49 protein-coding genes (1 of these 49 running past the window's edge) are annotated in these 57,671 nt (G+C 60.1%); 34 read left to right on the forward strand and 15 right to left on the reverse strand.

Going from position 1 to position 57,671, the window contains the following annotated elements; genetic code table 11:
- Nucleotides 1-277: 277 nt before the first annotated feature.
- Together hutC and ACQZ60_RS12180 are read right to left on the reverse strand one after the other, a co-directional pair.
- Nucleotides 278-1,003 carry a histidine utilization repressor gene (gene hutC / locus ACQZ60_RS12175; protein WP_020809634.1) on the reverse strand — a complete coding sequence of 242 codons (726 nt, stop codon included), beginning with the start codon at nucleotides 1,001-1,003 and terminating at the stop codon, nucleotides 278-280.
- Between the two features lie 51 nt (nucleotides 1,004-1,054).
- Entirely contained in the window at nucleotides 1,055-2,401 is a 1,347-nt protein-coding gene (locus ACQZ60_RS12180; protein WP_020809633.1) for a formimidoylglutamate deiminase, read from the reverse strand.
- A 114-nt stretch (nucleotides 2,402-2,515) separates the two neighbouring features.
- Here ACQZ60_RS12180 and hutI point away from each other — a divergent pair, with 114 nt between their 5' ends.
- From hutI to ACQZ60_RS12205, 5 genes are all read left to right on the forward strand, one after another.
- Nucleotides 2,516-3,775: an imidazolonepropionase gene (hutI, locus tag ACQZ60_RS12185; RefSeq protein WP_448735337.1), complete on the forward strand. Its 1,260-nt coding sequence runs from the start codon at nucleotides 2,516-2,518 to the stop codon at nucleotides 3,773-3,775.
- Nucleotides 3,772-5,316, forward strand: a complete 1,545-nt coding sequence (gene hutH, locus ACQZ60_RS12190) for a histidine ammonia-lyase (RefSeq protein ID WP_020809631.1) — start codon at nucleotides 3,772-3,774, stop codon at nucleotides 5,314-5,316. Before hutI ends, hutH begins: the two co-directional genes overlap by 4 nt.
- Before the next feature lie 210 nt (nucleotides 5,317-5,526).
- The gene (gene hutG, locus ACQZ60_RS12195; protein ID WP_020809630.1) at nucleotides 5,527-6,330 is read left to right on the forward strand and encodes an N-formylglutamate deformylase; all 804 of its coding nucleotides are present in this window, start codon (nucleotides 5,527-5,529) and stop codon (nucleotides 6,328-6,330) included.
- An 11-nt stretch (nucleotides 6,331-6,341) separates the two neighbouring features.
- Complete coding sequence (gene hutU / locus ACQZ60_RS12200; protein WP_020809629.1) at nucleotides 6,342-8,015, forward strand: urocanate hydratase; 1,674 nt, start codon at nucleotides 6,342-6,344, stop codon at nucleotides 8,013-8,015.
- Nucleotides 8,016-8,078: 63 nt separating this feature from the next.
- Complete coding sequence (locus tag ACQZ60_RS12205) at nucleotides 8,079-8,648, forward strand: HutD/Ves family protein (protein ID WP_020809628.1); 570 nt, start codon at nucleotides 8,079-8,081, stop codon at nucleotides 8,646-8,648.
- 57 nt (nucleotides 8,649-8,705) lie between these two features.
- Here ACQZ60_RS12205 and ACQZ60_RS12210 read toward each other — a convergent pair whose 3' ends face one another.
- The 4 genes from ACQZ60_RS12210 to ACQZ60_RS12225 form a co-directional block, all read right to left on the reverse strand.
- On the reverse strand, nucleotides 8,706-10,184 hold the full coding sequence (locus ACQZ60_RS12210) for a M81 family metallopeptidase (RefSeq protein WP_020809627.1): 1,479 nt from the start codon (nucleotides 10,182-10,184) through the stop codon (nucleotides 8,706-8,708).
- A gap of 71 nt (nucleotides 10,185-10,255) precedes the next feature.
- Nucleotides 10,256-11,344: a D-TA family PLP-dependent enzyme gene (locus tag ACQZ60_RS12215; protein ID WP_031233684.1), complete on the reverse strand. Its 1,089-nt coding sequence runs from the start codon at nucleotides 11,342-11,344 to the stop codon at nucleotides 10,256-10,258.
- Nucleotides 11,345-11,375: 31 nt separating this feature from the next.
- On the reverse strand, nucleotides 11,376-11,771 hold the full coding sequence (locus ACQZ60_RS12220) for a RidA family protein (protein WP_448735338.1): 396 nt from the start codon (nucleotides 11,769-11,771) through the stop codon (nucleotides 11,376-11,378).
- 362 nt (nucleotides 11,772-12,133) lie between these two features.
- Nucleotides 12,134-13,519, reverse strand: a complete 1,386-nt coding sequence (locus ACQZ60_RS12225) for an FAD/NAD(P)-binding protein (protein WP_020809624.1) — start codon at nucleotides 13,517-13,519, stop codon at nucleotides 12,134-12,136.
- A 434-nt stretch (nucleotides 13,520-13,953) separates the two neighbouring features.
- Here ACQZ60_RS12225 and repA point away from each other — a divergent pair, with 434 nt between their 5' ends.
- From repA to ACQZ60_RS12255, 6 genes are all read left to right on the forward strand, one after another.
- Nucleotides 13,954-15,168, forward strand: coding sequence for a plasmid partitioning protein RepA (gene repA, locus ACQZ60_RS12230; protein ID WP_026363408.1), 1,215 nt, complete (start codon nucleotides 13,954-13,956; stop codon nucleotides 15,166-15,168).
- Nucleotides 15,165-16,178 (forward strand): plasmid partitioning protein RepB, encoded by a 1,014-nt coding sequence (gene repB, locus ACQZ60_RS12235; RefSeq protein ID WP_035260553.1) that lies wholly within the window; start codon nucleotides 15,165-15,167, stop codon nucleotides 16,176-16,178. The genes repA and repB overlap by 4 nt, the downstream gene beginning before the upstream one ends.
- 185 nt (nucleotides 16,179-16,363) lie before the next feature.
- Nucleotides 16,364-17,641, forward strand: coding sequence for a plasmid replication protein RepC (repC, locus tag ACQZ60_RS12240; protein WP_080707229.1), 1,278 nt, complete (start codon nucleotides 16,364-16,366; stop codon nucleotides 17,639-17,641).
- A 456-nt stretch (nucleotides 17,642-18,097) separates the two neighbouring features.
- The gene (locus ACQZ60_RS12245; RefSeq protein WP_035260560.1) at nucleotides 18,098-18,310 is read left to right on the forward strand and encodes a hypothetical protein; all 213 of its coding nucleotides are present in this window, start codon (nucleotides 18,098-18,100) and stop codon (nucleotides 18,308-18,310) included.
- A 67-nt stretch (nucleotides 18,311-18,377) separates the two neighbouring features.
- Nucleotides 18,378-18,662, forward strand: coding sequence for a hypothetical protein (locus ACQZ60_RS12250; RefSeq protein WP_035260558.1), 285 nt, complete (start codon nucleotides 18,378-18,380; stop codon nucleotides 18,660-18,662).
- Nucleotides 18,663-18,708: 46 nt separating this feature from the next.
- Complete coding sequence (locus ACQZ60_RS12255) at nucleotides 18,709-19,908, forward strand: low temperature requirement protein A (protein ID WP_035260549.1); 1,200 nt, start codon at nucleotides 18,709-18,711, stop codon at nucleotides 19,906-19,908.
- Between the two features lie 7 nt (nucleotides 19,909-19,915).
- On the opposite strand, the gene ACQZ60_RS12260 is transcribed toward ACQZ60_RS12255, so the two are convergent.
- Entirely contained in the window at nucleotides 19,916-21,385 is a 1,470-nt protein-coding gene (locus ACQZ60_RS12260; RefSeq protein WP_269830096.1) for a glycosyl transferase family protein, read from the reverse strand.
- Nucleotides 21,386-21,532: 147 nt separating this feature from the next.
- Between ACQZ60_RS12260 and ACQZ60_RS12265 the strand changes: the two genes are divergently transcribed.
- Nucleotides 21,533-23,641 carry a TonB-dependent receptor domain-containing protein gene (locus tag ACQZ60_RS12265; protein ID WP_448735339.1) on the forward strand — a complete coding sequence of 703 codons (2,109 nt, stop codon included), beginning with the start codon at nucleotides 21,533-21,535 and terminating at the stop codon, nucleotides 23,639-23,641.
- A 160-nt stretch (nucleotides 23,642-23,801) separates the two neighbouring features.
- Entirely contained in the window at nucleotides 23,802-24,257 is a 456-nt protein-coding gene (gene soxR / locus ACQZ60_RS12270) for a redox-sensitive transcriptional activator SoxR (protein ID WP_003519761.1), read from the forward strand.
- Between the two features lie 30 nt (nucleotides 24,258-24,287).
- Here soxR and amyA read toward each other — a convergent pair whose 3' ends face one another.
- From amyA to ACQZ60_RS12300, 6 genes are all read right to left on the reverse strand, one after another.
- A complete protein-coding gene (gene amyA / locus ACQZ60_RS12275) occupies nucleotides 24,288-25,775 on the reverse strand; it encodes an alpha-amylase (RefSeq protein WP_448735340.1) in 1,488 nt (495 codons plus the stop codon).
- A 112-nt stretch (nucleotides 25,776-25,887) separates the two neighbouring features.
- Nucleotides 25,888-27,621, reverse strand: a complete 1,734-nt coding sequence (locus ACQZ60_RS12280; protein WP_448735341.1) for an acetyl/propionyl/methylcrotonyl-CoA carboxylase subunit alpha — start codon at nucleotides 27,619-27,621, stop codon at nucleotides 25,888-25,890.
- Nucleotides 27,622-27,638: 17 nt separating this feature from the next.
- On the reverse strand, nucleotides 27,639-29,234 hold the full coding sequence (locus ACQZ60_RS12285; protein WP_035260446.1) for a 5-oxoprolinase subunit B/C family protein: 1,596 nt from the start codon (nucleotides 29,232-29,234) through the stop codon (nucleotides 27,639-27,641).
- A 7-nt stretch (nucleotides 29,235-29,241) separates the two neighbouring features.
- Nucleotides 29,242-30,051 (reverse strand): putative hydro-lyase, encoded by an 810-nt coding sequence (locus ACQZ60_RS12290; RefSeq protein ID WP_448735342.1) that lies wholly within the window; start codon nucleotides 30,049-30,051, stop codon nucleotides 29,242-29,244.
- A gap of 11 nt (nucleotides 30,052-30,062) precedes the next feature.
- Nucleotides 30,063-30,830, reverse strand: a complete 768-nt coding sequence (locus ACQZ60_RS12295; RefSeq protein ID WP_448735343.1) for a LamB/YcsF family protein — start codon at nucleotides 30,828-30,830, stop codon at nucleotides 30,063-30,065.
- Nucleotides 30,831-30,909: 79 nt separating this feature from the next.
- Nucleotides 30,910-32,151, reverse strand: a complete 1,242-nt coding sequence (locus ACQZ60_RS12300) for an NRAMP family divalent metal transporter (protein WP_035260452.1) — start codon at nucleotides 32,149-32,151, stop codon at nucleotides 30,910-30,912.
- 266 nt (nucleotides 32,152-32,417) lie between these two features.
- On the opposite strand from ACQZ60_RS12300, the gene ACQZ60_RS12305 reads away from it, so the two are divergent.
- From ACQZ60_RS12305 to ACQZ60_RS12360, 12 genes are all read left to right on the forward strand, one after another.
- Complete coding sequence (locus tag ACQZ60_RS12305) at nucleotides 32,418-33,083, forward strand: GntR family transcriptional regulator (RefSeq protein ID WP_035260455.1); 666 nt, start codon at nucleotides 32,418-32,420, stop codon at nucleotides 33,081-33,083.
- Nucleotides 33,084-33,184: 101 nt separating this feature from the next.
- Nucleotides 33,185-33,772 (forward strand): ANTAR domain-containing response regulator, encoded by a 588-nt coding sequence (locus ACQZ60_RS12310; RefSeq protein ID WP_035260459.1) that lies wholly within the window; start codon nucleotides 33,185-33,187, stop codon nucleotides 33,770-33,772.
- Between the two features lie 34 nt (nucleotides 33,773-33,806).
- Entirely contained in the window at nucleotides 33,807-35,093 is a 1,287-nt protein-coding gene (locus ACQZ60_RS12315; protein ID WP_059758325.1) for a CmpA/NrtA family ABC transporter substrate-binding protein, read from the forward strand.
- A gap of 380 nt (nucleotides 35,094-35,473) precedes the next feature.
- Complete coding sequence (locus ACQZ60_RS12320) at nucleotides 35,474-36,766, forward strand: CmpA/NrtA family ABC transporter substrate-binding protein (RefSeq protein ID WP_035263483.1); 1,293 nt, start codon at nucleotides 35,474-35,476, stop codon at nucleotides 36,764-36,766.
- Between the two features lie 115 nt (nucleotides 36,767-36,881).
- Nucleotides 36,882-37,775 (forward strand): nitrate ABC transporter permease, encoded by an 894-nt coding sequence (gene ntrB, locus ACQZ60_RS12325; RefSeq protein ID WP_035263481.1) that lies wholly within the window; start codon nucleotides 36,882-36,884, stop codon nucleotides 37,773-37,775.
- A 14-nt stretch (nucleotides 37,776-37,789) separates the two neighbouring features.
- On the forward strand, nucleotides 37,790-38,587 hold the full coding sequence (locus ACQZ60_RS12330; RefSeq protein ID WP_035263479.1) for an ABC transporter ATP-binding protein: 798 nt from the start codon (nucleotides 37,790-37,792) through the stop codon (nucleotides 38,585-38,587).
- 5 nt (nucleotides 38,588-38,592) lie between these two features.
- Nucleotides 38,593-41,040: a nitrite reductase large subunit NirB gene (nirB, locus tag ACQZ60_RS12335; protein ID WP_035263477.1), complete on the forward strand. Its 2,448-nt coding sequence runs from the start codon at nucleotides 38,593-38,595 to the stop codon at nucleotides 41,038-41,040.
- 5 nt (nucleotides 41,041-41,045) lie between these two features.
- Entirely contained in the window at nucleotides 41,046-41,381 is a 336-nt protein-coding gene (gene nirD / locus ACQZ60_RS12340) for a nitrite reductase small subunit NirD (protein WP_035263475.1), read from the forward strand.
- A 214-nt stretch (nucleotides 41,382-41,595) separates the two neighbouring features.
- Nucleotides 41,596-44,244, forward strand: coding sequence for a nitrate reductase (locus tag ACQZ60_RS12345; protein WP_448735344.1), 2,649 nt, complete (start codon nucleotides 41,596-41,598; stop codon nucleotides 44,242-44,244).
- Entirely contained in the window at nucleotides 44,216-45,673 is a 1,458-nt protein-coding gene (gene cysG / locus ACQZ60_RS12350) for a siroheme synthase CysG (protein WP_035263469.1), read from the forward strand. Before ACQZ60_RS12345 ends, cysG begins: the two co-directional genes overlap by 29 nt.
- Before the next feature lie 295 nt (nucleotides 45,674-45,968).
- Nucleotides 45,969-47,063 carry a cupin domain-containing protein gene (locus ACQZ60_RS12355; RefSeq protein ID WP_035263467.1) on the forward strand — a complete coding sequence of 365 codons (1,095 nt, stop codon included), beginning with the start codon at nucleotides 45,969-45,971 and terminating at the stop codon, nucleotides 47,061-47,063.
- A gap of 22 nt (nucleotides 47,064-47,085) precedes the next feature.
- Nucleotides 47,086-47,871 carry a maleylpyruvate isomerase family mycothiol-dependent enzyme gene (locus tag ACQZ60_RS12360; RefSeq protein ID WP_051671899.1) on the forward strand — a complete coding sequence of 262 codons (786 nt, stop codon included), beginning with the start codon at nucleotides 47,086-47,088 and terminating at the stop codon, nucleotides 47,869-47,871.
- A gap of 76 nt (nucleotides 47,872-47,947) precedes the next feature.
- Here ACQZ60_RS12360 and ACQZ60_RS12365 read toward each other — a convergent pair whose 3' ends face one another.
- Entirely contained in the window at nucleotides 47,948-48,778 is an 831-nt protein-coding gene (locus ACQZ60_RS12365) for an IclR family transcriptional regulator (protein WP_174058274.1), read from the reverse strand.
- A complete protein-coding gene (locus ACQZ60_RS12370; protein WP_448735345.1) occupies nucleotides 48,775-49,176 on the reverse strand; it encodes an acyl-CoA thioesterase in 402 nt (133 codons plus the stop codon). The genes ACQZ60_RS12365 and ACQZ60_RS12370 overlap by 4 nt, the downstream gene beginning before the upstream one ends.
- Before the next feature lie 82 nt (nucleotides 49,177-49,258).
- Here ACQZ60_RS12370 and ACQZ60_RS12375 point away from each other — a divergent pair, with 82 nt between their 5' ends.
- From ACQZ60_RS12375 to ACQZ60_RS12415, 9 genes are all read left to right on the forward strand, one after another.
- Nucleotides 49,259-50,401, forward strand: coding sequence for an FAD-dependent monooxygenase (locus ACQZ60_RS12375; protein WP_448735346.1), 1,143 nt, complete (start codon nucleotides 49,259-49,261; stop codon nucleotides 50,399-50,401).
- An 11-nt stretch (nucleotides 50,402-50,412) separates the two neighbouring features.
- Nucleotides 50,413-52,080 (forward strand): benzoate-CoA ligase family protein, encoded by a 1,668-nt coding sequence (locus ACQZ60_RS12380; RefSeq protein ID WP_448735347.1) that lies wholly within the window; start codon nucleotides 50,413-50,415, stop codon nucleotides 52,078-52,080.
- A gap of 88 nt (nucleotides 52,081-52,168) precedes the next feature.
- Nucleotides 52,169-52,897, forward strand: coding sequence for a fumarylacetoacetate hydrolase family protein (locus ACQZ60_RS12385; protein ID WP_448735348.1), 729 nt, complete (start codon nucleotides 52,169-52,171; stop codon nucleotides 52,895-52,897).
- Nucleotides 52,894-53,544 carry a maleylacetoacetate isomerase gene (gene maiA, locus ACQZ60_RS12390; protein WP_080854072.1) on the forward strand — a complete coding sequence of 217 codons (651 nt, stop codon included), beginning with the start codon at nucleotides 52,894-52,896 and terminating at the stop codon, nucleotides 53,542-53,544. The genes ACQZ60_RS12385 and maiA overlap by 4 nt, the downstream gene beginning before the upstream one ends.
- Nucleotides 53,545-53,575: 31 nt before the next feature.
- Entirely contained in the window at nucleotides 53,576-54,760 is a 1,185-nt protein-coding gene (locus ACQZ60_RS12395) for an ABC transporter substrate-binding protein (RefSeq protein WP_448735349.1), read from the forward strand.
- 42 nt (nucleotides 54,761-54,802) lie between these two features.
- Entirely contained in the window at nucleotides 54,803-55,717 is a 915-nt protein-coding gene (locus ACQZ60_RS12400) for an ABC transporter permease subunit (RefSeq protein ID WP_196380392.1), read from the forward strand.
- Nucleotides 55,718-55,721: 4 nt separating this feature from the next.
- Entirely contained in the window at nucleotides 55,722-56,732 is a 1,011-nt protein-coding gene (locus ACQZ60_RS12405) for a branched-chain amino acid ABC transporter permease (protein ID WP_448735350.1), read from the forward strand.
- Nucleotides 56,729-57,478, forward strand: a complete 750-nt coding sequence (locus tag ACQZ60_RS12410; RefSeq protein ID WP_448735351.1) for an ABC transporter ATP-binding protein — start codon at nucleotides 56,729-56,731, stop codon at nucleotides 57,476-57,478. Before ACQZ60_RS12405 ends, ACQZ60_RS12410 begins: the two co-directional genes overlap by 4 nt.
- On the forward strand, nucleotides 57,478-57,671 hold the 5' portion of the coding sequence (locus ACQZ60_RS12415) for an ABC transporter ATP-binding protein (protein ID WP_448735352.1). It continues 508 nt past the right edge of the window; 194 of the gene's 702 nt are visible here — the first part of the coding sequence; it begins with the start codon at nucleotides 57,478-57,480; its stop codon lies off the right edge, out of view. The genes ACQZ60_RS12410 and ACQZ60_RS12415 overlap by 1 nt, the downstream gene beginning before the upstream one ends.

Below are 57,671 nucleotides of genomic sequence, written 5' to 3' on the forward strand. Positions count from 1 at the left end.
CTTGATTTCTTAAGAACGAAAGTCGCCGTCGCCAGCAGCGCCGCCGCCCTCGTTCAGTGAGCGGACTTATAAATCCACCCAACCAAACAAGTCAACACAGCAATATCAAAAAAAATCAGAAATGTGATAGGTAACTGATTGTAAAAGGGAATTTGAAAATTATCGTATAGATTAACGACTTTTAACGGTTTTCCCGTCCGTGACTGCCAAGCTTGATGGGCCTTCCCCTATATAGGGCCTTAGTATCGCAATAACAGGGGCGAAGGCCTTGCGGATATCAGTCGGAAGACGGGCTGAAGCGGGCGACCAGCGCATGCGCATTGCCGGGATAGGTGAAGCGTACATAGGTGACAGCGCCCGAATTGCTCCAGGTGCGGCGCTCCACCACAAGACACGCCTGCCTGTCGGAAATGCCGAGCAGGCGCACGATCTCTTTCGACGGTGTTTCGGCGCTGATCCGGTGTTCGGCAGTGCTCCAGGGAACATGGCCGAGCAGCCAGGGGCCTGGCGCAATTTCGGTAAAGTCGGTTTCAGCCGCTTCCGGCACGGCCGTCAGATTGATGAGGCGCTGTTCGACACAGAACTCGCGCGCACTGGCAAAATGGATGCAGAGAATGTCGAGCAAGGGTGTCCCGACGGAAACGTCGAGCCGCTCACGATCCGCGCTTTTCGCGCTGCGCCTTTCGCGCTCCAGGATTTTGAAGCCATAGTCGAGGCCAAGGGATTCGACTTCGGCCCCGATATCGTGAATTTGAAGAACGGCGGACTGGATCTGCGGCTGGCGAACGAAACTGCCGGATTTCTTGCGGCGTTCGATCAAACCAGCCTTGGCGAGCTGGCCCATGACCTTGTTCACGGTCATGCGCGAACAATGATATTGATCGGCGAGGTCGACCTCGAAAGGCAACCGATGACCCGGCGGCCATTCTCCCGAAACGATCCGCCCCTCGATCTCACTGAGGATACGCTGGTGCAGGGTCTGCCCGGCTGCTGCTTTCGTCACGTCCGCAATGCCTTTCCCCGCTGGCTTTTTCCTGTTTCCGCCGAGCCCATATCAGCTATCGAGAAGTTCAGCCATGACCTTGTTGAAACGATCGGATATTTCGCGGCGATGGATATGCCGGCCGGCCTGCACGCGCTTTTTGCCGCGCACCCAAACGGAATCGACAGAAACGCCGCCCGCGAATATCCACTGATCGAGAATCTGGGATATCGGAAGATAAGAAACGGCCGAAACACCAAGAGCGACGAAATCGGCGCTTTTTCCACTTTCCAGACCGTTTCGCGACGCCAGAGCCCTGCCGCCGCCTTCGAGCGCCTGCCGGAAGAGTTTTTCTCCCGTGGAATGGCCGGCATCGGCGATGACATTGCGTGCCCGATGCGAGAGACGTTGCGAATATTCGAGCGTTCGCAATTCTTCCGGCACGGAAATCAGAATGTTGGAATCGGATCCGACGCCATAGTGGCCGTTTTCAGCGAGAAAAGCCGGAGCCGGGAAGATGCCGTCGCCGAGATTGGCTTCCGTGATCGGGCAGAGACCGGCAACAGCGCCGCTTTTTGCCATGCCGCGCGTTTCGGTTTCCGTCATGTGTGTCGCATGGATAAGGCACCAGCGGCCATCGACCGGCGCGTTTTCAAGCAGCCATTCCACCGGCCTCGCACCGGAAAAGGCGAGCGAATCTTCCACTTCTTTCGTCTGTTCCGCCACATGAATATGGATCGGCCCGCCTTTTGCCAGCGGCTCGATGGCTGCCAGCTCGTCGCCGGTCACCGCGCGCAGGCTGTGCGGCGCTATGCCGAGGGTGGCGCCCGGCAGCCTGTCCACCACGGCCTGCGCGCCCTGCATCAGCTTTCCGTAACTGTCGAGCGAATGGATGAAGCGCTTCTGCCCGTCGATTGGCGCCTGGCCGCCGAAACCGGAATGGGCGTAAAAGACCGGCAGCAATGTGAGGCCGATGCCCGTCTGCGAGGCGGCCGCGCCGATACGTTCGGCCATTTCGGCGATATTGCCGTAATGCGAGCCATCCCTGTCATTATGCAGATAGTGAAATTCTCCAACCCGCCCGAAACCAGCCTCGAGCATTTCCATATAAAGCTGGGCAGCAACGGCCTCGACATGGTCAGGCGTCATGGAGAGTGCGAATTTATACATGACGGTGCGCCAGCTCCAGAAACTGTCATCGCCGGGACCACGGATTTCGGCAAGCCCGGCCATGGCGCGCTGAAAGGCGTGGCTGTGAAGATTGGGCATGGCCGGGACGATGACGGCGTGTCGCTCATCCTGCGGTTGCGGGGAAACGCCGGTTTCCACGGATAAGATGACGCCGCCATCGCAGACGATGCGAACATCCTTCGCCCATCCATCCGCCAGAAGCGCTGCGCCCGCGTGAATTGCCGTCATGCCACCCTCTCCTTTGGTTCTGTCCGGCAAGGCCATTTCAAACACGAAATTGCAGCTTGCCAAGCCGATTATTATGTATATACATTTAACTCACAAAGGAAAGGCGAAAAGCAAATGCCAGGGAACAAATCTGCAAACGGAACGGCGACGGGGAACGCCACGGCTTTGTGGCGCAACGCCCGGCTGGCAACCTTCAATCCCGCCATGGAAGGCATCGGCACCGTCGAAAACGCCGTCATTGCCGTGCGTAACGGCCGCATCGCCTTTACCGGCCCTGAAAGCGATCTGCCCGCCGATCTGGCAGCGGCCGATGAGACCAACGATTGCGGCGGCCGCTGGATCACCCCTGCCCTGATCGACTGCCACACCCATCTTGTCTTCGGCGGCAACCGCGCCATGGAATTCGAGATGCGGCTGAATGGGGCGACCTATGAAGAGATCGCCAAAGCGGGCGGCGGCATTGTTTCTTCGGTGCGCGACACGCGCGCGCTTTCGGAAGATGCTCTGGTGGCGCAGGCTTTGCCGCGTCTCGACACGCTTCTTTCCGAAGGCGTTTCCACGGTTGAAATCAAATCCGGTTACGGTCTCGATATTGAAACCGAGCTGAAAATGCTGCGCGTCGCCCGCAGGCTCGAGACATTGCGGCCGGTGCGCATCATCACCAGCTATCTCGCCGCGCATGCGACACCTGCAGATTATAAGGGGCGCAACGCTGATTATATTGGCGATGTCGTTCTGCCGGGGCTGGCAAAAGCCCATGCGGAAGGGCTGGCGGATGCGGTTGACGGTTTTTGCGAAGGCATCGCCTTTTCCGTCGAGGAGATCGACCGCGTTTTCAAGGCTGCAAAACAGTATGGCCTTCCGGTCAAACTGCATGCCGAGCAGCTTTCCAACCTTGGCGGTTCCGAGCTTGCGGCATCCTATAACGCCCTTTCGGCCGATCATCTGGAATATCTTGATGAGGCCGGTGCGACGGCGCTGGCGAAAGCAGGAACCGTGGCCGTGCTTCTTCCCGGCGCCTTCTACGCGCTCAGGGAAAAACAACTGCCGCCGGTGCAGGCCCTGCGCGATGCCGGAGCCGACATTGCGCTGGCAACGGACTGCAACCCCGGCACTTCGCCGCTCACCTCCCTGCTGCTGACCATGAATATGGGCGCAACGCTTTTCCGCATGACCGTGGAAGAGTGCCTGACGGCGACGACACGCAACGCGGCAAAGGCGCTCGGCCTGCTTAGCGAAACCGGCACGCTGGAGGCTGGAAAATCCGCTGATTTCGCCATCTGGGACATCGAGCGTCCGGCAGAACTCGTCTACCGCATCGGTTTCAATCCGCTCCACGCCCGCATTTTTAAGGGACAGAAGGTTTGCCAATGACCATGAAGACCATCACGCTTCACCCCGGCAATGTGACCTTAGCCGATCTCGCCGAGATATACTGGGAGAACGGCAGCGCCAAACTCGACCGCAGCTTCGATAAAGGCATTGAAAAGGCGGCGGCCCGCATCGCCGAGATCGCTGCCGGCAATGCGCCGGTCTATGGCATCAATACCGGTTTCGGCAAGCTCGCTTCCATCAAGATCGACGCGGCGGATGTGGCGACGCTGCAGCGCAATCTCATCCTGTCGCATTGCTGCGGGGTCGGCGCACCGCTTCCTGAAAATGTCGTGCGGCTGATCATGGCGCTGAAGCTGGTTTCGCTCGGTCGCGGCGCATCCGGCGTGCGGCTGCAGCTTGTGCGGCTGATCGAAGCCATGCTGGAGAAGGGCGTCATCCCCGTCATTCCCGAAAAGGGTTCGGTTGGGGCTTCCGGCGATCTCGCGCCGCTTGCCCATATGGCGGCGGTGATGATGGGCGAAGGCGAGGCCTTTTATGCGGGCGCGCTTCTGCCGGCCGGCGAAGCGCTTGCGAAAGCCGGACTGACCCCGGTGGTGCTTGCCGCCAAGGAGGGGCTGGCGCTGATCAACGGCACGCAGACTTCGACGGCGCTGGCGCTCGCCGGTCTTTTCCGCGCCCATCGCGCGGCGCAGGCGGCGCTGATTACCGGTGCGCTTTCCACAGATGCCGCCATGGGGTCTTCCGCACCTTTCCATCCCGATATTCACAGCCTGCGCGGCCATAAGGGCCAGATCGACGCGGGAGCGGCGCTTCGTAATCTGCTGGAAGGTTCGGAAATCCGCGTCAGCCATATCGAGGGCGATGAGCGGGTGCAGGATCCCTATTGCATTCGTTGCCAGCCGCAGGTGGATGGCGCCTGCCTCGATCTTCTGCGGCAGGTGGCCCGCACGCTGGAAATCGAAGCCAATGCCGTGACCGACAATCCGCTGGTGCTTTCAGACAATTCCGTCGTCTCCGGCGGCAATTTCCACGCCGAACCGGTGGCCTTTGCCGCCGACCAGACGGCGCTCGCCATTTGCGAGATCGGCGCAATCGCCCAGCGCCGCGTGGCGCTGCTGGTCGATCCGGCCCTCTCCTATGGTCTGCCGGCCTTTCTTTCCAAAAAGCCCGGGCTGAATTCCGGCCTGATGATCGCCGAAGTCACCTCCGCCGCGCTGATGAGCGAGAACAAGCAGATGGCGCATCCAGCCTCGGTGGATTCCACACCGACCTCCGCCAATCAGGAAGACCATGTCTCCATGGCCTGCCATGGCGCGCGCCGCCTGCTGCCGATGACGGACAATCTTTTCGCCATTCTCGGCATCGAGGCGCTTTCGGCCGTACAGGGCGTGGAACTGCGTGGGCCGTTGAAAACCAGCCCCGAACTGCAAAAGGTAATCGCGGCATTGCGCGCGGCGGTCCCTTCGCTGGAGGAAGACCGCTATATGGCGCCGGACCTGAAGGCTGCGTCGGAATTGATTGCCTCCGGCGCGCTGGTCGCGGCAATTTCAGACGGCATTCTGCCGAAGCTGGAGGTTTGAGATGATGAGTACTTTATCCTCCACTGCCATGGGGTTACCCCCCTCTGCCCTGCCGGGCATCTCCCCCTCAAGGGGGGAGATCAGATGCCGCACCCGCTCGTTCCCAGATATTGTGGCGCAAGGTATTCGCCGCTTGCCGATCTCCCCCCTTGAGGGGGAGATGCCCGGCAGGGCAGAGGGGGGTAACCCCACGGCAGAAGAGGCCGATCGATGAACAGACCCTTCACGCTTCACCAGGGCGCCTCGCCCATCATCCTCGGACTACCTCACACCGGCACGGATGTTCCGGCTGAGATTTGGGATCGTCTCAACGATAACGGCAAGATTCTCGCCGATACGGACTGGCATATCCATGAGCTCTATGCCGGCCTTCTTGAGAATGCGACAACCGTAAGGGCGACCTTCCACCGTTATGTGATCGACGCCAACCGCGACCCGGCCGGGGTCAGCCTTTATCCGGGCCAGAACACAACCGGGCTTGTTCCGGAGACCGATTTCGACGGCGAGCCGATCTGGAATGAAGGACAGGAACCCGCAGCGGACGATATTGCGTACCGTCTGGAAAACTTCCACGCGCCCTATCACGCGGCCCTTGCGGCGGAAATCGAGCGGGTCAAATCCATCCACGGCATCGCCATTCTCTATGATTGCCATTCTATCCGTTCGCATATTCCCTTCCTGTTCGAAGGCAAGCTGCCGGATTTCAACATCGGCACGGATATGGGCAAGACCTGCGATCCGGCCATCGAAAAAATCGCCGTCGAGGTGACCGCCGCAGCGGAGGGTTACGACAGCATTCTGAACAGTCGTTTCAAGGGCGGCTGGACGACGCGCCATTACGGAAAACCGCAGAGCGACGTGCACGCCATTCAGATGGAGCTGGCGCAATCCACCCATCTTCAAAGCGAGACGCCGCCTTTTGCCTATGACACGGGCAAGGCCGAACGGCTTCGCTCCCATCTCAAAACCATTCTCACGCGCATGGAAAAATTTGCGCTCGACACGAAACGATAAGGGGAAAACACATGAACAATCCACGCCACAATATTCGCGATGTCCGCTCGCCGCAGGGCACTGACCTCAATGCCAAAAGCTGGATGACGGAAGCGCCGCTGCGCATGCTGATGAACAATCTCGACCCTGACGTGGCCGAGCGCCCGCATGAGCTGGTGGTTTATGGCGGTATCGGCCGCGCCGCCCGCACCTGGGACGATTTCGACCGTATCGTCGCGACGCTGAAGGATCTGAACGAGGATGAAACCCTCATCGTGCAGTCTGGCAAGCCGGTCGGCGTGTTCCGCACCCACAAGGACGCGCCGCGCGTGCTGATCGCCAATTCCAACCTCGTGCCGCACTGGGCGAACTGGGATCATTTCAACGAGCTGGATAAGAAGGGCCTTGCCATGTACGGCCAGATGACGGCCGGTTCGTGGATCTATATCGGCACGCAGGGTATCGTACAGGGCACCTATGAAACCTTTGTCGAGGCCGGCCGCCAGCATTATGACGGCAACCTGAAGGGCAAGTGGATTCTCACCGGCGGTCTCGGCGGCATGGGCGGCGCACAGCCGCTCGCCGCCGTCATGGCCGGCGCCTGCTGCCTCGCCGTCGAATGCGATGAAACCCGCGTCGATTTCCGCCTGCGCACCCGTTATGTCGATGCGAAGGCGCATACGCTCGATGAGGCGCTGGCGCTGATCGACCAATGGACCAAGGCGGGCGAGGCGAAATCCGTCGGCCTGATCGGCAATGCGGCGGAAATCTTCCCGGAACTCGTCCGTCGCGGCGTTCGTCCCGATATCGTTACTGACCAGACCTCGGCGCACGATCCCGTCCATGGTTACCTTCCGGCCGGATGGACCGTTGCCGAATGGCGCGCCAAGCAGGAAAGCGACCCGAAGGCCGTTGCGGCTGCCGCTCGCGCCTCCATGAAGGTGCATGTGCAGGCCATGGTCGATTTCTGGAACGCCGGCGTTCCGACGCTCGATTACGGCAATAATATCCGCCAGGTCGCCAAGGATGAGGGCCTGGAAAACGCCTTCGCCTTTCCGGGCTTCGTACCGGCCTATATCCGCCCGCTATTTTGCCGCGGCATCGGTCCGTTCCGCTGGGCGGCCCTTTCCGGCGATCCGGAAGACATCTACAAGACCGACGCCAAGGTGAAGGAACTGCTGCCTGACAACAAGCACCTGCATAACTGGCTGGACATGGCGCGCGAGCGCATCGCGTTCCAGGGCCTGCCGGCGCGTATTTGCTGGGTCGGCCTTGGCGACCGCCACCGTCTCGGCCTCGCCTTCAACGAAATGGTCAGGAACGGTGAGCTGAAGGCGCCGATCGTCATCGGACGCGACCATCTGGATTCCGGCTCCGTCGCCTCGCCCAACCGCGAGACCGAGGCCATGAAGGATGGCTCGGACGCCGTTTCCGACTGGCCGCTTCTCAATGCGCTGCTCAACACCGCATCCGGCGCGACCTGGGTGTCGTTGCACCACGGCGGCGGCGTCGGCATGGGCTTCTCGCAGCATTCCGGCATGGTCATCTGCGCCGATGGCACCGACGATGCCGCTCGCCGGCTGGAACGCGTGCTATGGAATGACCCGGCAACCGGCGTCATGCGCCATGCCGATGCCGGTTACGACATCGCCGTGGAATGCGCAAAGGAACAGGGCCTGCGCCTGCCCGGCATTCTCGGCAATTGATCCTCTTTCGGCCGGAAAGAGAAACACCTCTTTCCGGCCGATCCCTCTCAAAAGTGGAAAACCATGACCCTGCTGCGCGCAAGCGACTACAAGCGAATGCCCTGGAAAAACGGCGGCGGCGAGACGGTGGAAATCGCCATCTTTCCACCCGCGTCTTCCGTCGAGAATTTCGACTGGCGCATCAGCATGGCGACGGTGGCGAGCGACGGGCCGTTTTCGATCTTCCCCGGCATAGACCGCACCCTCTCTATTCTTGAGGGAAACGGCATGGCGCTGGCAATTGCGGCGGGCGATCCGCTGTTGCTGACAATGGAAAGCCCACCCCTGCCCTTTCCGGCCGATGTTCCCGTGAATGCGACCCTGCCCGATGGCGCGATCACCGATTTGAACGTCATGACCCGCCGCTCGCGCTTTCGTCATGTCGTTAAAAGGCATTCCGGCCCGTTTTCGGGAAAAGCCGCCGGAAACACGACGCTTGTGCTGGCACTCGACCCGCTGACGATTTTAACCGGTGAAGGCAAGGACCGATTGGGGAAGCTGGACGGTCTGCTGATCGAAGGCGGTTTACCGTTCACCGTCGAAGGAGATCGAAGCGAAAGCACGTTTTTCCTGATCACCCTCGAGCGTCTCTGAAGCCTCCGGAAAAGGCTTCACAAGTTCCGTCCAGATAATGCTCAAACCGCTTCCGCCTCAGTCCAGGCCCAGCGGATCGGCCACCCGTGGCCAAAGCTCAAGGCTCGCCTTGCGATAGGGCGTTTTCGCCGGATCGGTCGGATAAGACGTCGGGGCCGCGATATAAACGATCTCGGAGGCGACCGGCGCAAACCCCGCATGGAAATGGTTGGTGGACTTGACCAGCAGCACGTCTTTTTTTGCGAAATCGACGCCGAGATTGGAAAAGATATCCGGCTCATAAGTTTGCGTACGGCTGGTGATGAGGATGATATCGATCTGCGTACCCAGCGGCCGAACGACAGCGGCGCGGCCGAGCGTTACGCGGCTGTTGCGGAAACTCTGCCAGCCGGCCTCGGCCGTGCGCATCACCTTTATGCGGAAATCGAGCGGCTCGCCGCCTTCCGGGCTGGATTTGCCGCCGATGCGCAGATCGATCTCGGCCCCCTCGCCCGCCGCGTGACAGAAAGACACCGCAATCGGGTCCCAGATCGTCGCGACGGCGATGTTGTCCATGCCGCGCTCCACCATGCGCCGCAGAATATGGGTGGCGTCACCGGCGACACCGCCGCCCGGATTGTCCCAGATATCCGATACGACGACCGGCCTGTCTGGATTGTTGCTGCGAATGGCAAGAACCTGGTCGAGACCGGATTCCGTATCGAGCATCGGCATGGCGGTCAGCTTGCGCATGGCGTAAAGCTCATGGCCGAGCTTTTCGGCCAACGCATCGCCCTTTGCCCTGTCATTATCGGTCACGACAACGATGCGCGTTCCCATATCCGGCACATCGCCCGCCATGAAACCGTGAATGACGGAAATCGACAGGATGCCATCCTTACCTTCCATCGCCTTCAGCCGGTCGACGTAAGAGCGCATCGGCTCGCGGCTGGTGGGATAAATGGTGATCATGCGGCAATCGAAAGTGGAGATGACTGGCTTGATCTCCCCCCGAAGCGTGCGCAGCGCCATTTCCACCACATGCTCGCCGCGCTCTTCGAAGTCCGTATGCGGAAACTCCAGAAACGTCGCCATAATATCGAGATTTTTGACCCGAAGCGCAGTCAGATGGCTGTGCGGATCGAATTCCGCCGCGACCAGTACATCCGGTCCAACCAATGCGCGGACGCGTGACAGGAAATCCCCCTCCGGATCGTCATAACCCTGCGCCACCATCGCGCCGTGCAGACCGAGCACCACGGCATCGACCGGCAGGGCGGCACTGAGTTCGGCAAGAATGGTGTCCCGCAGCGTTTCATAGGTCTGGCGCTGGATGAGGCCCGCCGGTTCCGCCCAACAGGAAGTTCCCTCTATTACCGTGAACCCTTCCGCCTTACCGCGACGGCGCAAGATCGGCACTGGCGACGAGCAGAGCGTCGGCGTTTCGGGATGCTCCCCCGGCCCGGCATAAAAAGCCGCGCGAAAGGCGTCCATATCCGTCGGGACGGGTGAAAACGTGTTGGTTTCGGTGGCGAGTGACGCCGTGAAGATGCGCATGTCTCTAGATTCTCGTTACCGCAGTCTGCCCTTCGGCAGCTTTATTTCAGAATTTAATTAGCCGGGTAATTTTACCAGACCGTACCGCGCGCCGCGACCTGCTCAACCCGCGTTACAACGCCGTTTCGATGGAAAACCATCCTGTCGAAAAGATTGCTGACGACGCAGGTGTGGTTCGGAACGACCTTGACCACATCGCCGATTTCAGGCCGGCCCGAGGCGCAGCCGGATAGATCGACAACGGCGTGTTCTTCCGAAAGCGAGATGATTTTCGCACCTTCGTAGCCTTCGAGCAGCCCGTAATCGCTGAAACCCAGAAGATCCGAGGTTAGGGCCTTGGAACCGCAATCCAGCACAGCCCGATCGGCTGTCGGTCGCGATACGACGGTGGCAAGAACATGCATGGCGAGATCGCCCGCCGTGCAATGTCCGGCGCGCAGCATCGCGCGATCATTATAGACATAGGTGCCGGCCCGATGTTCGGTGGCGGAAGGAACGAGATGCGCGGCGTAAAAATCCGGAGAACCGCCGCTGGATCGCACCGGGCAATCCATGCCCTTTGCCGCCAGCAATGCCATGGTCTCGCGAAGGAAGTTTTCCACCGTCGCGGCTCCGCCCGGTGCCGGATAGGTCAAAATGCCCTTGAATGTGAGGCCCGGTGCCGCCGCGATCTTTTCCGCAAGCGCCAGCGCCGCTTCCGGCGTCTGCACACCGCAGCGCTTGCCGCCCGTGTCGCATTCGACCAGTACGGCAAGCGGCCTCGCCGCATCGAATGTATCGGCAAGACCGGCAATCGTGACCGCGCTATCGGCAACCACGCTCAACCGACCGATGCGCGCATTCAGCGCTTTCAGCCGCGACAGCTTTGCTGCACCGAGAATATTATAGGTGATCAGAATGTCGTCGAAACCGGCATCCGCAAAAACCTCCGCCTCACTGACTTTCTGGCAATTAATGCCGATAGCGCCGGCCTGAAGCTGCTGCTTTGCGACAGCGGGTATCTTGTGCGTCTTGATATGCGGCCGAAAGGCCTTGCCGTGATCATTCAGATAGGATTGCGCCCTGAGGATATTGGCGGCGAGCCTGTCCTCGTCGATGACAGGCATCGGCGTCGAAATCGCATTGAGGGGTGTGCCCGCATCAGGCCAGGGATAGGTCATCATCTACTCTCAAACATCGGCAAATTGGGCTTCAGGCCAGCGGCTTATAGGCGATAACGTCCATTTCCACCTTGGCATCGACCATCAACGGAGATTGCACGGTGGAGCGTGCCGGCGGATGATCGATGAAATATTTCTGGAAGACAGCGTTGAAGCTCGAAAAATCCCGGGCATCGTCCAGCCAGACATTGACCTTGACCACATCCGCAAGCGTACAATCGGCAAGCGCCAGAACATCCTTGATATTCGCAACCACCTGCTCGGTCTGCGCCACGATTCCGCCGGTCACCACCTCGCCATCGACGGTCGGCACCTGCCCGGACACATAAACGAAATCGCCGGCCCGGACGGCCTTGGCAAATGGTCGCCGCTGTCCACCAGCCTGATTGTCCGCCGCCTCATAACGTATCATTTTCGGCTTTTGCATGAATCCTCGCAAATTATTTTCATAATTTCAGAAATTTTCGCGATTTGTAGCCGATTTCATGGCGCATTTCCATAAGCAATGTAAATTATTTAGCAATCGCGCACATTACGTGCGAAATCCGCCGCCATGCTTACCGCTGATGATTATTGGGAAATGTACGGCTTATGGTCGGCATATGCCATGATTCACGGAGGAACAGCACGCTTATCATGCGGTTCCCGTCGGCATTCGCGCTGCATTCCACTCGCCAAATTCGGCATCCATGGAATTTCCAGCACATTATTCAGAGAACAAGTTTGCCGCGGCTAACCTCTTAGGAGAGGTACTGTACACGTCTCGCTTCGGCCGGTCCTTCAACCAGCTCACCCCCGTGCGGAAACCCGATCGCTCGCTGTCACTCTGCCCGTGATCTCTTGCGCGATCTTCTGCGCCTGCACGCGAATATCCGGAACAGCGGTAATTTCCCAGAAGCGGCCCGCCGTCAGCGCACCGGCGGCGAAAAGACCGGGCCAGCTTCGTCCGTCCGTCCGAAGCAAACGGGACTGGCCATCGACTTCCACCCCGAGCCCGAAGGGATCGAGTAAAATAACGCCATCGCCGCGCATCGTTTCAAGAAGCCGCGAATGGCCGATGCCGGCCCGCTCCATCCCCGTACAATTGACGACCCAATCGACCTGCAGTTCCTTCAATATCTGCGTATGCCTGCGGCGGTAACGCACGGCGATCCCCTCCTCTCCTTCTTCTATGGAACGAAGGTAACCCGCATGAATTTCAAGAACACCATCTGAAAGCAACTTCCCGAAAGCACCAGACACTTCAGGCGCGATACGGTGCCGATGGATGTTCCACCACGGCAAGGCATGCCGAAGAAACCGGCTGCGTTGCGCAGGTGTAAGACGTTGCCAAAGCGACTGAGTTTGCGGCCGCAAACCATCCATGACGGTGCGCCACGGCGCCCCATCGCGCACCTGCCTGCGCAGAGAGTGCAGCAACCGGCTAATCTCCATCGAGTCTTCAGGTAAATTCGGCTCCACGGGCGATGACGGCGGGCTGACATGCGGATGCGGCACCAGACCACGACGGGACAGGACATGGATTGGCCCTTGATGTCCTTTTCCCCTCAGAGTCAAAACCTGATCGATCATCGTCAGGCCCGACCCCAGAATACAGATGCGATCCCCGGCTTTAATTTTGGACAACCATCCCGGCTGCCAGCAGTGGCCAATGATACGTTGCGGGCCCTCTTCTTCCTTTGCGACAGTTTGCACCGGCAAACTCGCAGCGCCAACACCCAGACACAGAACGACATTCTGCGCGCGCAGCTGCTCACCATTTTCCAGTGTAAAAGAAAATCCGCCTGCACCATCCGGCCGACAGGCCGAAGCCTTGGCCCGAACGAAGTCTACTCGGGCCCGTTGCTCCCTGCTTCTAAGCAGGCCGGCCAGTCTGTCGCGAAGATAAAGACCATAGTCACCGCGCGAGGCGAACAGCAGGGGATTGTCCGCGATCCCGTTTTCCGCCAACCAGTCGACAAAGTCATCAGGCCTGTCAGGGAAGACACTCATTCGCCCGGCCGGCACATTCAGACGATGATAAGGCAGTTCCGTACGATAGGCGGTGCCGCGCCCAAAATCCGACTCATCGCCGACGATAGCGATAGAGGCTTCCGCCGGCAGGGACGATAAAAGATGGGCGGCGGTACAGATGGCCGAAAAACCCGACCCGACGAGAGCGACATCATAGGACATTCATTCCTCCAACCTGCGACAGCTTGAACAGCCAGACGACGGGTGTCGAACCCAACGATACTCTAGTCAACGAGTAGAGATTAAACAGATGCGAATGTCTACCCTTCACTTTCTGGTGCCGGGATTAGCGGAGGCATAGGGGATCAAACCCAAAAGTTAGCCGCGGCAAACTTCCGCACAGGGCGGATATTCGGGGCACCAAAAGACGCGACAACGCCCTTCATTATGATCGACAACGAGAAGTTAGCCGCGGCTAACCGTCAAACCGTCACAAAAAGCAAATGTGATTCTTCCACAATGCTTTAGCGGCACTTTTCAACCTGAGAAAAAAGCCTATTGCGCCAAAAAGAGAATCGGCGCTTATATCTCAGTTGCGGAAAAAACCGCCTTTTTCGAAAAAAACCGCTACTGCAATTTCGAGCGAAAGAAGACCGATGACACAGAGTGCCGACTTAAGACGTGCCGCAGGAGCACCCGACCTGACGAGTCTTATACAACAGCATTCGGCTGCGTTGTCAGCCCAATTGCAGGCTCATAATGCAAATACATTTTCCCCGCACACCGAAAAGAGCATGCGCCATTTTTCGCCGGCGGAAACAGCACGGTTGATCGGCATCGGCGAAGCCTATCTTCGCCAGATCGCCGCCGAGCGTCCGGAGCTCGACGCGGCGCAGGCTTCCGGTCGTCGTTCCTATTCCGTCGAGGATATGGACGAAATCAGAAAATTCCTCGATCAGGGCGCGCGTGGCACACGCCGCTATCTGCCGCATCGCCGTGACGGCGAAGAGTTGCAGGTCATCGCGGTCATGAACTTCAAGGGCGGCTCGGGAAAAACCACGACATCGGCGCATCTGGCGCAATATCTGGCGCTGCGCGGTTACCGGGTACTTGCCATCGATCTCGATCCGCAGGCCAGTCTGTCCGCTCTTTTCGGTCATCAGCCGGAGATCGATGTCGGTCCGAATGAAACGCTTTATGGCGCGATCCGTTACGACGATGAACGCCGGCCGATCGCCGAGATCGTTCGTGGCACCTATATTCCCAATCTCCATATCGTTCCGGGCAATCTGGAGCTTATGGAATTCGAACACGACACGCCCCGCGCCCTGATGCGTCGCGCGCCGGGCGATACGTTGTTTTTTGCCCGCATCGGCCAGGCGATAGCCCAGGCGCAGAACTTTTATGACGTTGTGGTGATCGATTGCCCGCCGCAGCTTGGTTACCTGACGCTTTCGGCGCTGACGGCCGCCACATCGGTTCTCGTCACCGTTCATCCGCAAATGCTTGATGTGATGTCGATGAACCAGTTCCTTGCCATGACCGGCGATCTTCTCGCTGAAATCGGCAGGGCGGGAGCGCGTTCCGACTATAACTGGATGCGTTACCTGATCACCCGTTTTGAACCGAGCGATGGACCGCAAAACCAGATGGTCGCGTTCCTGCGCTCAATTTTCGGTGAAAACGTCCTCATCCACCCGATGCTGAAGAGTACGGCCGTCTCGGATGCCGGACTGACCAACCAGACACTTTTCGAAGTGGAAAGAACCCAGTTCACCCGGTCCACCTATGACCGCGCGCTGGAGGCCATGAACAACGTAAACGCTGAAATCGAAGGACTGATTAAAAAAGCGTGGGGTAGGGCAGCATGAGCAGAAAACAGATCTTCGCCAATCTCGGTACGCCGGGCACCGACAGCAACGAGACTGCCACCGAGCGGTCGCGTCCGCGTATCCGGCCTATCCTCGGTTCTCCGGGACTCGTAACGGATGTTCTGAATTCCCCGGTCGGCATGATCGGCCAGTCGCTCAATGAAGTATCGGAACGCGCCAAGCGCGCAGAAGAGATCGAAAAGCAGCTCGCGGAAGGTCTTACGATCGTTTCGCTCAGCCCTGCCGATATCGATCCCTCTTTCATACCGGATCGTATGCCAGCCTCTGAAGAGGCGGATGCTGGCCTGGTAGAGGCCATTCGTGAACAGGGCCAGCAGGTTCCCATTCTGGTGCGCCCGCATCCCGAATTCCCCGGCCGTTATCAGGTCGCCTTCGGCCATCGCCGCCTGCGCGCCGTTTCCAGCCTCGGTATTCCGGTCAAGGCTGTCGTTCGCGATCTCAGCGATGAGCAGCTCGTCGTTGCCCAGGGACAGGAAAACAACGAGCGTCGCGACCTCACCTATATCGAAAAGGCACGTTTTGCCCAGAAACTGCAGATGCGGTTTCCTCGGGATACGATCATGGCCGCCATGTCGCTGCACAAGGGCGATCTCTCCAACATGCTTTCGGTTGTCGGCCGCATTCCCGAAGATCTGGTCGATCTGATTGGCCCGGCTCCGACTGTCGGCCGTCGTAACTGGATGGATCTTGCCGATCAGCTTTCCTCCTCGCAGGTCAAGGAAGCAGCCCGCGCCTATGTCAAGGATGCATCGGTTGCCGCCCTGCCATCGGAAGAACGTTTCAAGTCGCTTCTGGATTTTCTGAAGCCCAAGGCGCAGGCGAAAAAAACCGGCGTCTGGTCATCGCAAACCGGCGGCCGGCTGGCAAAGGTGGTCGAGAGCGACCGCAAGCTGGATATCTCTATCGACAAGAACGAAGCCCCGGAATTTGCCGAGTTCGTTCTCGAACATCTTCAGACGCTGTTTGCCGAATACCGGTCCAAGCAGTGATTTTTAACTCGAACGACTAACAGGAGACGCATCACAAAAGAAAAAAGCCCCCGAACGTTGCCGCGCGGAAGCCTTTCTTTGATTTAAGCACCCGAAGAATCTCATTTCCGCGAATCATAGTCAAGAGTCTTGGCATCGAATTTTTCGGTGAGCGATTTTCTTTTGCCTTGTGAAAGGTGAAAGACATGGACAGCACATGTGTAACGACGCCCTTTGGGCGGCGAGCGATGTCGTTTGGCGTCCTCGCGACCCAGTTCGCCACCCAGAAAAACAAGAAAGTCGAAGCGGTCGATAAATGGAAACTCTATCGTTCGGTCTGCGAAGCCAGGCCATTGCTCGGCGTAACTGATCGCTCGCTTGCGGTCCTGAACGCGCTTTTGAGTTTTTATCCGAAAAACGAGCTTTCCAGCGAAGCCGGATTGGTCGTCTTCCCGTCGAATACGCAATTGTCACTCAGGGCCCATGGCATGGCCGAGCAGACATTGCGCCGGCATCTCTCGGCTCTTGTCGAAGCCGGTCTCATCATTCGCAAGGACAGCCCGAACGGAAAACGATACGCCCGCAAGCATAGGGGAGGGGAAATCAGCGAGGCTTACGGTTTTTCGCTGGCGCCGCTTCTTGCCCGCAAAGCGGAAATCGAGGAACTGGCCGAACGCATCGTCAGCGAGCGGCTCGATCTTCAGCGGCTTCGTGAAAATATCAGCCTTTGCCGCCGCGATATCCAGAAACTCTGCGAGATGATTGCCGCGAGCGGTGAAGTCGAAACCTTCGAAGGGTTTCAGACCCGCTACAATGCCATTGCCGGCTCTCTCGGCCGCAATTCCAAGCCTGCTGAGCTTCGGGAAATCGCCGGATTTTTGGCCTCTTTGCGCGCAGAAGTGACCAACTATCTGGAAAATATTGAAAAATCGGAAAAAATGGGCGGCAATGACTGCCAAAATGAGCGCCTCATAAAGAATTCAGAATCCGAATCCATATCTGAACGGCAAGATTTGCGCGAACCGGTAACCGTTGCACCTGCCAGCACGGCAAGCACCCAGCCGGCATATGTGGCACCCGTCAGTGCAAAAGCTCCACCGCAGTCAGCAAAGCCTGTTCTTCATAAGCAATTTTTTGTTCCTGATATTGTTTTGGTTTTGAAGGCTTGCCCGGATATCTCGCTCTATGCCCCAGGCGGAGCGGTTACCGGATGGCGCGATCTCGAAGTGGCGACATCTGTTATCAAAACCATGTTCAACATCAGCCAGTCGGCGTATCAGGATGCGCTTGTCACATTCGGCCGACAGGGAACGGCAGCCATTCTCGCATGCCTTTTGCAGAAAGCGGACCAGATAAGCTCGCTCGGCGGATATCTGCGTAATCTGACCCGTAAGGCGCAGGAAGGCGGCTTCGATGTGCAGACTATGCTTCTGGCGCAGTTGCGAGGGCGCAAGGACACCATGGAGGCGAACATGCTTTCATGAGTTCACATGGGCCTCGGGAAATGGTCATCGCTTGCGGAAAAAGCAGACGGAAGTTACATTAACGCCGTTTCCGCAAGTAGAAAGAGATTCGCATGAGGCTGCTGTAGCAACAGTGCAGCCGGTGGATTTCTATGGTTAGTGCAAGGTAATGAAAACTAAGTTCTGTTTAGCTTTCGTTTGCGTTTTTCCGTGATTGGTTTCAATCGCTTGAGTCGAGGGTGTTTTTCGTCGAAATTGCGACGAGAAGAGCGGAAAAGCGCAATCTGTATGCGCGGAGCACCTGGCAAAACAGGCGTGTGGTACTGAATAGAAGTGCATGCCCGAGCACCACAGAACCGGGATCCATCGGAAGTGACTGGACGGTGAACTGACGAAACTTTGCGCCGAGGCGACGAAGTTGAACTTTCTGCAAGGTCCTGCGTTTGCGCTTGATTGCTGGAACGGATGGCTGAGCTGATGAATTTTCCGGATGACATGGAACTGGCCGTCGCCCTCTACATGGCGGATAACGCCTTGCCCCGGGAAAGGGCTATCGAAAAGCTCCTGAGGGCGGAACTCGAAAACACTGGCCATCTGCCCGGTGGCGAAGGGCGGCCGCCGGAGATCGTCGGTGGGCAACCGAGCGCGGACTATGTTCAATATAGCTCCTATCTTGATGGGGATAGCTGACGAGCGGCGGAACCAAAGCGGGCGAGGGCTGTTTATGGCGCAGATAATTGTGCCAGGTATGCGTCCCATGTTTCCAAGATCATTTCTTCTCTCAGCCGCACTCGCCGCGATGACGAGCCTGCCGGCAATTGCCCAGCCTCTCGAGGTCAGCACGCTTGCGGTTTCCAGTGCCGACAGCATTCCACTTTCGCCAGAGGCCGCGACCCCGAACTACATTACCGACGTGTCTGGGAAGAAAGTCCGTCTGATTGGGCCGCGCTTTTATCCCGACAGTGCGCGGGCGCTGGAGTTTCCCGGCCGAAGGTCGAACCCGGTTGCATCGGGCAGCGAAGAGGCTTTGTCGCAACGGTGAGGGGGCATGGTGAGAAGACCGGTCGAAATATTGCGGCGGAGGTGGAATGAGAACCGGGGGTGAGCTTCAAGGACGCAAAGCGGATGCGGAAAGCTGGATAAGGCAGGAGGGCCAGGACGCCGGCAAGGCCAGTTTCCCCGAATTATTCTTCGATCTGGTCTTTGTTTTCGCGCTGATCCAGCTCTCCCACGCGCTCGCCAAGGATTTTGGGCCGACGGCGGCGATTGAGGCCGGCATCCTGATATTGTCGCTCTGGTGGCTATGGATACACACCACCTGGATCACAAACCTGCTGAACACGGAAAAGGAGCCGGTCAGGATTCTGCTGTTTGTACTGATGTTCGGCGGCGTTCTGCTGGCCATCGCGCTGCCGGAGGCTTTTGCGGAACAGGGCCTTGTTTTCGCCCTGATCTACAGCGTGATGCAGGTCGGCCGAAGCCTGTTCGCCCTCTATGCGTTCAGGGGTGAAGACCGGCAGTCTTTTCTGGTCTTCGTGCGCGTGACGATCTGGCTCGTGGTATCGAGCCTGTTCTGGCTGGCCGGTGGGCTCGTCGATCTGGCGGATCGCATTCTCCTGTGGGGCATCGCACTTGCAATCGAATATGCCGGCCCCGCCTGCCGTTATGTCGTGCCGGGCGTAGCCTCGAGCGACGAGGACAGGCTGCATCTTTCCGGTGAGCATCTGGCGGAGCGATGTGCGCTTTTCGTCATCATCTGCCTTGGCGAAACGATCCTGACCACGGGACGCACGGCCACCGAATATATGAATTCGGGCCTGACATTCATCGTCTTCTGCTCCGCTTTCGTCAGTACCGTGGCGATGTGGTGGATTTATTTCCATCACGGACAGGAGGAGGCTTCGAGAAAAGCCGAGAATGCCGAAGAAAAAGCGAAGATCGCCCATAATCTTTTTAACTACGGGCATCTGCCTATCGTGGCCGGTATCATCCTGACGGCGGTGGGTGAGGATTTCAGCCTCTCCCATGCGCGAGAAGGCGCAACGATGCGCGAGGCGCTCGCCATTCTCGGCGGTCCGGTCCTGTTTCTGGCCGGCAATATCGGCGTCAAGATCGCCGTCGCCTATCAGCGACCGGTGTCGCACTTTGCCGGCGTGGCGGCGCTCTGCCTGCTTTTGCCGGTGCCGGGTGTTCCCCTTTTCGTGCTGCAACTGGCGAGCACGGCAATTCTTCTGCTTGTCGCCCTTTGGGAATATCTGGCGCTGAAAAGGGCGGTCGCCAATGCCTGACCCTTGATCAGGCGTTGACGAGATTGCGCGCCCTGTCGTTCCAGAGCCGAAGGCTGCGGGCATAGGCTTCCTCGAAGGGCAGAGCCATATCGTTGACCAGCATCAGCGCGATGGCGGTCGTGGAGATGATAATGGTTTCTGCCCTTTCGTCCCTTGCGGCACCCGTCCAGACCGCCCGCCAATATTCGAAGGTTGTGAACATGGTCGGCATTTCGGCGGGCGGCGTTTCGCGTGCGGGAACGATGAATTCTACATCCCTGCCCTTCGAAAGACCGAAAATCCGGGTGCTGCGAAACGGCGTGAATTGCGCGAAATCCCGCGTATTGCCGAGAATGGCGAGGTTTTCCACCGAAAGCAGCCGCGCCGTGTCCCGATGAAGTTCCTGATAGGACGGGCGGGCGACGCCGATGATCGTGCTTCTGGCGCGAAGCGGATTGAGAAGATGCACGACCGTGTTGAGCGGCAGGCGCATCTCCAGAATGCCGTACAGGCCGAGAAGGCTTTGAAACTGCAGGGACAGACCACCGATCGGCAGGTAGGCGATGCGTTCCGAGGCTGTGGCTTTCGCCGCCTGCGAAAGCGAGTGGCAAAGGGGGATGCCGCAGGCCTGTGCTGCAAGTTCAAGCTTGCCGCCGTTTTCTCCCTGCCCCACATGCCCGTGCAGCAGAACGCTGTACCCCGCCATGGCGACAAGACGGGCGGAATGGAGGAACCATGGCGCATCGCGATGTTTCGGCGACATATAAGCGGGCCAGTCGAGATCCGCCGATGCAGGCCCTTGCTGGTTCCTCTCTATATGTCGCCACATGGCTTCGATGAAACCGGCAAGCTCCGCCGCGGTCACGCCGCGATAATGCATGGTGGCGAGCAGCGCGCCTATCTGTATAGGGTCGGCGTCGCCATCGAGAATGATCGAGAGCGCATCCATCGCTTCCACCTGGCTGAGCGGGCGGCTGTTGCCGATGCCCATCGCCGAGGTTGCAATATATTTGGCAAGCCTCTGCTGCGGATCGGCATTGTGGCCGATACGCGCGAGACGGTCGGCGATGTTTTCCGGTGTCGGCTGACCTTCCAGAAGAACGCTGGGGCGAAGCGAAAGCGGCGGCGCCTTCATCAGCACAGGCCGCTCCCAGCCGCTTGCACTGGCGTTGGCCGGGGCGGCGGGTTTTTCCTGCGAATAGTCGATCAGGTTCTCGGCCTCCGCCGCCAGCGAACGAATGCGCAGCCGCATGTTTTCGGCAAAGGGGGTGGGACGCAGGCCCTGACCGGTGCGCAGAAAAAGCTGGTCGCCGTATCTTTCGCGCAGCTGCTGCAATATCCGGCTCATGGAAGATGTCGGCAGTCCCATGCCCGCCGCCGCGCGGCTGACGCTGCCTTCCCGCAACAACGCATCGAAAGCGACAAGTAGTTTCAGCTGCCCAAGCCTGTCGGGTTTTGTCGTGGAGGCTGGTTCATCTTTTCTCTTGCCGGTTGTCATCTTGCGATTTTTTTACTCCGCCGCTTGTCCGGGGAGCCCTTTTTGCAATTTCTGGAATTTAGAACTGTTCGAAAACAAACGCGTTGCGCCCGCACTCCCTCCTAAATAAGTGGGGTTAAATTCTCAAGTTAAATGCGGGGGCGTAACATGGAATTGAAGTACCGCGGTCGAGATATGGCCGCGACGATAATAAAGGCCGGTCTTTCGGCAGCAATGGCGGGAACGGCTCTCAGCATTGCTCTGCCCGTTTTTGCGCAGCAGGCGTCTGAGGGGAACACGGTTCTTCAGCAGATCGTCGTCACCGCATCCGGTTTCGAGCAGAATGTGAAGGACGCTCCGGCCAGCATCACGGTTGTGACGCGGGAAGATCTGGAAAAGGGATCCTATCGCGACCTGACCGATGCCCTGCGGGAAGTTCAGGGCGTATCCGTCACCGGCATTGCCAATGAAAAGGATATTTTCATTCGCGGTCTGCCCGGCGCTTACACGCTGGTTCTGGTTGACGGCAAGCGGCAGAGTACGCGCGATGCCCGCACCAACGGCAATTCCGGCTTCGAACAGAGTTTCGTGCCGCCGGTTTCGGCGATCGAGCGTATCGAAGTGGTGCGCGGGCCGATGTCCTCGCTTTACGGTTCGGATGCCATGGGCGGTGTCATCAACATCATCACCCGCAAGGTCGGCGATGTCTGGTCAGGTTCCGTCACCACCGAGGGCACGGTTCAACAGCATTCCAAATTCGGCAATAGCGGCCAGGTCTCCTGGTACGCCAACGGACCGATCCTGAAGGACCAGCTCGGTCTGCAGCTCTGGGGCAGGGGTTTCACACGCGGCGAAGACCGTATTTTGAGCGGCACCACGGGCGCCAAGGAATATGATTTCAACGGTCGTCTGACGTTTACGCCGAACGAAGATCACGACATCTATCTCGAAGGCGGCAAGACGCGGCTGCGCCGCAGCGCCGAGCCCGGCGACACGCTGGCGGCGACGGACGCCAACGGCACCTACAATACCAATACGCGCGACCATTGGTCTTTGTCGCATACCGGCCGCTGGGGGCCGACCACATCCGAATTTTCGTTCCAGCAGGAATGGGCGGAGCGCACCAACTTCACCAGAAATATTCGCACCGGCCGCGTGACAGAAAACCCGCGCTCGCCGGAAGTGCGCAACACCGTTCTCGATGGCAAGTTCACCACGCCGTTCGAATTGCTCGGCAACCACACGCTGGTCACTGGCGGACAATATTTCGAGGCGCGGCTGACGGACCAGAACCCGGGACGCCGCACCGGCCGCGACGAGACATTTTCGGCGACGCAATGGGCGCTCTTCCTTGAGGATGAATGGCGCATTGTCGATAATTTCGCGCTGACGGGCGGTCTTCGTCTCGATAATCACGAGAAATACGGCAATCATTTCAGCCCGCGCCTTTATGGCGTCTGGAGCGCGACCGAGGAACTGACCATCAAGGGCGGCATCTCTACCGGTTTCCGCGCCCCGGAAATCCGCCAGATCGCACCGGGTTATGCCTATACGACGGGTGGTGGCGGTTGCACCTATGGCCCGAGCGGCACCTGCGGCGTGATCATCGGCGATCCCAACCTCGAAGCGGAAAAGAGTACGAGCTATGAAGTGGCCGCGCTTTGGGACAATGGCGACGTCGCTCTCGGCGCCACCTATTTCTACACCGATTTCAAGGACAAGATTTCCAATGCGCTGGTGCTCAATCCGGATGGAACGCCTGCTCGCTGGAGCGAAGACCGCAACTATCGTCTCTGGTATAATTACAACATCGACGATGCGGTCATTCAGGGTGTGGAACTGACGGCGACATGGTATGCGACGCCGGACCTGACGCTGCGCGGCAACTATACCTATACCCATTCCGAACAGAAAACCGGCGACTATGAAGGCTTCCCGCTGGCGCGCACGCCGGAACATATGGCCAATCTGCGCGGTGACTGGGTAACCCCAATCGACGGTCTGGAAGCCTGGGCCTCGCTGAATTACCACGGATCGGAAATCAACGCCGGCCCGCGCATCGGCACCAATGGCACGCCTGTGACGATCAATGGCAAGGCCGGGCGTAAATATGACGCCTACACCACGCTGGATATCGGCGCGAAATATGCGGTCGCCGAAAATGTCGATCTCAATGCCGCCATTTATAATGTCTTCGACAAGGATGTTGGCACTGACGATTTCAACACCGTCATGGAAGGCCGCCGTTTCTGGATCAGCATGACAGCGAAATTCTGATCCGTGGCCAACATTCACGAAATTTGGAGGCGCCCTTGGGCGCCTCTTTTTTTGGGCTATCGCCTATTGACCTCAACTATGGTTGAGGAATTATACCGGCTGTTCTTCACTATGTTTCCGCGTTTTCCGAGCGGAAATCGTTACGGAAGCAGGAGCCAGAATGGAAAATACCGTATTCAAGCACAGCCTGACGGTTGGGGAGGTTGCCCGCCGCAGCGGCATCGCTGTGTCCACCATCCATTTTTACGAGGCGAAGGGGCTGATCGAAGGTTGGCGAACCGCCGGTAACCAGCGTCGTTATCATCGCGCCGTCCTGCGGCGTATCGCCATCATCCGCATCGCGCAGCGGGCGGGTATACAGCTCAGCATCATCAGGGATGCGATGGCCGATCTGCCGCAGGATCGGGTGGCGACGACGGCCGATTGGCGCAGGTTTTCCCAATCCTGGCGGGAAATGCTGCAGCTTCGCATCAACAGCCTGATCATGCTGCGCGATCAGCTTACCGGCTGTATCGGTTGCGGGTGTCTTTCGCTGGATGATTGTCCGTTGCGCAATCCGAACGATGTTCTGGCCGATGACGGCGCAGGTCCGCGCCGCCTCGTTTCTGCGGAATGAACGGGATTTCCGAACCGGAACGGTTGTTCCTCACTCGGAATCGGCGGCAACCCAGACGCTGACGCTGCCGCCATTGGTGGGAAAGACGCCCTTGCCGCTCTCATCGAGGGTAATCCGTTCTTCACGGTGCCCGAGAAAGTCATGCCAGACCGCCCTGGCGTGATCGGGACCGAGATCGATCTGCTTTTCCGCCGGCTCGCCGTTCGACATCACCACCACGCAGCCCGGCGCATCGGCAGTGCCGTGGCGAATAAAGGCGATGCAGCTTGCATCGTCGAGAATATCCGTCTGGGCTCCGTTGGCGAAACGGCTGCGGGCTTCGATGAGCTTCGGCAGGCATTCAATGGCGGGCATATCGATTTTATATTCGTTGCCGTCATTGCCGGTGTCGGTATAGCTCGTGCCGAACAGATCGGGATAAAAGACACAGGGCACACCTTCTTCGCGCAGCAGGATGATCGCATAGGCAAGAGGTTTGAACCAGGGTTCCACCGGCGCTTCCAGCGATTGCAGCGGCTGCGTATCGTGATTGTCGACCAGCGTGACGGCATGGTCTGGAACGGCGGAGACAAGCGAACCATCGAAGATGCTGCGCATATCGAAATCGCCGCCCTGTTTCGAGGCGTCATGGAAGCTGTGGTGAAGCGCGACATCGAAAAGCATCAGCTGCTTGTCGACGAGTTCGAGATAGCTTTTCAGCGCCTCGAGATCGGGGTGCCAATATTCCGCCACGACGAAAAGATCGGGATCGACCGTTTCGCGCATATGGCCGACCCAGTCGCGGAAGAACCAGGCCGGAATATGTTTGGCGGCATCCAGCCGGAAGCCATCCACCTGCACCTGCTCGGAGAGCCAGCGGCCCCAATATTTGAGTTCCTCATAAACCGCCCGGTTCCTGAACTCGACATCGGCACCCATCAGATAATCGAAATTGCCGTTTTCTTCATCGACTTCCTCATTCCATTCCCCATCGCCATACTCATTGACGAGACGGAATATGCCGTCTTCGGTCGGCTCTTCGATGTGGTCGACGCCGCTGAAGCACTTCAGATCCCAGATGAATTTGGAGTGTTTGCCGCCGCGGCCGGGAAAGGTGAAGCGGATAAAGGCCAGCGCCTGAAAGTCTTCATCGTTGATCTCGGTACGGTCTTCGGGATTGACGCGGCGAACCTGCACCTTTTCCTTCTCATCCGCACCCATCTTATGATTGAGAACCACGTCATGAATGACGCGGATGCCGTTTTCCTTCAGCGTCCGGCCCGCATGTTCAAGGGCGCCGCGATCGCCATATTTTGTGGCGACGGTGCCCTTCTGGTCGAATTCACCGAGGTCGAAAAGATCGTAGGTATCGTAACCTACCGAATAACCGCCGGCAGCACCCTTATAGGCCGGTGGCAGCCAGATATCGGTGATGCCCATTTTCGCAAGGCTTTCGGCCTTTTCGGCCACCTCGCTCCATAATTTCCCTCCGTCCGGATAATACCAATGGAAGAACTGAAGCAAGGTGCGTCTGGCCATATTTCCCTCACAGTCGTTAGCAGGTCGCGCCATAAACGGCCCGGCGGCGAAAGGGTTCCGCCGCCGGCCATACGCGATCTGCAATTGTGAGGCAGGTGGCCTGTCCGGTATATTAGCCGGCTATGTCGAGAAGGGCTGCGCCCGCCTGCAGATAGTCGCCTTCCTTGACGATCAGGCGAACTTTGCCGGCCTTGGTGGCGAGAATTTGCGTCTCCATCTTCATGGCTTCCATGACGGCCAGAAGATCGCCTTGCGAAACCGCATCACCGTCTTTTACCTTGAAGGATTGCAGCGTGCCGGAAACCGGGGCGGTGATTTCGCCTTCCTTTTCCTTGGGGGCGGCGGTGCCGGGAACAGCCGCGCTGCCGCCGCTAACCGCACCGAGGCTGGAGAGCAGCAGGCTGGGCAGACCGACCGATACGCGCTTGCCGTCGATTTCCAGAAAAGTGCGGGTGACGGAAGGGTCTTCGGCCGGTGCCGGGCGCTCCATGGCATCCGGCATGGCAGCGAAATCGGTCTCGATCCAGCGGGTGTGAACCTTGAAACCGTCCGTGCCGATGAAGTCTTCGGTTTCGATTGCGGCGCGATGGAAGGGCAGCACCGTGGCGATGCCTTCGATACGGAACTCCTTCAGCGCGCGGCGGGCGCGGCGCAGGACCTGATCGCGGTCGGCACCCGTGACGATGAGCTTCGCCATCAGCGAGTCGAATACGCCCGGCACGCTGGAGCCGCTGACGACGCCGCTATCCACGCGAATGCCGGGACCGGAGGGTGCGTCGAAAAGCGAGATCGAGCCGGGGGTCGGCAGGAAGCCTCGGCCGGGATCTTCGGCATTGATGCGGAATTCCATCGAATGTCCACGCGGTTCCGGCGTTTCGAGAACCCGCAGCTTATGGCCTTCGGCAATACGGAACTGCTCGATGACGAGATCGATGCCGGTGGTTTCCTCGGTAACGGGATGTTCCACCTGCAGGCGCGTATTGACCTCGAGGAAGGAAATCGTGCCATCGACGCCGAGCAGGAATTCGACGGTGCCGGCGCCGGAATAACCGGCAGCGGCGCAGATAGCCTTGGCGGCCGCATGGATTTTCTGCCGCTGTTCGCCGGAGAGGAATGGGGCGGGAGCCTCTTCGATCAGCTTCTGGTTCCGGCGCTGCAGCGAGCAGTCGCGGGTGCCGAGGACGAGCACATTGCCATGCTTGTCGGCGAGAACCTGCGCCTCGATATGGCGCGGCCGGTCGAGGAAACGTTCAAGGAAACATTCGCCGCGGCCAAAGGCGGCCGTTGCCTCGCGCACGGCGGATTCGTAGAGATCGGCGATCTCTTCCATCTTCCACGCAACCTTCAGACCGCGACCGCCGCCGCCATGGGCCGCCTTGATGGCGACGGGCAGGCCGTGTTGTTCCGCAAAGGCGGTGACTTCGGCAGCGGAAGCGACAGGGCCATCACTGCCGGCGACCAGCGGTGCGCCGACGCCGGTGGCAATGCGCCGCGCCTCGACCTTGTCGCCCAGTGCCTCGATGACATGCGGATCGGGGCCGATCCAGATGAGACCGGCGTCGAGAACGGCACGCGCAAACTCGGCGCGTTCGGACAGGAAACCGTAACCGGGATGCACGGCATCCGCACCGGCGCGTTTGGCAATCGCGATCAGCTTGGCGATATCGAGATAGGTCTCGGCGGGACGCACGCCCTCCAGCGCATAGGCTTCATCGGCCAGCCGGACGAAAAGCGCATCCTGATCGGGATCGGCATAAACGGCGACCGATTGCAGGCCGTAATCGCGACATGCGCGGATGATGCGCACCGCGATCTCGCCGCGATTGGCAATCAGCACTTTTTTCATCGCTCTTCTCCTCGGAATTATGTGTTCTTGGCCGCGATTTCGGCGAAGGGGCCGATCGGGCGGAATTTGATTTTGGCGTTCACCGGGATCTGCCCGGCAAGATCGAGATGATATTCGGCGACAGCGCCGATGACGGGATAACCGCCCGTCAGCGGATGGTCGGCAAGGAAGAGAACCGGCTGGCCGCTATGGGGAATCTGGATCGCCCCGGTCGCCGTGCCTTCGCTCGGCAATTCGGCGCTGTCCTTGCGCTCCACCGGCACGTCGCCGGCAAGGCGGATGCCGACCCGGTTCGATTGCGGGGTGACCTGCCAGAGCTGGCCGGTCAGCGTCTCGATGCCCTTTTGCGTGAACCAGTCCGTTCGCGGTCCGAGAACGACGTCCAGCGTGACGACCTCGCCGGTTGCCGGCGCTTCGAAGGCCTGAACCTCATCGATCGATACGCTGGAAAGGCCGCTCTTCTCGCCCTTAAGCGGCAGGATGGCGCCTCCACCCACCGGCTCTGGGCCGACGACAGCCAGTGTATCCGTTGCGAAACTGCCCAGCACGGGCTCGACATCGAAGCCGCCGCGCACCGCAAGATAACAGCGCATGCCCTTCGGCGGCTGGCCGAAAGTGACCACATCACCGGGTTCGAGCGACACCGGGCCATGGGTCTTTGCTGCGAAGCTGCGATCCGTTGTGGTGATGGTGACGGGGCAGGGCGCTCCTGCAACGCCGATGACGGCACGGCTCGTGCTCCGGAAGGAAAATCCGCCGAGCGTCAGTTCGAGACAGGGCGTGTTGACGGGGTTGCCGACTATGCGGTTTGCGGCATTGAACGCGCCGCGATCCAGTGCGCCGGAGGCCGAAACGCCCTGACCGGTCTGGCCGAAGCGGCCGAGATCCTGGAAGATGGCGGGCATGGGGGCTGCGAGCACCTCGAAATGCGGTCCTGCTTTTGCCCGGTCTTTCCCGGCGCTGCGCGGTGCCGAGACGGGGATGTCGACCGTTTTGCCGGCCTTGTCCATGTCGAAGAAACGCACCCGGTAACCCGGCTGAAAAAGTGCACCGGGATCGCGGTCTATATCCCACATCTTGACCGGCGTGGTGCCGATGATCTGCCAGCCGCCGGGGCTGTTTTGCGGATAGACGCCGCTGAAGGCGCCGGCCAGCGCCACTGAACCAGCCGGAATGCGGGTGCGCGGGCTTTGCCGGCGCGGCACATGCAGCGCCGGATCGCCGCCGACCAGATAACCGAAGCCGGGAGCGAAACCGCAAAAGGCCACGGTGAATTCGCTTTCGGTGTGGCGGCGGATGACCTCTTCGACGCTCATGCCGGTCAGTTCGGCAACATCGGCGAGGTCCTCACCATTGTAGTGGACGGGGATTTCCACGAGATTGTCCGAAGGCGCTATTTTCGCGGAAAGATCACGGCTTGCCAGCCGCGCGGCCAGCGCTTCGGCACCGATCTTTTCAGGGCGAAAGCGGATCATCAGGGTGCGGGCAGCCGGCACCGTCTCTTCGATACCTTCCACCGGATCGTTCTGAAGCGAGGCGAAAAGCGCCAGCGTTTCATCGAGATCGGCGAGTTCGACAAGAATGGTGGTGAGGCTGACGGGGAGAAAACGCATCATGTCCTCACGCGTGATAGGCTGAATCGGGAATATCGGTGATGAACATGTGCCCCGGTGCATGGGTGATCGCAAAGGGCACGCCAGACGCCATCACGGCGGCCTGGGGTGTGACGCCGCAGGCCCAGAACACCGGAACCTCGCCCGGCTCGATCCGTACCGCGTCACCGAAGTCGGGTTTTGCAAGATCGGTAATGCCGATCTCCTCCGGTGCGCCGACATGCACGGGTGACCCGTGCACGGCCGGAAAACGCCCGGAAATCGTCGCGGCATCGGCGACGCGCGACGCCGGGATCGGTCGCATGGAAACGACCATATTGCCCTTCAGTCGACCGGCCGGGCGGCAGGGCCGGTTGGTGAGATACATCGGCACATTGCTCTTGTCGGTCATGTGGCGGATTTCGATGCCCGCTTCCACCATCGGCGTTTCGAAGGTGAAACTGCAGCCGATCAGGAAGGCGACAAGATCGTCACGCTCCGCCCAGGCGGCGGTGGCGTCAGCCGTTTCCTCGACGAGCTTGCCGTCCCGCCAGATGCGGTAGAGCGGCAGGTCGGTTCTGAGATCGGCGCCGGGTGCCAGAAGCGTGGTGGGCGAACCGGGATCGGAGACATCCAGCACCGGGCAAGGTTTGGGATTGCGCTGCGCGTAAAGCAGGAAATCGAAGGCCCAGTCGCGCGGCAGCACAATCATGTTCGCCTGCGTGAAGCCGGGTGCAATGCCGGAAGTTGGGGCGACGAGGCCGTCGCGATAGGTCGCACGGGCCTGGTGCGCGGCTTCGGCGTCCGTGTGGTTGAGATAGGATGTCGGTATCGTCATCGGCTATCCTTTCAGCGATCGGATGCGAAAGAGCGGATGTCGATACCATCAACCTCGAAACGGCGGCGGATTTCCTGGGCAATGGCGACGGCACCGGGGCTGTCGCCGTGCACGCAGATGGATTGCGCTTCGATCTTTATGATGCTGCCATCGATGGCCTCAAGCGTGCCTTCGCGGGCAAGCTGCACCATACGGTCGGCGATTTTGGCCGCGTCGTGCAGCACGGCACCGGCTTCGCGGCGGGAGACGAGCTGGCCCTGAGGCGTATAGGCGCGATCCGCGAAAGCTTCTGCGACAACGGCAAGGCCTGCTTTACGAGCAAGATCGAGGATAGGCGCGTTCGCAAGACCCATCAGCACCAGCGAAGGATCGATGGCCTTGATGCCGTCAATGACCGCCTGCCCCTGTTTCGCGTCATTGGCGATGCGGTTGTAAAGCGCGCCATGCGGCTTGACGTAACGCACCGTTGTGCCGGCAGAGGCGGCGACGCCTTTCAGTGCGCCGATCTGGTAGATGACATCGGCGATCAGTTCTTCCGAGGTCGTGTCCAGATCGCGGCGGCCGAAGCCGACGCGGTCCGGATAGGAGACATGGGCGCCGACGATCACGCCCTTCTCGGCGGCGGCCTTGACGGTGCGGTAGATACCGGCCGGATCGCCGGCATGAAATCCGCAGGCGATGTTTGCGCTGGAAACGATGGCGAGCATCGCCTCGTCGTCTCCCATGCGCCATGCGCCGTAACTTTCGCCAAGATCGCTGTTGAGATCGATAGCGGCCATGTTTGCCTCCCTTTAGAGCATTTCCAGCAAAAGTGCGTAGCGGTTTTGCGTCCGGAAAATGCGTAAAAACACTAGTTTATTACAGGCCGAGCAGGCCGAAGATGGTGCCGGCGGACTTGTAGCCCATGTACCATGTCAATGCGCAGGTCAGAACGCCAAGCACAAGCAGGATGCGCGGGTAACGATAGCCGCCCATCAGATCTTCGCGTTTCCATGCGGCGAACAGGAAGATGCTGAGGCCGATGGGCAGGATGAGGCCGTTCAGGCCGCCGACGAAGACCAGCATGGCGGCGGGCGGTGTGGTGATCAGCAGGTAGCAGACGAGCGAGACGGCGATGAAAACGATCGTCGCCATGTTGCGGGCGCGTTCGGTCATGTCCTGCTTGAAGACGGGCAGGAATGAAACGGAAGTATAGGCCGCGCCGATGACGCTGGTGATAGCCGCGGCCCAGAAGATGATGCCGAAGAGCCGGAAGCCGAGATCGCCTGCAGCCGAACGGAAGGCCTGTGCGGCAGGGTTGGCGGCCTGGCCCGACGTATCGATGATGACGCCGCTGGCGACGACGCCGAGAATGGCGAGGAACAGCACGTAGCGCATGACGCCGGTGACAGCGATGCCGGTTAGCGCCGCGCGGTTGACGGCAGGCAGGTTTTCGATGCCGACCATGCCCCGGTCCAGCAGCCGATGAGCGCCGGAATAGGTGATGTAGCCGCCGACCGTGCCGCCGACGATGGTGGTGATGGTTGCGAAATTGATCGTGTCCGGCAGGAAGGTCTGGCGGAAGGCGTCACCCACCGGCGGTGCGGAAACGAAGGCCACATAAAGCGTCAGCACGATCATCAGGATACCGGCGAAGATGATGAACCGGTCGACGGCAAGGCCTGCGCGTTTGGAAACGAAGATGGCGATGGAAAAGATCGCGCTGATGGCGCCGCCGATTTTCGGGTCCAGCCCGAAAATGGCGTTCAGGCCAAGGCCGGTGCCGCCAATATTGCCGATGTTGAAGAACAGGCCGCCGATGATGACGAGAATGGCCAGAAGATAACCGGAGCCGGGAATGGCGGCATTGGCAATATCGGATGCGCGCATGCGCGTCAGTGTCACGATACGCCAGATGTTGAGCTGGACGACGAAGTCGATGAGGATGGAGGCGAGGATGCCGAAGGCAAAGGCGGCACCGAGCTGGGTGGTGAATGTCGCCGTCTGCGTGATGAAGCCGGGACCGATGGCGGATGTCGCCATCAGGAAGATCGCACCCATCAGGGATGCGCGTTTTGACATTTTCATATCGGCAGTCGGGGTGAGCTTTTTCTGCTCCATGGATTTTCTCCGCTCCTGTCGCAATCCGCCCCTCGCGGATGCTTTATGCCGCCGATCTTGTCGTGTTCTGCGAAATTGTCAACTTTGTTCAACAATATAAAGTTATCGTTCTTTCATTTTGTCCATTTGTTGGACGTAATGAGCAGGATTTAATCACGTTTTTTTCGTGCTTTGCTAATGCTTTGTGCTATGGGCAATCATGCCGTGTCCGAACATGCCTGTCACGGAATTCCCGATGCTGCATTGCTCTTAAGGAAAGGAGCGCCATGACCGAAACGATAGAGGGTCTGCCGCTTGCGGATCGATTGGCCAAGGGTATTCGCACCCTGCTGATCTCCGGCGAGTTGATGCCGGGACAGCGTTTATCGGAGGCAGCCTTCAGCGAGCGCTTTGATGTCTCTCGCAATTCCCTGCGCGAAGCCTTCCGTCTGCTGACAAAGGATGGACTCTTGCGCCACGAGGCCAATCGCGGGGTTTTCGTTGCTGTTCCCACGATGGCATCCGTGATCGACATCTATCGCGTGCGACGCATGGTGGAATGCGGCGCACTTCGCCAGGCCTGGCACAAGCATCCCGCAATCAAGACGATGCGGGCAGCGGTCGAGGATGCCAAGGTCAAGCGTGAAGATGCCGACTGGCTGGGTGTGGGCAGCGCCAACATGAAATTTCACGCCGCCGTCGTCGATCTTCTCGACAGCGCCCGCCTCAGCGATTTTTACGAGCGTATCGCCGCTGAACTCAGGCTTTGTTTCGGCTTGCTGAAAGATCCCGAACAGCTTCATTCCCCCTTCGTGGACATGAACAGCAAGATCCTGTCGCTGATGGAAGAAGGTAAGGCGCAAGAGGCCGGCGACGAGATGGAAATTTATCTCAATCTGTCCGAGCGGACGGTTCTGAAGGCGCTTGAACGCGCTGTCGAGCACGCTTCCTGACATGACGGGCGGCAGGGCAGGAAACGACCCTTGCCGCTCCCGCCATTTTTTGCAGCCGCAGCCGATTGCCAAGTTTGCTGCGCTGCGTCATCAATGCTGACATGACGCTTCGCGACCTGACCATTCTCGTTATCGACGAAAACGCGATCCGCGCCTCCATCATCGAGGAGGGGCTGCGCGAGGCCGGCTATCATCGTGTCACCGTCATCCATGAGGTGAACGGGGTGGCGCGCACCATCGAGACGCTGCAGCCCGATGTCATCTTCATCGATCTCGAAAACCCCAACCGTGACATGATGGAGCATCTGTTCCAGCTTACCCGCACGGTCGGGCGGCCGATCGCCATGTTTGTCGATCGTTCCGATACCGCGTCCATTGAGGCGGCCGTCGAGGCGGGCGTTTCCGCCTATGTGGTGGACGGGCTGAAGAAGGAGCGGGTCAAGCCCATTCTCGATATGGCGGTCAGCCGCTTCAATGCCTTCAGCCGTCTGCAGCAGGAACTTGCCGAAGCGAAATCGGCGCTTGAGGAACGCAAGGTCATCGAGCGTGCCAAGGGCATTCTGATGAAGATGCGCGGCCTTTCCGAAGAGGAGGCCTTTGCGCTTTTGCGGCAAACGGCGATGAACGAGAAGAAGAAGATTTCCGAGATCGCGCAAAGCGTGGTCACCGCGGCCGGTTTGTTGATGTGACGAACCGCCGGTCGGACAGTGTGGAGTGAATGATATGGCGGCACCGGAAAAAACGGCCGGATCAGACAGCGGAGTAACGCAAGCACCGGCAATCGTCGGCAGCGACCGGCAGAAAATCCTGCGCGCTGGCTTTATTCCCCTTGTCGACGCATCCGTCCTGATTGCTGCGGCCGAATTCGGTTTCGCAGAACGCGAAGGCCTTTCGCTCGATCTCGTCAAGGATGTTTCCTGGGCGAATGTGCGCGACCGCCTGGCGTTTCGGCAATTCGATATCGCCCACATGCTGTCGCCAATGCCCGTCGCCTCCATGCTCGGGCTTGGCTCAAATCCGTCGCCGACCATCACGCCTTTTTCACTCGGACGCGGCGGCAATGCGATCACGCTTTCGACCCGGCTGTTTGCACGGATGAAGGCTTTGACCGGGCTTTCCGAAACGGCGGGAGCGCTCGAAAATGCCGAGGCGTTGAAGCGGGTGCTCGATGATATGCGCGCCCGCGGCGAACCGCCGCCGACGCTTGGCATGACCTATCCGTTTTCATCGCATAATTACGAGTTTCGCTACTGGCTTGCCGCCGGCGGCATTCACCCCGATCACGATGTCAAGCTTGTGGTGGTGCCGCCGCCATTGACCTCGGATGCGCTTGCCGCAGGGGCCATTGACGGTTTCTGCGTCGGAGCGCCGTGGAACATCGTCGCCGCCGAGCGCGGTGTCGGTCGCATCGTTGCGGCCAAGCAGGATTTGTGGCCTTCCGCACCGGAAAAGGTCATCGGCATGCGACCCGACTGGGCGGAAAACCAGCAGGAAACGGTCGGACGGCTGCTGACGGCGCTCGATGCCGCCGCGCGCTGGTGCGACCTTGCCGAAAATCACGATGATCTCAGCGCAGCCCTTGCCGATCCCCGCTATATCGGCGCACCGGAAGGCATCATCCGCCGTGTGCTTGCTGGTGAATTCAGTATCGACAGCCAGGGCAACCGCCGGGTGATCGACAATTATTTCATCTTCCACGGCGGTCACGCCAATTATCCGCGCCAGAGCCAGGCATTGTGGATTTACAGCCAGATGATCCGCTGGGGGCAGGCCGAGTTTTCACAGGCCGGTGTGGAGGCCGCCCTGTCTGCCTACCGGCCGGATATTTATCGGGCGGCGCTGGGCGACGCCAATGCACCTGATGATGCCGATATCCGCATCGAAGGGCAGGAAGAGCAGGACCGTTTCGTGGATGGCCTCGTATTCGATCCCGCCGACATTACAGGCTACGTAAACGCCTTTTCCGTGCGCACCGCCGCACCGTTTTCTCCGACTTCAGGCGAGACGTAAGCGGCGTCATGCTTTACAGGCTGCGCAAATTTCAAGCGCAGGATTCTTCTCTTTGCACAAATGGAAGACAGAAAACGCGCTGGTTAAAATTTAATCAGTAGATCGATTTTCAAAAATACTCTTTTATTTTCAATAATATAATCTTTCTTTTATAAACTGGCACGCCTCTTGCTTCTTGTTTTTTGCACCGGTCAACGGCGATCGGGGCAAGCAAGGCGCGGCATAGGCGCTTTCACAAGACACAGACGTCGCAAGGTTTTGCTGCCCGGAACACCTCCCGTTCCGCAGGCGCAAGCACCGAGCGGCGTTTTTTTATTTTCAGGTTTTTTCGCAAGCGAAAACGTCACCCGCCGAGGTGGCCCAATAAGGGGAACATGCGAATGAAAAAGATATTCTCCGGCGATGTCAGCCGCCGCACGATACTGAAGACGACAGCCACCGCCGCCCTTGTCAGCGCCGTGCGCGTGGCCTTTCCGTCCGGTGCTTTCGCAGCCACCGCTGAGCCAGAAGTGAAAGGCGCGAAAATCGGTTTTATCGCGCTCACCGATGCCGCCCCGCTCATCATTGCGGCGGAAAAGGGCCTGTTCGCCAAACACGGCATGCCGGATGTCGAGGTTCTGAAACAGGCCTCCTGGGGTGCGACGCGCGACAATCTCGTGCTTGGCGGCGCATCGAACGGCATCGATGGCGCACACATCCTGACGCCGATGCCCTATCTCATGCATACCGGCAAGGTGACCCAGAACAATGTGCCGGTGCCGATGACCATCCTCGCCCGCCTCAACCTCGACAGTCAGGGCATTTCCGTCGCCAAGGAATATGCCGAAACCGGCGTTCAGCTGGATGCCTCCAAGCTGAAGGCGGCTTTCGAGAAAAAGAAGGCCGAAGGCAAGGAAATCAAGGCCGCCATGACCTTCCCCGGCGGCACGCATGATCTCTGGATTCGCTACTGGCTTGCCGCCGGCGGCATCGATCCGGACAAGGACGTCTCCACCATCGTCGTTCCGCCGCCGCAGATGGTCGCCAATATGAAGGTCGGCAATATGGACGTCTTCTGTGTGGGCGAACCCTGGAACGAGCAGCTCGTCAATCAGGGCATCGGTTTCACCGCCTGTACCACTGGCGAACTCTGGAAGGGCCATCCGGAAAAGGCGCTCGGCATGCGTGCGGACTGGGTGGAGAAGAACCCCAACGCCACCAAGGCGCTGCTGATGGCCGTGATGGAGGCGCAGCAATGGTGCGATGAAATGGCGAACAAGGAAGAAATGTCCACCATCCTCGGCAAACGCCAATGGTTCAACGTGCCGCCGAAGGACGTGCTTGGTCGCCTGAAGGGCAATATCAATTACGGCAACGGGCGTGTGCTCGAAAATACCGGCCTGCAGATGAAGTTCTGGCAGGACCATGCCTCCTATCCCTTCCGCAGCCACGACAGCTGGTTCATCGCGGAAAATATCCGCTGGGGCAAATTCGCGCCCGATACGGATGTGAAGGCGCTGGTGGAGAAGGTGAACCGCGAGGATATCTGGCGCGCGGCGGCCAAGGATCTCGGCGTCGCCGATCTTCCCGCCTCCACCTCGCGTGGCAAGGAAACCTTCTTCGACGGCAAGGTCTTCGACCCGGAAAATCCGTCGGCCTATCTCGAAAGCCTGTCCATCAAGGCGGCCTCCTGAGGAGGAGACCCGGGGTGTCGCCCCTCATCTGCCAGATGCGCTGCCCAACCGGCGCGACTGAAGACCGGATGAGGGGCGAACCCCAGACCGCAACCGAAATCAAGAGGAAACGCCCATGTCCGCATTGGCCCGAAAATTCAACGAAGAGCCGCAGCAGCCGGTAGCGCAGAAGGCAAACGTCGTGTCGCTTGCGCCGAAACAGTCGCCGCGGATCGATCTGCGCAAATGGGGTGCGGCGGCGGCCCGCAACATCGTACCGCCGTTCATCGTTCTCGCCATTCTGCTGGGCGTCTGGCAATTGCTCTGTTCCGCCCCCGGCTCATCGCTGCCGCCCCCGAGCCAGGTTTTCGAGGAGAGCTACGATCTCATCGTATCGCCGTTCTTCCATAACGGTTCGCAGGATATCGGCCTTGGCTGGCGCGTTCTGGTCTCGCTGGAGCGTGTGGCTTACGGTTTCGGCCTCGCCGCCATTGCCGGCATCATTCTCGGCGCTGTCATCGGTCAGTCGGTCTGGGCCATGCGCGGTCTCGATCCGATCTTCCAGGTGCTGCGCACCGTACCGCCGCTTGCCTGGCTGCCGCTTTCGCTGGCCGCCTTTCAGGACAGCAATCCTTCGGCCATTTTCGTGATCTTCATCACCTCCATTTGGCCGGTCATCATCAATACCGCAGTCGGCGTGCGCAATATTCCGCAGGATTACCGCAACGTGGCGCAGGTGCTGCGGCTCAACCAGCTGGAATTCTTCTTCAAGATCATGCTGCCTTCGGCGGCACCCTACATCTTCACCGGCCTGCGTATCGGTGTCGGCCTTTCTTGGCTCGCAATCGTCGCGGCGGAAATGCTGACCGGCGGCGTCGGTATCGGTTTCTTCATCTGGGATGCGTGGAACTCTTCGCGCCTGCCCGACATCATCGTGGCGCTCGTCTACATCGGCGTCGTCGGCTTCGTGCTCGACAAGCTGGTGGCGGCGCTCGGCAAGGTCATCACCCGCGGCGCTGCGGCGAACTGAAAGGGCGAACCATTATGAACGCTTATCTGAAGCTCGATCACATCGACAAATATTTCGACAAGGGCGGTTCGCGCGCCGAGGTGCTGAAAGGCATCAACCTCACCATCGAAAAAGGCGAATTCGTCTCCGTCATCGGCCATTCCGGTTGCGGCAAATCCACCATGCTCAATCTCATCGCCGGATTGACGAAAGTGTCTGCCGGCGCCGTTCTGCTCGAAAACCGCGAGGTCAACGAGCCGGGTCCGGAGCGTGCCGTCGTTTTCCAGAACCACAGCCTGCTGCCCTGGCTTTCGGTTTATGAAAACGTCAACCTCGCCGTCGAGAAGGTCTTCCGCAATAGCAAGACGCGGGCCGAGCGGCATGACTGGGTCATGCGCAATCTCGATCTCGTGCAGATGGCCCATGCCAAGGACAAGAAGCCTTCCGAAATTTCCGGCGGCATGAAGCAGCGTGTCGGCATTGCCCGCGCACTTGCCATGGAGCCGAAGATCCTGCTGCTGGACGAGCCCTTCGGTGCGCTGGACGCGCTGACCCGCGCCCATCTCCAGGATGCGGTGATGGAAATCCACGCCCGGCTCGGCAACACCATGGTCATGATCACCCATGATGTCGACGAGGCGGTGCTGCTCTCCGACCGTATCGTGATGATGACCAACGGTCCCGCCGCCCATATCGGCGAAGTGCTGGAGGTGCCGCTGGCACGCCCGCGCAACCGCATCGAGCTCGCATCCGATAAGACCTACCTCAAATGCCGCGAGGCCGTGCTGAAGTTCCTCTACGAACGTCACCGCTTCGTCGAAGCTGCGGAGTAACGCCCATGACGCAAAAACTCGTCATCATCGGCAATGGCATGGCGCCGGGGCGCATGCTGGAAAACCTGTTCGAAACCGCTCCCGGCCTTTACGACGTCACCATTTTCAACGCCGAGCCGCGCGTCAATTACGACCGCATCATGCTCTCGCCGGTGCTTTCTGGCGAAAAGAGCTATGAAGACATCGTCATCCACAATGACGAATGGTATGCGGCTAACAATGTCACGCTGCACAAGGGCGCGAAGGTCACCGGCATCGACCGCGACAGAAAGACCGTGACCAGCGAAAACGGCATCACGGTTTCCTACGACAAGCTGGTGATCGCCACCGGTTCGTTGCCCTTTATCATTCCCGTCCCCGGCCATCAATTGCCAGGCGTGCTCGCCTACCGCGATCTCGACGATGTGACGAAGATGCTGGCGATCGCCGAGGGCAAGGGCCGCGCCATCGTCATCGGCGCCGGTCTTCTCGGGCTGGAAGCCGCTTATGGCCTCAAGCGCCAGGGCATGGATGTCACCGTCATCCACCTGATGCCGACGATCATGGAGCGTCAGCTCGATCCGGCAGCGGCCTATCTTCTGGAAAAAGCGCTCAATGAGCGCGGCATCGACATCATCACCAAGGCCAATACCAAATGCATTCTGGGTGAGGAGAAGGTCGAGGGCATCGAGCTGGAAGATGGTCGGGTCATCACGGGCGACATGGTGGTGATGGCGGTCGGCATCCGTCCTGCCTCGGGTCTTGCCAAGGAGGCCGGCATCGCTGTCAATCGTGGCATCGTGGTGGATGACGGCATGATGACGTCGGACGCCTCGATCTACGCGCTTGGCGAATGCGCCGAACATCGCGGCATGTGCTACGGACTGGTCGCGCCGCTTTATGAATCGGCGCGGGTGCTGGCGGACCGGCTGTGCGGCGGTTCGGCCGAATATCACGGCTCCGTCACCAATACCAAGCTGAAGGTCACCGGCATCAACCTGTTTTCCGCCGGCGATTTCGCCGAAGGCGACGACCGCGAGGAAATCGTGCTGCGCGATGCCACCGCCGGCGTCTACAAGCGCCTGATCCTCAAGGAAAACCGCATCATCGGCGCGGTGCTTTACGGCGAGACGGCGGACGGCTCGTGGTTCTTCGATCTGATGAAGAAATCGACCGATATTTCCGCCATGCGCGAAACCCTGATCTTCGGCCAGGCCTATCAGGGAGGGTCGCCGCTGGACCCTATGGCGGCCGTTGCAGCCTTGCCGGATGATGCGGAAATCTGCGGCTGCAACGGCGTCTGCAAGGGCAAGATCACCTCGGCAATCACCTCCAAGGGGCTGACATCGCTGGACGATGTGCGCGCCCACACGAAGGCGTCGGCCTCCTGCGGCAATTGCACCGGCCTTGTCGAGCAGCTGATGACGATAACGCTCGGCGACAGCTATAACCCCGCTGCCGTGCAGCCCATGTGCAAATGCACCGATCTCGGCCACGACGATGTGCGCCGTCTCATCAAGGCGAAGGGGCTGAAGACCATTCCCGCCGTGATGCAGGAACTGGAATGGAAGACCTCCTGCGGCTGCGCCAAGTGCCGGCCGGCCCTCAATTATTACCTCGTCTGCGACTGGCCGGATGAATATGCCGACGATTACCAGTCGCGTTTCATCAATGAGCGCGTCCACGCCAATATCCAGAAGGACGGCACCTATTCCGTCGTGCCGCGCATGTGGGGCGGCGTTACCTCTTCCTCCGAACTGAGGGCTATTGCGGATGTGGTCGACAAATTCGAAATCCCGATGGTGAAGGTGACAGGCGGCCAGCGCATCGACCTTCTCGGCATCGAGAAGGAGGATCTGCCGGCGGTCTGGGCCGATCTGGGCAAGGCCGGTTTCATTTCCGGCCAGGCCTACGCCAAAGGTTTGCGCACGGTCAAAACCTGCGTCGGCCAGCAATGGTGCCGCTTCGGCACGCAGGATTCCACCGGACTTGGCATCCGCATCGAAAAATTCATGTGGGGCTCATGGACACCGGCCAAGCTCAAGCTCGCCGTCTCGGGCTGTCCGCGCAACTGCGCGGAGGCCACCTGCAAGGATATCGGCGTCATCTGCGTCGATTCCGGTTTCGAGATCCATTTTGCCGGTGCCGCCGGTCTCGATATCAAGGGCACGGAAGTTCTGGGTCTCGTCAAAGCCGAGGATGAGGCGCTGGAACATATCGTGGCGCTGACGCAGATGTATCGCGAACAGGCGCGCTATCTCGAGCGTATCTACAAATGGGCAAAGCGCATCGGTTACGACGAAATCCGCCGCCAGATCATGGACGATGCGGAAAAGCGCAAGGCCTATTTCGACCGCTTCGTCTTCAGCCAGAAATTCGCGCAGGTCGATCCCTGGTCGGAACGCGTATCCGGCCACGACAAGCACGAATTCAGGCCCATGGCGGCAATCGGTTTCAGTGAGGCGGCGGAGTGAGAACGATGGACAGCAACTGGATCGATATTGGCGATATCTCCGACATTCCCCTGCGCGGCGCGCGTTGCGTAAAAACGCCGATGGGCAAGATCGCCGTGTTCCGCACGGCGGAAAATCAGGTCTTCGCGATTGAGGACCATTGCCCGCACAAGGGCGGACCGCTGAGCCAGGGCATCGTGCATGGGGCTTCGGTGACGTGTCCGCTGCATAATTGGGTCATTTCGCTGGAAACCGGCAAGGCGCTGGGGGCGGATGAGGGCGAGGTGCGGACTATTCCGGTGCGCAATCTGGATGGGAGGCTTTCGATAGCGCTCAAAACCTTGATGATTGCGGCGGAGTGAATTGCGATGGCGGTGGCGTTACCCCCCTCTGTCCTGCCGGACATCTCCCCCTCAAGGGGGGAGATCACTCGCGGCGCGAATTTCTATTCACGGCTTGCGTCGCCGGTCGCAGAGATGAAGCGGCAAGCCTTCCGCTTGTCGATCTCCCTCCTTGAGGGGGAGATGTCCGGCAGGACAGAGGGGGGTAAACGCCACGCACCGAGAGGGCAAACCCATGCCCACTGAAACAAAAACCACCTGTCCCTATTGCGGCGTCGGCTGCGGCGTCATCGCCACCGTCAACGACGATGGCGCGGTGTCCGTCAGGGGTGATCAAGATCACCCCGCCAATTTTGGCCGGCTGTGTTCCAAAGGTTCGGCTCTGGCCGAAACCATCGATCTCGACGGTCGCCTGCTCCACCCCGAAATCGCCGGCAGGCGGGCGGCATGGGACGAAGCACTCGATCTCGTCGCTTCCCGGTTCTCTCAAGCCATCGCCGAACACGGCCCGGATTCGGTCGCCTTTTACGTCTCCGGCCAATTGCTGACCGAGGATTATTACCTCGCCAACAAGCTGATGAAGGGTTTCATCGGCTCGGCCAATATCGATACCAATTCAAGGCTCTGCATGTCGTCTTCCGTCGCCGGCCATCGCCGCGCCTTCGGGGCCGATACGGTGCCGGGCACCTATGAGGATATGGAGCTTGCCGATCTGGTGATCCTCACGGGTTCCAATCTCGCCTGGTGCCATCCGGTACTTTATCAGCGCCTTGCCGCCGCAAAGGCGGCGCGGCCGGCTATGAAAGTTGTTGTCATCGATCCGCGCCGGACGATGAGCGCCGATATTGCCGATATGCACCTCGCCATCCGCCCGGATGGAGATGTGGCGCTGTTTACCGGTCTGCTGGCGCATCTTTCCGATAGTCCTGCAATCGATCGCAGTTATGTGGAAAGTCACACGGTTGGTTTTGATGCTGCGATGCAGGCAGCAAGCGCGCATAGCCTGCCGGAGATCACCGAGGCCACCGGCCTGACAGTCGCCGAACTGATTTCCTTTTACGAATTGTTCGAACGCACCGAAAAAACCGTCACCTGTTACAGTCAGGGCGTCAACCAGTCGCAAAGCGGCACGGACAAGGTCAACGCGATCATCAACTGCCACCTCGCCACGGGTCGCATCGGCAGACCGGGCATGGGGCCGTTTTCGCTAACTGGCCAGCCGAACGCCATGGGCGGGCGCGAGGTCGGCGGGCTGGCCAATATGCTGGCCGCCCATATGGCTATCGAAAATGCCGAGGATCGCGACCGCGTGCGGCGTTTCTGGGCCGCGCCCACCATTGCGGAAAAACCCGGCCTGAAGGCGGTGGACATGTTCAGGGCGGTGGCTGACGGCCGCATCAAGGCGCTGTGGATCATGGCGACCAATCCGGTGGTTTCCATGCCGGATGCCGGCGCCGTCGAGGCGGCCATCAAGGCCTGTCCTTTCGTCGTGGTGTCCGATGTCATGGCGAGTACCGATACGGCCCGCCATGCCCATGTGCTTCTGCCATCGCTTGGCTGGGGTGAAAAGGACGGCACCGTCACCAATTCCGAGCGGCGCATTTCCCGTCAGCGCGGTTTTCTCGATGCGCCCGGCGAAGCGAAAGCGGACTGGTGGCAAATGGCGGAAGTGGGCCGGCGCATGGGTTTCGGCACGGCCTTCGCCTATGGCCAGCCATCGGAGATTTTTGCCGAACATGCCGCTCTTTCCGGTTTCGAGAATGTGGGCAGTCGCGATTTCGATATCAGCGGTGTCGAACGGAATTCCTATGATGCGATGACGCCCTTTCAATGGCCGAAGGCTGGGTCGGGCGATGCTGTCGTTACCCGCTTTTTCGCGGATGGCCGGTTTTACCATGCCGATGGCAAGGCGCGGTTCATCGCCACCGCCCTGCCGGAGACCGGCAGGACATCGGCGGATTATCCGCTGACACTGAATACCGGCCGTATCCGCGATCAATGGCACACCATGACCCGCACCGGCAAAAGTGCGCGCCTTACTGCCCATATCGCCGAACCCTTCGCCGAGCTTCACCCGCGCGATGCGCAGGCGCTGGGAATAGAAAGCGCCGATCTGGTGGAGCTGGAAAGTCCCCATGGCAAGGTTCTGCTGCGGGCGCTGGTGAGCGAAAGGCAGGCGCGCGGCTCGGTGTTTGCGCCGATGCACTGGAACGACCAGTTCGCCTCGCAGGCGCGCATCGATGTCGTGGTTGCCCCGGTGACGGACCCGCATTCCGGTCAGCCCGCTTCGAAAAATGTGGCGGTAAGGGCAAGGCGGTTCGAAGCGAAGGCCTATGGTTTCGCCATCTCCCGCATCCGGCCGGATGCGCCGGACTGTGCTTACTGGGCCACGGCCAAAGCGGATGGCGGCTATCGTATGGAGCTTGCCTTTGCCGAGGAGCCGCAGGACTGGACACTCTGGGCGCGGCAGGTCTTCGGCATCGAGGCCAGGGTTGAGCCGCTGGGTTACAGCGACCGGCAGACGGGTGACCTGCGCCTCGCCTTCTTCGACGGCGATATCCTGCTGGCGGCGCTGTTCATCGCCAGGCAGCCGGTTGCCGTTGCCCGCAACTGGGCGATCTCGCAATTGACCGAACGTCATGAGGATCTGCGCATGCGTTTTGCGCTGGTTGCCGGTCGCCCCGGCGCCGGCCGCGCCGATCCGGGCGCCACCGTCTGCTCCTGCTTTAACGTCGGGGTGAACCAGATCACAGCCGCCATCCGCGAAGGCTGCCACAGCGTCGAAGCCATCGGCAAGGCGTTGAATGCCGGAACCAATTGCGGCTCCTGCCGCGCTGAAATCAGGGGGATCATCGATGGATGCCTTAAAACCGCAGCGGAATGAACCGGCCCGCATGGAAAGATTAGCCAAGTTGCCGGTCTTCTGGGGGCTTGAGGGCAAGCGCGTGGTGCTGGCGGGCGGATCGGATGGAGCCGCCTGGAAAGCGGAACTGCTGCTCGCCTGCGGGGCGGAATTGCATCTTTATTGCGAGGCAAGCGAGCTTTCGGAAAGCTTTGCAGCGCTTGTCGCAAAAAGCCCGATGCTGAGATGGCATGACCGTCCGTGGGGTCCGGATATCTTCGAGGGCGCGGAACTGGCGCTGGCGGATTGCGAGAGCGATGCGGAAGCCGAGAGCTTCTACGATGCCGCAAGGGCGGCCGGCGTTCCCGTCAATGTCATCGACAAGCCGGAATTCTGCCAGTTCCAGTTCGGCTCCATCGTCAATCGCTCGCCGGTGGTGGTGTCGATCTCCACCGATGGCGCAGCACCCATTCTGGCGCAGGCCATCCGCCGGCGCATCGAAACCTTGTTGCCGCTTTCGCTGAAGGACTGGGGCGCGCTTGCCCAGACAATCCGAGAGCGCGTCAATTTGCGGCTCGCTCCCGGTGCGTCGCGGCGTTCTTTCTGGGAAAAATTCGTCGATCGGGCTTTTACCGAAAGGCTGGGTGAGGGCAGCGAGGAACGGCTGCTTGCGGATATCGGAATGCAGGCTGCGCGGGCAGGATCGGGGCGCGGCCTTGTAACGCTTGTGGGTGCCGGACCGGGCGATGCCGAACTGCTGACGCTGAAAGCGGTGCGCGCTTTGCAGGCGGCCGATGTCATCCTGTTCGATGATCTCGTTTCAGCCGAGGTGCTGGAACTGGCGCGGCGGGAGGCGAAGCGCATGCTGGTCGGCAAGCGCGGCGGCCGGGAAAGCTGCAGGCAGGAAGACATCAATGACATGATGATCCGTCTCGCCAAGGCCGGCAAACGGGTGGTGCGGTTGAAATCCGGCGATCCGATGATTTTCGGGCGCGCCGGCGAGGAGATCGCCGCGCTGGAGGCTGAAAATATCCCGGTCGAGATCGTGCCCGGCATTACCGCCGCAAGCGCCATGGCCTCGCGCCTGGGTGTTTCCCTGACCCATCGCGACCATGCCCAGTCGGTACGCTTCATCACCGGCCATTCCAGGCAGGGAAAGCTGCCGGAGAATATCGACTGGCAATCCCTGTCGAACCCCTCCGTGACCACCGTTTTTTATATGGGCGGGCGAACCGCAGCCAGCATAGAGGCTTGCCTGCTCGCTCACGGCATGCCCGCTTCAACGCCCGTTGCGGTCATGATTTCCGTCAGCCGTGCGAATGAGCAGCGTTGGTGCGGCCCCCTGATGGAACTCGGTGCCGCCGTTGAGAGACTGGGCGTGAACGAACCTGTGCTGATCGGTATCGGCGATGTGTTCAGCGCCGCATCCTCGAAAGCTCTTGAATGGCAGCCTGCACGAACCGCAATCTAAGACAGGCAGGGCGCAAAACCCCGTTCTAGCCTACGGGCATCGTGGCACGATGCCGTAAAAGCTCGTCCGCCTCTTCGCGCGGTCCGGGCAAAGCCATCCAAATCACAGATCGATATCGCGGTCCTCCATGGTTCTGGCCATGGAGGTTTTCGTGCAATGCTTTTTGATGTTGCATTCAGTGCAATATATTTTACTGTACGTAATAAGAAGTGGATAGGGCGATGGCTATACTGGGATGAGGCGATGCTCCCGACCTGAAGCGCCGCCGCAGAAGACGACAGGGAGGAACGAAACCGTGCAGAGCGAGACGAAAAGCAACATGATGGTGCCGGACGACACGCCGGAACTTCGCCAGCTTTATGCGGATTTCGAAGCGGAACATCTAAAACCGCTCTGGACTCAGATAGACGACCTGATGCCGGTGGTGCCCAATCCCAAGGCCGTGGCGCATGTCTGGAAGTGGTCCAGGCTCTATCCGCTTGCGAAACGGTCGGGCGATCTCGTTCCGGTCGGGCGTGGCGGGGAGCGGCGGGCGATCGGGCTTGCCAATCCGGGTCTTGGCGGCAGGGCCTATATCAGTCCCACGCTCTGGGCCGCGATCCAGTATCTCGGCCCGCGTGAGACGGCGCCCGAACATCGCCACGCACAGAATGCCTTCCGCTTCGTCGTCGAAGGCGAAGGGGTCTGGACCGTGGTGAATGGCGACCCGGTGCGGATGAGCCGGGGTGATTTTCTGCTGACGCCGGGCTGGCATTTTCATGGCCATCACAACGATACCGACCACCCCATGGCCTGGATCGACGGGCTCGACATCCCCTTTTCCTACCAGAACGATGTCGGCTTTTTCGAATTCGGGTCGGACCGCGTCACCGACTATGCGACGCCGAAATTTTCGCGCGGCGAAAGGCTCTGGTGTCACCCGGGCCTGCGGCCGCTTTCCGGCCTTGCGGCAACCGTATCCTCGCCGATCGGCGCCTATCGCTGGGAACATACCGACCGCGCCCTGACAGAGCAGCTTCTGCTGGAGGAGGAGGGGCAGCCGGCCACCATGGGGCCGGGGCACGCGGCGGTGCGCTACATCAACCCCACCACCGGCGGTGACGTCATGCCAACCATCCGGGCGGAATTTCATCGCCTGCGGGAAGGTGCCGTCACGCCCGGCCGGCGCGAGGTGGGCTCATCGGTTTTTCAGGTATTCGATGGCAGGGGCTCCGTCGTGCTCAACGGCAAGGAACACAGGCTCGAAAAGGGCGATATGTTCGTCGTGCCGTCCTGGGTGCAATGGTCACTGCGGGCGGAAAGCCAGTTCGATCTTTTCCGTTTTTCGGACGCGCCGATCATGGAGCGGCTTCATTTCGCCCGCACCCATGTGGAAGAGCGGGACCGGTGACGCGACCGGGAGGGGATGGACGATGTCTTCTGATCTCACCGATGCCCGTTTGGAATTGCGCCAACGTCTGGGGGCTGGCGCCCGTTACGATTCGTCTGCGGCGCCGGCCGCCGAATTGCGATATGCACGGCTGGGGACCGCTTATTTCGCGAGAAAACTGAACGAACTCTCCGATGGCGAACTCGCTCTTCCTTCGCTCGTTCCCGGCTGGACCAGGCGACACGTGATCGCCCATGTCGGTTTTCAGGCACGGGCGCTTGCCCGATTGGTCGAGGCGGCGCGCCTTGGGCGGCGAGGGGAAATGCTGGAAGAGCCGGAAGCGCAGAACGAGGATATCGCCTTCGGCGCAAGCCTGCCGGCCCATGCGCTGCGCTATCTTTTCAAACATTCGCAGGTGCATCTGGATGTCGAGTGGCGCGATCTCGATGAGGTGGGGTGGCGGGCGCAGGTGGAGCCGCTGAATGGCGGTCTTGTCGAGATCGCTCAGACACCCTGGCTGCGGACTAGGGAAATATGGCTCCGCGCCGTCGATCTCGACAATGGGGCCTCCCTGCTGGATGTTCCGTCCGAAGTGGTGGATCGCCTTCTTCGAGAGGCGGCGCAGGCGCTGGACATGCGCGGCCAGCCGTTCTCATTGATGCTGAAGCCGACGGACGGGGTGGGGTCCACCATCATCGGCTCCGGCAAAAACACGGTCAGCGGGCCAGCCGCCGACCTGCTTCGCTGGCTGACGGGACGCGGCCCGCGCCGCAGCCTCGTTTTCGACCGCGAAATTGCAGATCCGCCCTTCTGGCCGGAGAAGCCTTAATACATGTCGCCCGAAAGCGTGCAGCGGTTTCGGGATAACGACATGCATAAAACAAAGAGATTAAACGCGACGCGCTTTAGGCCTTCGATGAAGGCCATTGCCGCCGGCTGGAGATGGCTGTTGTAAAATCAAGCAGCTGGCGCACGGCCGGATTATCCGCCGACAGGATCTGCTCGGAGTTGCTGATCAGGGTAACGGCGGCTTCCGCCTCGCCCTGCCAGTTGATGACGGGCGCCGCCACCGCCCGAAGGCCGGGGACGTAGCGGCCGTCGACGCTGGCAAAACCATCGGCGCGAATTGTCTCCGCCAGCCGGTCGATGCTTGCGCCGCTAAGATCGAGGTCGGGCCAGGAGAGACCCGCATCCATCGCGCGTTCGACCTCGAGATAAAGCCGGGCGGCGGTGACATGGCGCGGTAGAAAGGCGAGAAAGACCCGGCCGCTCGATGAGGTGAGAAGCGGCAGGCTGCTGCCGAGGCCGAAGGATGTCACCATCGGGCTCGGCGCCCGGCACCAGCGGATCACGGTCGCACCCTGGCTGCCCCATACGGTGAGCAACACCGTCAGGCCCGTCTGTTCCACGAGGTCCGGCAGCGCATCGGCGGCCTGATTGACGAAATCGCTGCGGCCGAGTGCGGCGATGCCGAGAGAAGCCGCAAACGGTCCCAGCTCGTAACGGCCGGATCGCTGGGTCTGCCGGACAAAACCGGCATGGATGAAACTGGCGAGATAACGATGGACCTTGCTGGACGGCATGGATACCGCCCGGGCGATGTCGATCAATGCGGCAGGCCCTTCGAAATCGGCAAGCGCATGCAGCACGGTCAGGGCCGCATCGAGAGCCTGAATGCCGCCTCGGGCATTGCCGTTGCCCGAAGCCTCGTTGTCGACATCGTCCTCGCCGCTCATTGCATTCGCCTCCTGAATTCCTCGGATATGGGCGCGCCCTTGAGACCATTATCCGTCATGGTTGCCCATGCCCGAACCTCATAACCCTCCGCGATGATCTTTTCACCGGAAAAAATGCGATAGGCGATGCGGAACCTGCGTTCCTGCCATTCCACGATGGTGGCCTCGATGCGAAGCGTGTCGTCATAGCGGGCCGGCGCCTTGAACTGCAGGCCGACATCCACAAGCGGCGTCACCGCGCCGAATTCCGCCCTGTTCTGCCGTTGCCCCAGATTTTGCGAACGCAGCAGCCTCTGGAAGGTGCAATCCAGCCAATAGAAATAGTTCGGATAAAAAACGATGCCTTCCTCATCGCAATCCCCCCATTCCACCGTGATTTCCGTTGCGAAGGTTTTCATTCGTTGCGCTCCATAAAATCTATTGCACTATACGTAATATCCGCTAGATTGATGAAAAGCAATTGCGTGAGGGAGGATGCGCATGAAGCGGGTGGCTGTTATCGGCGGTGGGCCGGGAGGGCTTTATTTCGCCGGTCTGTGGAAAAGGCGGCATCCGGCCGACGTCGTGAAGGTGTTCGAGCACAATCCGGAAGGTGCGACTTTCGGATTCGGTGTCGTGTTTTCGGCAAAGGCCATGGATTTCCTGCGTACCGACGATCCGGAAACGGCGGACCTCGTTACGGCCCGCATGGAGACCTGGTCGGATATCACCCTCGTCCATCGTGATGAGAGTGTCGCGCTGGATGGCGTCGGGTTTTCGGCCATTGGCCGCCTCGACCTTATCCTACTGCTGACGGAAAGGGCGTGCGCCGCAGGTGTGGAGCTTTCGTTTTCAACGACAGTGCAGTCGGTGTCGGAACTCGATGGTTACGACCTGATCGTTGCCGCCGATGGCGTCAATTCGCTGGTGCGCCGCGCCTTTGAAGGCGACTTCCAGACGTCGCTTACCTATCTCGATGAAAAATTCGTCTGGTTCGGCACCACCAAGCGCTTCGAAACGCTGACACAGACTTTTGTCGAGACGGAATTCGGTGCTTTCAATGCCCACCACTATCGTTATTCGCCGACCATGAGCACCTTCATCGTCGAATGCGATCGTGCCAGCTGGCTGAAAGCAGGCTTCGATCGGCTCGGCCCCGAAGACAGCAAGGCGCGCTGCGAGGCGATTTTCGCCGAAACGCTCGATGGCCACGGGCTAGTCGCCAACAAGTCCACCTGGCGCAATTTCCCGTGGATATGGAACGGGCGCTGGTCGCATCGCAACATGGTGTTGATCGGTGACGCCTTGCACACCGCGCATTACTCCATCGGATCCGGCACCCGGCTGGCGCTCGAGGATGTTCTGGCGCTGGTAAAGGCGCTCGAGGCGCATCCTGGCGATGTTCGCGATGCCCTTGAGCATTATCAGGCCGAGAGGCAGCCGGTGGTGGAAAAGCTGGTGCGGGCCGCGCGTGAAAGCGCCGGCTGGTATGCGGATGTTCCAAAACATATGCGCCTTTCGCCGGTCGATTTCGCCCATAGCTACATCACTCGCTCCGGCCGCATCGACGATGAGCGGCTGCGGTCGATGTCCCCGCGTTTCATGCAGCGCTACGACGCCTCGCGTCCGCGCCCGGCCGCCTGAAGGAGGAAGATATGACCGTTCAGGCCAAGCTTTATGAAACCTTGCCGCAGCGGCCAGAAGACGGCGTGCCGCGCAATGCCGCCGGCAGTCTCGAAATCGGCTTTTCCGTGCCGGAAATCTACAATGCCAGCGCTATCCTTTTCGATAATCTGGAGCGCGGCCGGGGCGATCATCCGGCCGTGATTGGCCCAGCCGGAACCCGCAGCTATGCCGAACTCTGCGCCGATGCCTGCCGTTTCGGCAATGCCTTGATTGAAGCTGGCCTCGGCCATGGCGACAGGGTGCTGCTGTTTCTCGATGACACGCCCGCCTGTCCGGCGGCTTTGTTCGGTGCGCTTCGGGCCGGCCTCGTGCCGCTGCTCATCAACACGCTGACGCCGCCCGACCTCTTGAATTTCTATCTGCAGGATTCCTCGGCGCGTATCGCCATCGTCGATGCCGCTTTCGCCTCCCGTTTCGACACTGTCGCCTGCACCGATACGCTGCTGGAAAAGGTCGTCGTCACCAACGGTCCGGTTCCGGCCGATTGCCCGTTGCCGGCGGTCGAAGCGGAGACATTCGTCGCCGATGCCGGCACGGAGCTTGAAGTGGCGCCGACACGGCGTGACGATATGGCCTTCTGGCAATATTCCTCCGGTTCCACCGGGCGTCCGAAGGGCATTGTCCATCTGCAGCACGACATGGCTTTTACGGCGCAATCCTTCGGGCATCATGTTCTGGATATCTCGCCCGACGATATCTGTTTTTCGGTTCCGAAGATTTTCTTCGCCTATGGTCTCGGCAATTCGCTGACTTTTCCCTTTTCGGTCGGGGCGACCAGCGTTCTCGTTCCGGGGCAACCGAAGGCCGATGTGGTCTTCGATGCGATCCGGCACTATCGGCCGACGCATTTCTTCGGGCTGCCGACGCTATATACGTCGCTCATCAATGCGCCGGAGGCGGCCGGAGCCGATCTTTCCAGCCTGAAACTCTGCCTTTCGGCGGCGGAAGTGCTGGCCAATGAGGTGGCGGAAGCCTGGCGGGCACTGTCGGGTCACGACATTGTCGAAGGTCTCGGTTCCACCGAGGTGCTGCATATCTATCTTTCGAATACCAAAGAGATGCGGCGGCCGGGCGCTGCCGGGCTGCGCGTGCCGGGTTACGAGATTTCGCTGCGCGATCCCGACGGTAACGAGGTGCCGGATGGCGAAAGCGGTGTCTTATGGGTGCGCGGCGATTCCAACGCGCCGTTTTACTGGAACCGACCCGACAAAACCGCTGAAACCATGCGCGGCGATGGCTGGATCTACACCTCCGACCGCATGAAACGCGATGCGGACGGGTTCTATTATTTCCTCGGCCGCGCCGATGAGTTCGTCAAGGTTTCGGGCCAGTGGGTCTATCCGCTGGAAGTGGAGCTTTGCCTCGCCGACCACCCGCTGGTGCGCGAATGCGCGGTGCTGGCGGTGGAAATGGCCGACCGGCGGATGACGCTTCAGGCTTTTGTCGTTCTCGAGCAGCCGGATGCGGACGAGGCGAGCGCCGCCGAGACGCTCAAGCAACACGTCAAGAAGACGCTGCTGCCCTACAAATATCCCCGCAGCGTCATTTTCTTCCAGGAATTGCCGAAGACGGGAACCGGCAAGATCGATCGGCAGACCCTGCGGAAAATCGATCTGAGCGCCGAGCGCGTCCATTGAGGACACGCTGGCCTTGACAGGACCACGAGATGGTCTGACGCCGCTTTTGCGGCTTTCAGACCCGGATAAAGGACAGATTGGAAAACCCATGAGCGATTTCGAATTCGATCCCCCGGCACCGGCATCCATTGCCATCCATGACAGCGAGAGCCGTTTTCCGGTGCGGCGCATATTCTGCGTCGGCCGAAACTACGCCGCCCATGCCCGTGAGATGGGCAAGGACCCGGACCGGGAACCGCCGTTCTTTTTCACCAAGCCGGCGGACGCCGTGGTGGATAATGGCAGCACGATACCCTATCCGCCGGAGACCGAGGATTTCCACTACGAGATCGAGCTTGTCGTGGCGATCGGTCAGGATTGTGTGGATGTGCCGCAGGAAGCGGCCCTCGATATGGTCTGGGGTTATGGCGTGGGCATCGATCTTACCCGCCGCGATCTACAACTGGCGGCGCGGGACAAGGGACGGCCCTGGGATTGGGGCAAGGCCTTCGATCTTTCCGCTCCCATCGCGCCCCTCCGCCGCGCCTCGCAGGTGGTTCATCCGTCGCAGGGGCGGATCTGGCTTGCGGTCAACGGTGCTAGCCGGCAGGAAGCCGATATTGCCGAGCTGATCTGGGATGTGCCGGAAATCGTTTCCATCCTGTCGCGCTCCATGTCTCTGAAGCGCGGCGATATCATCATGACGGGAACGCCTGCGGGTGTCGGCGCGATTGTGCCGGGAGACAAGGTGACCGGCGGTATCGACGGGCTGGGCGAGATCGCCATCGAGATCGTGGAGCCCGCATCCGCCGCCCGGCGCGCGGGGAAGGCCGCATGAACCGGCCGATCCTGCATAATTATTTCAGAAGCTCCACCTCCTATCGCGTCAGGATCGCGCTGGCGCTCAAGGGTGTGGACTATGATTACGAAGCGTTCCACCTGCGCAAGGGCGAGCAGCGGTCCGACCGTTTTCTTAGGCTCAACCCGCAGGGTCTCGTGCCGGCGCTCACCTGGACCGATGGCGAAACCTATACGCAGTCGCTCGCAATCATCGAATTTCTGGAGGAGAAAATTCCGGAGCCGGCTTTACTGCCGAAGGATGCCGAAGGGCGTCAGCGTGTGCGCAGCCTTGCGCAGATGATCGCCCTCGACATTCATCCGATCAATAATCTCAGGGTGCTGGCCTATCTCAAAGAGCATTTTGGCGCCGACGAAAAAGCGCAGGGCGCGTGGTTCCGGCATTGGGTGGTCGAAACCTTCGCGGCGCTGGAGCGCCGGCTTGCGACAGAGCCGGAAACCGGCCGGTTCTGCCATGGCGACAGCGTGACGCTGGCGGATATCTGCCTTGCGGCGCAGCTCGTCAACAACAGGCGTTTCGATGTGGATATGGAGGCCTATCCGCATATCGGCAGGATCGGGCAGGCGCTTTCGGAACTGGAGGCTTTCCGCAAGGCGGCGCCTGTCAATCAGCCGGATAACGAATAACGAAATTATGTTTTCAGGGAGGGAGAACACAATGAAACGTATCGCAGCGGCGGCCCTGTCCGCCTTGCTCATGAGCGGAACGGCGGGCGCACAGGAGCCGATCAAGATCGGTTTCATCACCACGCTCACCACGCCCGCCGCATCCATCGGCAACGATATGGTCGATGCCGTCAAGCTCGCGGTCGAACATTCCGGCGGCAAGATCGCCGGCCATCCGATCGAGGTCGTTTTCGAAGATGACGGGCTGAAGCCGGAACTCGGCCGCCAGAAGGCGGAGAAGCTGGTGCGCCAGGACGGTGTCGATATCGTCGCGGGTTTCATCTGGTCCAATGTGCTGATGGCGGCGCGCAAATCGGTGCTCGATTCCGGCAAGTTTCTGATCAGCACCAATGCAGGGCCTTCCGAGCTTGCCGGCAAGCTTTGCAGCCCCAATTTCTTTTCGCTGCGCGGCCAGAACGACATGGTGCCGATTGCGCTCGGCAAAGTCATGAACGAGCGCGGCGTGAAGAAGCTTTATGTGATGGCGCCCAACTATACCGCCGGCAAGGACATGGCCGCCGGGGTGGAAAGCAGCTTTGGCGGGGAAGTGGCTGGTCGCGATTTCACCAAATGGGGCGATGATCCCCAGCTCGATTTTTCGGCGGAATTCGCCAAGGTCGCGGCATCGGGCGCGGACGCGCTTTTCGCCTTCTATCCCGGCCGCGCCGCGATTTTCGCGCGCCAGTTCGAACAATCGGGACTGAGCAAGAAGGTCAAGCTTTACAGCGTCTATACCATGGACCAGATCGCGCTGCCGAAGCTTCAGGAAGCCAAGATCGATGCGGTTCTGGGGACAAGCTCGGCGGATTACTGGTCGCCGGATCTTGCTACACCCGCCAACCAGCGCTTCGTTGCCGATTTCAAGGCGAAATATAACCGCGTGCCTTCGAATTACGCGGCTGCCGCCTATGATCTGATCCCCTATGTCAAAGCGGCGGTGGAACAGGCGGGCGGCGATATTTCCGCGACCGATGCGGTGCGTGCGGCGCTCGCCAAGGCCGACTACGACTCCGTGCGTGGCCGCTACAAGCTTGCCCGCAATCATTTTCCCATCGACCGCTATCTCAGCCTTGAAGTCGCACCGGATGCGAACGGTGTCTGGAGCCTGAGGTCGGACGGTCTCGAAATGAAAGACCTGACCGATCCCTATGTGGATGCCTGCCGCAACGAGGGGTGAGACAACGTTTCGGCGGTACGGCTCTGGGAGGAGAAAATGGATATTATCCTGTTTGCCAATCAACTTCTGAACGGGGTTCAGCTCGGGCTGATCCTGTTTCTGCTGGCCGCCGGCCTGTCACTGGTCTTCGGCATCATGGACTTCATCAATCTTGCGCATGGCGTTTTTTACATGATCGGCGCCTATATCTGCGCCACCGTCGCCATTGCGCTCGATTCTTTTGTGCTCGGCATGCTCATTGCCCTGCCGGCGACACTGGCGGCCGGTTTCATCGCCGAATGGCTGATTGCCCGGCACTTCTACAAGCGCGATCATCTCGACCAGGTTCTGGCGACATTCGGCCTTGTGCTCTGCGCGGATACGGCGGTGAAATATCTCTGGGGACCGGAAGGACTGTCGGTTCCCCTGCCGGCCTGGCTCAGCGGGCAGATCGCGCTTGGCGGCATCACCCTGCCGTCTTACCGATTGTTCATCGTCGTCGTTGCGGCCTTGGTGGCTATCGCGCTCTGGCAGGTCATCACCCGCACGCGGGTCGGAATGATGGTGCGGGCATCCGCTTCCAATGAGGAAATGGCACGGGCGCTCGGCATAGAAACGCGCATGGTCTTCGCATTGGTGTTCGCAATCGGCGCGGTTCTGGCCGGCATCGGCGGTATCATGGTGGCCCCCATCACCGGTGCTTCTATCGGCATGGGCAACCAGATCGTGATATTGGCGCTGGTGGTGATCATCATCGGCGGCATCGGTTCGATTATCGGCGCCTTTATTGCCTCTCTCGGGGTCGGGCTGATCGATACGCTTGGGCGGGCCTATCTGCCGTCGCTGCTGAATGCGGTGTTTCCGCCGGAAGTCGCCTCTTCGGCGGGTCCGTCGCTCGCCTCCATCCTGATCTATCTCACCATGACCCTGGTGTTGATATTCCGGCCCGAGGGCCTCTTCCCGCCAGCAAGCAGGTGATGTGATGACAGAAACCACTTCGGTAATCGCTCCATCCGTGCAGCCGGCCTCAAAGCGGGAGACCGCATCCGGCAGAACGGTGGATCGCGACCTGCTAACGGCGATTGCCGTGCTCCTGCTTCTTGCCGTCGCGCCATCGGTGCTTGCGGCGCTCAGCCACGACTTCTGGGTGGAAGTGCTGCTGCGGGCGATGATCCTCGGCATTGCCGCCGTCAGCCTCAATTTCATCATTGGCCTCGGTGGGTTGATCAGTCTCGGTCACGCGGCATTTCTCGGCATCGGCGCTTACTCCGTTGGCATCCTCGCCGATTTCGACATCGATAACGGTGTCATCCAGTTGCTGGTCACGGTGGGCGTCAGCGGGCTTTTCGCCTGTCTGACCGGCCTCGTCGCGCTTAGAACGCGCGGTGTGCATTTCATCATGATCACGCTCGCCTTCGCGCAGATGGTTTATTTCACCATGATCGGCCTCAGACAGTTCGGCGGCGATGACGGGCTGACGATCAATTATCCGAGCAGCTTCGGCACGGTGGTCGATCTCGGTGACAGGTCCATTCTTTATTACGTGGTGCTGGCGGTGCTGGCGCTTGTGATGCTTGGTTTTGCCCGTATCCGGCAATCCGATTTCGGCCTGCTCCTGAAGGCGGCGAAGGGCAATGAACGGCGGGTGAGGGCGGTCGGGTTCGATCCCTATCGCTATCGCCTCGCCGCCTATATCGCCTCCGGCGTGATTTGCGGCCTTGCCGGTTTCCTCGATGCGAATTTTACGAGTTTCGTGACACCGGAATCGATGAGCTGGACAAGTTCCGCCGAGCTTATCTTCATGGTCATCGTCGGCGGCGTGTCCACGGTCGCCGGTCCCGTCGTCGGGGCGCTGGTCTTTCTCCTGATCGAGGAATTTCTCGGTGGATTGACGGTCTACTGGCACTTCTGGTTCGGTCTGTTCCTGATCGCCGTCGTGCTTTTCGCCAAGGGTGGCCTCGTCGGTCTCATCTGTTCGGGGAGGCGCGCATGAACGCGGTGCTCGAGGTTCGCAATCTGCAAAAATTCTTCGGCGGCCTGCACGCCACCCGCAATCTCTCCATGTCGCTCGCCAAGGGCGAGCTTCATGCGGTGATCGGTCCCAACGGGGCGGGCAAGACGACGCTGATCAGCCAGCTTTTCGGAGAAATCATGCCGACATCCGGCGCCGTGCTCATCAACGGCGTCGATGTCACCAACCGCCCCTCGCATGAGCGGGCGAGGCTCGGAATGGCACGGTCGTTCCAGATCACGACGCTGGTTCGAGACCTCAGCGTCGGGGAAAACCTTATCCTGGCGCTTCTGGCAAGCGATGGCCATGCATTCCGCTTCTGGCGTCGGGTTGACCGCAATGCGGATTTGCAGGCGCGTGCGGCGCAGATGCTTGCGCTCATCGGCCTGAACGGCATGGATATGTCGCGAAAAGTGGCCGATCTCAGCCATGGCGAGCAGCGCATGCTGGAGCTTGCCATCGCGCTTGCCGGCAATCCGGCCCTTGTTCTGCTCGACGAACCGATGGCCGGGCTGGGCTCGGAGGAAAGCCGGGCGATGACGCGGTTTCTCGCCGGCCTCAAGGGGCTCATCACCATACTTCTGGTCGAGCATGACATGGAGGCCGTGTTCGAACTGGCCGACCGGGTGACCGTGCTCGTGCGCGGCGAGATCGTCGCCGTTGGAACGCCCGAAGACATCCGCAACGATGCGCGGGTCCGGGAAGCCTATCTCGGGGAGGATGCCTGATGCTGAAAGTCCGCAATTTGACGAGCGGTTACGACCGCAGCCAGATCCTGTTCGACATGTCCTTCGAGGTCGATGCCGGCGAGGTGGTTTGCCTCATGGGCCGCAACGGCATGGGCAAGACGACCACCGTGCGGGCGCTGATGGGCCTGCTGCCGGCATGGGACGGCGTGATCGAGTTCGAGGGCAAAAGGCT

The sequence above is a fragment of the Agrobacterium sp. 22-223-1 genome, assembly GCF_053522385.1.

Coding starts and splice junctions, on each gene's coding strand:
- ACQZ60_RS12180 (WP_020809633.1), bottom strand. CDS start 2,401: ATGACGGCAATTCACGCGGGCGCAGCGCTTCTGGCGGATGGATGGGCG.
- hutI (WP_448735337.1), top strand. CDS start 2,516: ATGCCAGGGAACAAATCTGCAAACGGAACGGCGACGGGGAACGCCACG.
- hutH (WP_020809631.1), top strand. CDS start 3,772: ATGACCATGAAGACCATCACGCTTCACCCCGGCAATGTGACCTTAGCC.
- hutG (WP_020809630.1), top strand. CDS start 5,527: ATGAACAGACCCTTCACGCTTCACCAGGGCGCCTCGCCCATCATCCTC.
- hutU (WP_020809629.1), top strand. CDS start 6,342: ATGAACAATCCACGCCACAATATTCGCGATGTCCGCTCGCCGCAGGGC.
- ACQZ60_RS12205 (WP_020809628.1), top strand. CDS start 8,079: ATGACCCTGCTGCGCGCAAGCGACTACAAGCGAATGCCCTGGAAAAAC.
- ACQZ60_RS12210 (WP_020809627.1), bottom strand. CDS start 10,184: ATGCGCATCTTCACGGCGTCACTCGCCACCGAAACCAACACGTTTTCA.
- ACQZ60_RS12215 (WP_031233684.1), bottom strand. CDS start 11,344: ATGACCTATCCCTGGCCTGATGCGGGCACACCCCTCAATGCGATTTCG.
- ACQZ60_RS12220 (WP_448735338.1), bottom strand. CDS start 11,771: ATGCAAAAGCCGAAAATGATACGTTATGAGGCGGCGGACAATCAGGCT.
- ACQZ60_RS12225 (WP_020809624.1), bottom strand. CDS start 13,519: ATGTCCTATGATGTCGCTCTCGTCGGGTCGGGTTTTTCGGCCATCTGT.
- repA (WP_026363408.1), top strand. CDS start 13,954: ATGACACAGAGTGCCGACTTAAGACGTGCCGCAGGAGCACCCGACCTG.
- repB (WP_035260553.1), top strand. CDS start 15,165: ATGAGCAGAAAACAGATCTTCGCCAATCTCGGTACGCCGGGCACCGAC.
- repC (WP_080707229.1), top strand. CDS start 16,364: ATGGACAGCACATGTGTAACGACGCCCTTTGGGCGGCGAGCGATGTCG.
- ACQZ60_RS12245 (WP_035260560.1), top strand. CDS start 18,098: ATGAATTTTCCGGATGACATGGAACTGGCCGTCGCCCTCTACATGGCG.
- ACQZ60_RS12250 (WP_035260558.1), top strand. CDS start 18,378: ATGTTTCCAAGATCATTTCTTCTCTCAGCCGCACTCGCCGCGATGACG.
- ACQZ60_RS12255 (WP_035260549.1), top strand. CDS start 18,709: ATGAGAACCGGGGGTGAGCTTCAAGGACGCAAAGCGGATGCGGAAAGC.
- ACQZ60_RS12260 (WP_269830096.1), bottom strand. CDS start 21,385: ATGACAACCGGCAAGAGAAAAGATGAACCAGCCTCCACGACAAAACCC.
- ACQZ60_RS12265 (WP_448735339.1), top strand. CDS start 21,533: ATGGAATTGAAGTACCGCGGTCGAGATATGGCCGCGACGATAATAAAG.
- soxR (WP_003519761.1), top strand. CDS start 23,802: ATGGAAAATACCGTATTCAAGCACAGCCTGACGGTTGGGGAGGTTGCC.
- amyA (WP_448735340.1), bottom strand. CDS start 25,775: ATGGCCAGACGCACCTTGCTTCAGTTCTTCCATTGGTATTATCCGGAC.
- ACQZ60_RS12280 (WP_448735341.1), bottom strand. CDS start 27,621: ATGAAAAAAGTGCTGATTGCCAATCGCGGCGAGATCGCGGTGCGCATC.
- ACQZ60_RS12285 (WP_035260446.1), bottom strand. CDS start 29,234: ATGCGTTTTCTCCCCGTCAGCCTCACCACCATTCTTGTCGAACTCGCC.
- ACQZ60_RS12290 (WP_448735342.1), bottom strand. CDS start 30,051: ATGACGATACCGACATCCTATCTCAACCACACGGACGCCGAAGCCGCG.
- ACQZ60_RS12295 (WP_448735343.1), bottom strand. CDS start 30,830: ATGGCCGCTATCGATCTCAACAGCGATCTTGGCGAAAGTTACGGCGCA.
- ACQZ60_RS12300 (WP_035260452.1), bottom strand. CDS start 32,151: ATGGAGCAGAAAAAGCTCACCCCGACTGCCGATATGAAAATGTCAAAA.
- ACQZ60_RS12305 (WP_035260455.1), top strand. CDS start 32,418: ATGACCGAAACGATAGAGGGTCTGCCGCTTGCGGATCGATTGGCCAAG.
- ACQZ60_RS12310 (WP_035260459.1), top strand. CDS start 33,185: ATGACGCTTCGCGACCTGACCATTCTCGTTATCGACGAAAACGCGATC.
- ACQZ60_RS12315 (WP_059758325.1), top strand. CDS start 33,807: ATGGCGGCACCGGAAAAAACGGCCGGATCAGACAGCGGAGTAACGCAA.
- ACQZ60_RS12320 (WP_035263483.1), top strand. CDS start 35,474: ATGAAAAAGATATTCTCCGGCGATGTCAGCCGCCGCACGATACTGAAG.
- ntrB (WP_035263481.1), top strand. CDS start 36,882: ATGTCCGCATTGGCCCGAAAATTCAACGAAGAGCCGCAGCAGCCGGTA.
- ACQZ60_RS12330 (WP_035263479.1), top strand. CDS start 37,790: ATGAACGCTTATCTGAAGCTCGATCACATCGACAAATATTTCGACAAG.
- nirB (WP_035263477.1), top strand. CDS start 38,593: ATGACGCAAAAACTCGTCATCATCGGCAATGGCATGGCGCCGGGGCGC.
- nirD (WP_035263475.1), top strand. CDS start 41,046: ATGGACAGCAACTGGATCGATATTGGCGATATCTCCGACATTCCCCTG.
- ACQZ60_RS12345 (WP_448735344.1), top strand. CDS start 41,596: ATGCCCACTGAAACAAAAACCACCTGTCCCTATTGCGGCGTCGGCTGC.
- cysG (WP_035263469.1), top strand. CDS start 44,216: ATGGATGCCTTAAAACCGCAGCGGAATGAACCGGCCCGCATGGAAAGA.
- ACQZ60_RS12360 (WP_051671899.1), top strand. CDS start 47,086: ATGTCTTCTGATCTCACCGATGCCCGTTTGGAATTGCGCCAACGTCTG.
- ACQZ60_RS12365 (WP_174058274.1), bottom strand. CDS start 48,778: ATGAGCGGCGAGGACGATGTCGACAACGAGGCTTCGGGCAACGGCAAT.
- ACQZ60_RS12370 (WP_448735345.1), bottom strand. CDS start 49,176: ATGAAAACCTTCGCAACGGAAATCACGGTGGAATGGGGGGATTGCGAT.
- ACQZ60_RS12375 (WP_448735346.1), top strand. CDS start 49,259: ATGAAGCGGGTGGCTGTTATCGGCGGTGGGCCGGGAGGGCTTTATTTC.
- ACQZ60_RS12380 (WP_448735347.1), top strand. CDS start 50,413: ATGACCGTTCAGGCCAAGCTTTATGAAACCTTGCCGCAGCGGCCAGAA.
- ACQZ60_RS12385 (WP_448735348.1), top strand. CDS start 52,169: ATGAGCGATTTCGAATTCGATCCCCCGGCACCGGCATCCATTGCCATC.
- maiA (WP_080854072.1), top strand. CDS start 52,894: ATGAACCGGCCGATCCTGCATAATTATTTCAGAAGCTCCACCTCCTAT.
- ACQZ60_RS12395 (WP_448735349.1), top strand. CDS start 53,576: ATGAAACGTATCGCAGCGGCGGCCCTGTCCGCCTTGCTCATGAGCGGA.
- ACQZ60_RS12405 (WP_448735350.1), top strand. CDS start 55,722: ATGACAGAAACCACTTCGGTAATCGCTCCATCCGTGCAGCCGGCCTCA.
- ACQZ60_RS12410 (WP_448735351.1), top strand. CDS start 56,729: ATGAACGCGGTGCTCGAGGTTCGCAATCTGCAAAAATTCTTCGGCGGC.